This is a genomic window from Lacibacterium aquatile (genome assembly GCF_042683105.1).
GTDB classification, from domain to species: domain Bacteria; phylum Pseudomonadota; class Alphaproteobacteria; order Elsterales; family Elsteraceae; genus Lacibacterium; species Lacibacterium aquatile.
The window spans coordinates 114,988-169,943 of sequence record NZ_JBHUIP010000014.1 but is presented as its reverse complement, the minus strand read 5'-3'; the positions used below and the strand labels follow the sequence as shown (position 1 = coordinate 169,943).

58 protein-coding genes (1 of these 58 running past the window's edge) are annotated in these 54,956 nt (G+C 62.2%); 28 read left to right on the top strand and 30 right to left on the bottom strand.

All coding sequences use genetic code 11. From position 1 onward, the window contains the following. Positions 1-323, bottom strand: partial view of a hypothetical protein gene (locus ACFSM5_RS17910; RefSeq protein WP_379877915.1) — the 5' portion only. It extends 175 nt beyond the left edge of the window; only the first 323 of its 498 coding nucleotides appear in the window; the start codon lies at positions 321-323; its stop codon lies beyond the left edge, outside the window. Between the two features lie 68 nt (positions 324-391). Here ACFSM5_RS17910 and ACFSM5_RS17905 point away from each other — a divergent pair, with 68 nt between their 5' ends. Then, a complete protein-coding gene (locus ACFSM5_RS17905) occupies positions 392-1,576 on the top strand; it encodes an MFS transporter (RefSeq protein ID WP_379877913.1) in 1,185 nt (394 codons plus the stop codon). 2 nt (positions 1,577-1,578) lie between these two features. On the opposite strand, the gene ACFSM5_RS17900 is transcribed toward ACFSM5_RS17905, so the two are convergent. Further along, positions 1,579-2,154: an extensin family protein gene (locus tag ACFSM5_RS17900; protein WP_379877911.1), complete on the bottom strand. Its 576-nt coding sequence runs from the start codon at positions 2,152-2,154 to the stop codon at positions 1,579-1,581. A 314-nt stretch (positions 2,155-2,468) separates the two neighbouring features. On the opposite strand from ACFSM5_RS17900, the gene ACFSM5_RS17895 reads away from it, so the two are divergent. Together ACFSM5_RS17895 and ACFSM5_RS17890 are read left to right on the top strand one after the other, a co-directional pair. Next, on the top strand, positions 2,469-4,103 hold the full coding sequence (locus tag ACFSM5_RS17895) for a methyl-accepting chemotaxis protein (RefSeq protein ID WP_379877910.1): 1,635 nt from the start codon (positions 2,469-2,471) through the stop codon (positions 4,101-4,103). Positions 4,104-4,254: 151 nt separating this feature from the next. Continuing rightward, on the top strand, positions 4,255-4,875 hold the full coding sequence (locus ACFSM5_RS17890) for a LysE family translocator (RefSeq protein WP_379877909.1): 621 nt from the start codon (positions 4,255-4,257) through the stop codon (positions 4,873-4,875). Between the two features lie 2 nt (positions 4,876-4,877). On the opposite strand, the gene ACFSM5_RS17885 is transcribed toward ACFSM5_RS17890, so the two are convergent. From ACFSM5_RS17885 to ACFSM5_RS17850, 8 genes are all read right to left on the bottom strand, one after another. Next, complete coding sequence (locus ACFSM5_RS17885; protein WP_379877908.1) at positions 4,878-5,258, bottom strand: hypothetical protein; 381 nt, start codon at positions 5,256-5,258, stop codon at positions 4,878-4,880. A gap of 11 nt (positions 5,259-5,269) precedes the next feature. Next, a complete protein-coding gene (locus ACFSM5_RS17880) occupies positions 5,270-6,103 on the bottom strand; it encodes an N-acetylmuramoyl-L-alanine amidase family protein (protein WP_379877907.1) in 834 nt (277 codons plus the stop codon). Positions 6,104-6,276: 173 nt separating this feature from the next. Beyond that, positions 6,277-6,723, bottom strand: a complete 447-nt coding sequence (locus tag ACFSM5_RS17875) for a globin domain-containing protein (RefSeq protein WP_379877906.1) — start codon at positions 6,721-6,723, stop codon at positions 6,277-6,279. Between the two features lie 130 nt (positions 6,724-6,853). Further along, positions 6,854-7,843, bottom strand: coding sequence for a dipeptide ABC transporter ATP-binding protein (locus ACFSM5_RS17870; RefSeq protein WP_379877904.1), 990 nt, complete (start codon positions 7,841-7,843; stop codon positions 6,854-6,856). Beyond that, on the bottom strand, positions 7,840-8,844 hold the full coding sequence (locus ACFSM5_RS17865) for an ABC transporter ATP-binding protein (RefSeq protein WP_379877902.1): 1,005 nt from the start codon (positions 8,842-8,844) through the stop codon (positions 7,840-7,842). Before ACFSM5_RS17865 ends, ACFSM5_RS17870 begins: the two co-directional genes overlap by 4 nt. Further along, positions 8,841-9,734 carry an ABC transporter permease subunit gene (locus tag ACFSM5_RS17860; protein WP_379877901.1) on the bottom strand — a complete coding sequence of 298 codons (894 nt, stop codon included), beginning with the start codon at positions 9,732-9,734 and terminating at the stop codon, positions 8,841-8,843. The genes ACFSM5_RS17865 and ACFSM5_RS17860 overlap by 4 nt, the downstream gene beginning before the upstream one ends. A 13-nt stretch (positions 9,735-9,747) precedes the next feature. Next, positions 9,748-10,758: an ABC transporter permease subunit gene (locus ACFSM5_RS17855; protein WP_379877900.1), complete on the bottom strand. Its 1,011-nt coding sequence runs from the start codon at positions 10,756-10,758 to the stop codon at positions 9,748-9,750. A 174-nt stretch (positions 10,759-10,932) separates the two neighbouring features. Next, the gene (locus tag ACFSM5_RS17850; protein WP_379877899.1) at positions 10,933-12,534 is read right to left on the bottom strand and encodes an ABC transporter substrate-binding protein; all 1,602 of its coding nucleotides are present in this window, start codon (positions 12,532-12,534) and stop codon (positions 10,933-10,935) included. Between the two features lie 252 nt (positions 12,535-12,786). On the opposite strand from ACFSM5_RS17850, the gene ACFSM5_RS17845 reads away from it, so the two are divergent. The 5 genes from ACFSM5_RS17845 (at position 12,787) to cysK (ending at position 17,169) form a co-directional block, all read left to right on the top strand. Beyond that, complete coding sequence (locus ACFSM5_RS17845) at positions 12,787-13,806, top strand: asparaginase (protein ID WP_379877898.1); 1,020 nt, start codon at positions 12,787-12,789, stop codon at positions 13,804-13,806. A 234-nt stretch (positions 13,807-14,040) separates the two neighbouring features. Continuing rightward, entirely contained in the window at positions 14,041-15,249 is a 1,209-nt protein-coding gene (gene coaBC / locus ACFSM5_RS17840) for a bifunctional phosphopantothenoylcysteine decarboxylase/phosphopantothenate--cysteine ligase CoaBC (protein WP_379877897.1), read from the top strand. Beyond that, the gene (dut, locus tag ACFSM5_RS17835) at positions 15,246-15,704 is read left to right on the top strand and encodes a dUTP diphosphatase (protein ID WP_379877895.1); all 459 of its coding nucleotides are present in this window, start codon (positions 15,246-15,248) and stop codon (positions 15,702-15,704) included. The genes coaBC and dut overlap by 4 nt, the downstream gene beginning before the upstream one ends. Beyond that, complete coding sequence (locus ACFSM5_RS17830) at positions 15,704-16,144, top strand: RrF2 family transcriptional regulator (protein ID WP_379877894.1); 441 nt, start codon at positions 15,704-15,706, stop codon at positions 16,142-16,144. The genes dut and ACFSM5_RS17830 overlap by 1 nt, the downstream gene beginning before the upstream one ends. A gap of 59 nt (positions 16,145-16,203) precedes the next feature. Beyond that, the gene (cysK, locus tag ACFSM5_RS17825) at positions 16,204-17,169 is read left to right on the top strand and encodes a cysteine synthase A (protein ID WP_379877893.1); all 966 of its coding nucleotides are present in this window, start codon (positions 16,204-16,206) and stop codon (positions 17,167-17,169) included. Between the two features lie 51 nt (positions 17,170-17,220). On the opposite strand, the gene ACFSM5_RS17820 is transcribed toward cysK, so the two are convergent. Together ACFSM5_RS17820 and ACFSM5_RS17815 are read right to left on the bottom strand one after the other, a co-directional pair. After that, on the bottom strand, positions 17,221-17,979 hold the full coding sequence (locus ACFSM5_RS17820; protein ID WP_379877892.1) for a substrate-binding periplasmic protein: 759 nt from the start codon (positions 17,977-17,979) through the stop codon (positions 17,221-17,223). Between the two features lie 152 nt (positions 17,980-18,131). After that, on the bottom strand, positions 18,132-19,628 hold the full coding sequence (locus ACFSM5_RS17815) for a DEAD/DEAH box helicase (RefSeq protein ID WP_379877891.1): 1,497 nt from the start codon (positions 19,626-19,628) through the stop codon (positions 18,132-18,134). A 391-nt stretch (positions 19,629-20,019) separates the two neighbouring features. On the opposite strand from ACFSM5_RS17815, the gene ACFSM5_RS17810 reads away from it, so the two are divergent. The 6 genes from ACFSM5_RS17810 to ACFSM5_RS17785 all read left to right on the top strand — a co-directional run bounded on the left by ACFSM5_RS17810 (position 20,020) and on the right by ACFSM5_RS17785 (position 24,453). After that, complete coding sequence (locus tag ACFSM5_RS17810) at positions 20,020-21,054, top strand: extracellular solute-binding protein (protein ID WP_379877890.1); 1,035 nt, start codon at positions 20,020-20,022, stop codon at positions 21,052-21,054. A 90-nt stretch (positions 21,055-21,144) separates the two neighbouring features. After that, positions 21,145-21,615 carry a bacterioferritin gene (gene bfr / locus ACFSM5_RS17805; RefSeq protein WP_379877889.1) on the top strand — a complete coding sequence of 157 codons (471 nt, stop codon included), beginning with the start codon at positions 21,145-21,147 and terminating at the stop codon, positions 21,613-21,615. Positions 21,616-21,674: 59 nt separating this feature from the next. Continuing rightward, positions 21,675-21,875 carry a (2Fe-2S)-binding protein gene (locus tag ACFSM5_RS17800; protein ID WP_379877888.1) on the top strand — a complete coding sequence of 67 codons (201 nt, stop codon included), beginning with the start codon at positions 21,675-21,677 and terminating at the stop codon, positions 21,873-21,875. Positions 21,876-22,142: 267 nt separating this feature from the next. Further along, complete coding sequence (gene dgcN / locus ACFSM5_RS17795; RefSeq protein ID WP_379877886.1) at positions 22,143-23,150, top strand: N-acetyltransferase DgcN; 1,008 nt, start codon at positions 22,143-22,145, stop codon at positions 23,148-23,150. Next, positions 23,147-24,133 carry an N-acetyl-D-Glu racemase DgcA gene (gene dgcA / locus ACFSM5_RS17790; RefSeq protein WP_379877884.1) on the top strand — a complete coding sequence of 329 codons (987 nt, stop codon included), beginning with the start codon at positions 23,147-23,149 and terminating at the stop codon, positions 24,131-24,133. Before dgcN ends, dgcA begins: the two co-directional genes overlap by 4 nt. After that, complete coding sequence (locus ACFSM5_RS17785) at positions 24,124-24,453, top strand: YnfA family protein (protein WP_379877882.1); 330 nt, start codon at positions 24,124-24,126, stop codon at positions 24,451-24,453. Before dgcA ends, ACFSM5_RS17785 begins: the two co-directional genes overlap by 10 nt. 207 nt (positions 24,454-24,660) lie before the next feature. On the opposite strand, the gene ACFSM5_RS17780 is transcribed toward ACFSM5_RS17785, so the two are convergent. From ACFSM5_RS17780 to argH, 4 genes are read right to left on the bottom strand one after another with little or no spacing between them, the layout of a single operon-like run. Beyond that, positions 24,661-27,153 (bottom strand): TIGR02302 family protein, encoded by a 2,493-nt coding sequence (locus ACFSM5_RS17780; RefSeq protein ID WP_379877880.1) that lies wholly within the window; start codon positions 27,151-27,153, stop codon positions 24,661-24,663. Between the two features lie 14 nt (positions 27,154-27,167). After that, the gene (gene lysA, locus ACFSM5_RS17775; protein WP_379877879.1) at positions 27,168-28,475 is read right to left on the bottom strand and encodes a diaminopimelate decarboxylase; all 1,308 of its coding nucleotides are present in this window, start codon (positions 28,473-28,475) and stop codon (positions 27,168-27,170) included. Further along, positions 28,472-28,597 (bottom strand): LPS translocon maturation chaperone LptM, encoded by a 126-nt coding sequence (lptM, locus tag ACFSM5_RS17770; RefSeq protein WP_379877877.1) that lies wholly within the window; start codon positions 28,595-28,597, stop codon positions 28,472-28,474. The genes lysA and lptM overlap by 4 nt, the downstream gene beginning before the upstream one ends. Next, positions 28,594-30,003, bottom strand: a complete 1,410-nt coding sequence (gene argH / locus ACFSM5_RS17765; protein WP_379877876.1) for an argininosuccinate lyase — start codon at positions 30,001-30,003, stop codon at positions 28,594-28,596. The genes lptM and argH overlap by 4 nt, the downstream gene beginning before the upstream one ends. Between argH and ACFSM5_RS17760 the strand changes: the two genes are divergently transcribed. The 8 genes from ACFSM5_RS17760 (at position 30,002) to ACFSM5_RS17725 (ending at position 38,013) form a co-directional block, all read left to right on the top strand. Further along, positions 30,002-30,589 (top strand): TlpA family protein disulfide reductase, encoded by a 588-nt coding sequence (locus ACFSM5_RS17760; protein ID WP_379877875.1) that lies wholly within the window; start codon positions 30,002-30,004, stop codon positions 30,587-30,589. The two genes, argH and ACFSM5_RS17760, sit on opposite strands and share 2 nt — an antisense overlap. Before the next feature lie 235 nt (positions 30,590-30,824). Next, a complete protein-coding gene (gene gpmI / locus ACFSM5_RS17755; RefSeq protein ID WP_379877874.1) occupies positions 30,825-32,390 on the top strand; it encodes a 2,3-bisphosphoglycerate-independent phosphoglycerate mutase in 1,566 nt (521 codons plus the stop codon). Between the two features lie 9 nt (positions 32,391-32,399). After that, complete coding sequence (locus ACFSM5_RS17750; protein WP_379877873.1) at positions 32,400-33,608, top strand: murein hydrolase activator EnvC family protein; 1,209 nt, start codon at positions 32,400-32,402, stop codon at positions 33,606-33,608. Between the two features lie 8 nt (positions 33,609-33,616). Further along, positions 33,617-34,978 (top strand): S41 family peptidase, encoded by a 1,362-nt coding sequence (locus ACFSM5_RS17745; protein WP_379877872.1) that lies wholly within the window; start codon positions 33,617-33,619, stop codon positions 34,976-34,978. 3 nt (positions 34,979-34,981) lie between these two features. Next, positions 34,982-36,082 carry a divergent polysaccharide deacetylase family protein gene (locus ACFSM5_RS17740; RefSeq protein WP_379877871.1) on the top strand — a complete coding sequence of 367 codons (1,101 nt, stop codon included), beginning with the start codon at positions 34,982-34,984 and terminating at the stop codon, positions 36,080-36,082. Next, complete coding sequence (locus ACFSM5_RS17735) at positions 36,079-36,546, top strand: RNA pyrophosphohydrolase (RefSeq protein WP_379877870.1); 468 nt, start codon at positions 36,079-36,081, stop codon at positions 36,544-36,546. The genes ACFSM5_RS17740 and ACFSM5_RS17735 overlap by 4 nt, the downstream gene beginning before the upstream one ends. A gap of 5 nt (positions 36,547-36,551) precedes the next feature. Continuing rightward, entirely contained in the window at positions 36,552-36,788 is a 237-nt protein-coding gene (locus ACFSM5_RS17730) for a DUF2798 domain-containing protein (RefSeq protein ID WP_379877869.1), read from the top strand. 13 nt (positions 36,789-36,801) lie between these two features. Then, complete coding sequence (locus ACFSM5_RS17725; protein ID WP_379877868.1) at positions 36,802-38,013, top strand: MFS transporter; 1,212 nt, start codon at positions 36,802-36,804, stop codon at positions 38,011-38,013. Here ACFSM5_RS17725 and ACFSM5_RS17720 read toward each other — a convergent pair. Both ACFSM5_RS17720 and ACFSM5_RS17715 read right to left on the bottom strand, forming a co-directional pair. After that, positions 38,010-39,170, bottom strand: a complete 1,161-nt coding sequence (locus ACFSM5_RS17720; RefSeq protein ID WP_379877867.1) for a YbfB/YjiJ family MFS transporter — start codon at positions 39,168-39,170, stop codon at positions 38,010-38,012. The genes ACFSM5_RS17725 and ACFSM5_RS17720 overlap by 4 nt on opposite strands. Next, positions 39,167-39,778 carry a glutathione S-transferase family protein gene (locus ACFSM5_RS17715; RefSeq protein WP_379877866.1) on the bottom strand — a complete coding sequence of 204 codons (612 nt, stop codon included), beginning with the start codon at positions 39,776-39,778 and terminating at the stop codon, positions 39,167-39,169. Before ACFSM5_RS17715 ends, ACFSM5_RS17720 begins: the two co-directional genes overlap by 4 nt. A 104-nt stretch (positions 39,779-39,882) precedes the next feature. Between ACFSM5_RS17715 and ACFSM5_RS17710 the strand changes: the two genes are divergently transcribed. Then, positions 39,883-40,782, top strand: a complete 900-nt coding sequence (locus ACFSM5_RS17710) for a LysR substrate-binding domain-containing protein (RefSeq protein WP_379877865.1) — start codon at positions 39,883-39,885, stop codon at positions 40,780-40,782. Here the strand turns inward: ACFSM5_RS17710 and ftrA are convergent. Next, entirely contained in the window at positions 40,758-41,729 is a 972-nt protein-coding gene (ftrA, locus tag ACFSM5_RS17705; RefSeq protein WP_379877864.1) for a transcriptional regulator FtrA, read from the bottom strand. The two genes, ACFSM5_RS17710 and ftrA, sit on opposite strands and share 25 nt — an antisense overlap. Before the next feature lie 89 nt (positions 41,730-41,818). Between ftrA and ACFSM5_RS17700 the strand changes: the two genes are divergently transcribed. Further along, positions 41,819-42,238 (top strand): rhodanese-like domain-containing protein, encoded by a 420-nt coding sequence (locus ACFSM5_RS17700; protein WP_379877863.1) that lies wholly within the window; start codon positions 41,819-41,821, stop codon positions 42,236-42,238. 137 nt (positions 42,239-42,375) lie between these two features. Here ACFSM5_RS17700 and ACFSM5_RS17695 read toward each other — a convergent pair whose 3' ends face one another. The 10 genes from ACFSM5_RS17695 to ACFSM5_RS17650 form a co-directional block, all read right to left on the bottom strand. Further along, complete coding sequence (locus ACFSM5_RS17695; protein WP_379877862.1) at positions 42,376-42,816, bottom strand: hypothetical protein; 441 nt, start codon at positions 42,814-42,816, stop codon at positions 42,376-42,378. Between the two features lie 63 nt (positions 42,817-42,879). After that, a complete protein-coding gene (locus ACFSM5_RS17690) occupies positions 42,880-43,623 on the bottom strand; it encodes a pseudouridine synthase (protein ID WP_379877861.1) in 744 nt (247 codons plus the stop codon). Then, on the bottom strand, positions 43,620-44,612 hold the full coding sequence (locus ACFSM5_RS17685; RefSeq protein ID WP_379877860.1) for a class I SAM-dependent methyltransferase: 993 nt from the start codon (positions 44,610-44,612) through the stop codon (positions 43,620-43,622). The genes ACFSM5_RS17690 and ACFSM5_RS17685 overlap by 4 nt, the downstream gene beginning before the upstream one ends. Continuing rightward, positions 44,609-45,898, bottom strand: coding sequence for a glycolate oxidase subunit GlcF (glcF, locus tag ACFSM5_RS17680; RefSeq protein WP_379877859.1), 1,290 nt, complete (start codon positions 45,896-45,898; stop codon positions 44,609-44,611). The genes ACFSM5_RS17685 and glcF overlap by 4 nt, the downstream gene beginning before the upstream one ends. 152 nt (positions 45,899-46,050) lie before the next feature. Beyond that, positions 46,051-47,205 carry an FAD-binding protein gene (locus ACFSM5_RS17675; RefSeq protein WP_379877858.1) on the bottom strand — a complete coding sequence of 385 codons (1,155 nt, stop codon included), beginning with the start codon at positions 47,203-47,205 and terminating at the stop codon, positions 46,051-46,053. A 16-nt stretch (positions 47,206-47,221) separates the two neighbouring features. Then, complete coding sequence (locus ACFSM5_RS17670; RefSeq protein ID WP_379877856.1) at positions 47,222-48,709, bottom strand: FAD-linked oxidase C-terminal domain-containing protein; 1,488 nt, start codon at positions 48,707-48,709, stop codon at positions 47,222-47,224. Between the two features lie 114 nt (positions 48,710-48,823). Next, complete coding sequence (locus tag ACFSM5_RS17665; protein WP_379877855.1) at positions 48,824-49,291, bottom strand: Rrf2 family transcriptional regulator; 468 nt, start codon at positions 49,289-49,291, stop codon at positions 48,824-48,826. A gap of 184 nt (positions 49,292-49,475) precedes the next feature. Next, entirely contained in the window at positions 49,476-49,601 is a 126-nt protein-coding gene (ykgO, locus tag ACFSM5_RS17660; RefSeq protein ID WP_084627548.1) for a type B 50S ribosomal protein L36, read from the bottom strand. A 72-nt stretch (positions 49,602-49,673) separates the two neighbouring features. Further along, on the bottom strand, positions 49,674-50,558 hold the full coding sequence (locus ACFSM5_RS17655; protein WP_379877853.1) for a class I SAM-dependent methyltransferase: 885 nt from the start codon (positions 50,556-50,558) through the stop codon (positions 49,674-49,676). Positions 50,559-50,684: 126 nt separating this feature from the next. Then, positions 50,685-51,161: a YcgN family cysteine cluster protein gene (locus ACFSM5_RS17650; protein ID WP_379877852.1), complete on the bottom strand. Its 477-nt coding sequence runs from the start codon at positions 51,159-51,161 to the stop codon at positions 50,685-50,687. A 2-nt stretch (positions 51,162-51,163) separates the two neighbouring features. On the opposite strand from ACFSM5_RS17650, the gene ACFSM5_RS17645 reads away from it, so the two are divergent. The 4 genes from ACFSM5_RS17645 to ACFSM5_RS17630 all read left to right on the top strand — a co-directional run bounded on the left by ACFSM5_RS17645 (position 51,164) and on the right by ACFSM5_RS17630 (position 54,045). Beyond that, on the top strand, positions 51,164-52,453 hold the full coding sequence (locus ACFSM5_RS17645) for a BaiN/RdsA family NAD(P)/FAD-dependent oxidoreductase (RefSeq protein WP_417498530.1): 1,290 nt from the start codon (positions 51,164-51,166) through the stop codon (positions 52,451-52,453). Between the two features lie 40 nt (positions 52,454-52,493). Next, positions 52,494-52,982, top strand: a complete 489-nt coding sequence (locus ACFSM5_RS17640) for a hypothetical protein (RefSeq protein WP_379877851.1) — start codon at positions 52,494-52,496, stop codon at positions 52,980-52,982. Positions 52,983-52,990: 8 nt separating this feature from the next. Beyond that, positions 52,991-53,518 carry a hypothetical protein gene (locus tag ACFSM5_RS17635; protein WP_379877850.1) on the top strand — a complete coding sequence of 176 codons (528 nt, stop codon included), beginning with the start codon at positions 52,991-52,993 and terminating at the stop codon, positions 53,516-53,518. A gap of 161 nt (positions 53,519-53,679) precedes the next feature. Then, positions 53,680-54,045 carry a hypothetical protein gene (locus ACFSM5_RS17630; RefSeq protein ID WP_379877849.1) on the top strand — a complete coding sequence of 122 codons (366 nt, stop codon included), beginning with the start codon at positions 53,680-53,682 and terminating at the stop codon, positions 54,043-54,045. 82 nt (positions 54,046-54,127) lie between these two features. Here ACFSM5_RS17630 and ACFSM5_RS17625 read toward each other — a convergent pair whose 3' ends face one another. Continuing rightward, on the bottom strand, positions 54,128-54,883 hold the full coding sequence (locus ACFSM5_RS17625; RefSeq protein WP_379877848.1) for an SDR family NAD(P)-dependent oxidoreductase: 756 nt from the start codon (positions 54,881-54,883) through the stop codon (positions 54,128-54,130). Between the last annotated feature and the right edge of the window lie 73 nt (positions 54,884-54,956).

Genomic DNA, 54,956 nt, shown 5'->3' with positions numbered 1-54,956 from the left:
GTTGTGATGACTTTTGCAACACGCTGACCGGTGATGTCCTGAAAGGCGCATTCCGTGAAAAGCTCCTCGGCGAGTTCCGAGATCTTTTCGGCGCCGGGAACCTTTCCGGCCTCGTCAGCAATCTTCTCGGCCAGCCCCAAAATGCCGTTCGTCGCCTTTTCAGTCGCCTGAACAATAGCGTCCAGTTCAAGACTAGCGGCATTTAAACGATCTTCGGTCGCCATGGGATGCCGGATAGAGGCAATCTCACTTTGAATAAACTCAAGTTGCTGTTTGACTTCAGCCAAAGTCGCCGTCAGTCGGGCGGTATCAATCTCTGTCATGCTTCGCGGCTCTCTTCGGCTGCTTTTGGTCAAGCTATCGCCGGGGTAACGGGATTGCCAGTAAACTCATGCGGGTGCATCATAGCCCGACAAATTTTGGTTCAAACCTGATGTTTTCCCCAGCTATTCGCTTAAGTGCGTTTTTTGCGCTCTACTACTCCGCATATGGTGTCGTTACGCCATTTTGGCCAGTCTTCCTTGCTCATCGCGGCCTCACCCCAGACTATATCGGCGCCACTTTCGCAGCAGGTATGATCGCCAAAACGCTGGGAATTCCTGCCGTTACGGCCCTTGCGGACAAGCTGGGAAAGCGTCGGGCCCTCGTCGTGGTCCTGATGGGTGTTTGCGTGGCGGCGACCTTCGTTCTCGCTTTCGTCAGTTCGGTTACCGCTATCCTGATCTTCAGCGCGATCCTGACCGGTGCCGGAGCCGGCTGCGTGGCACTGGTTGATAATATCACCCTGCTGCGGGCCCGCGTCGAAGGCTTTGCCTATAGTCAGGTCCGGATGTGGGGTTCGATCTCCTGGCTGATCGTCTCCATCAGCTTTGGCGCGATGCTGCCCGTTTTTGGGGCGGAGGGAATCGTCTGGGTCGTGCTTGCCGGATCCATTGCGGGGCTTGCCGCGGCGATTTACCTGCCCGAAGCCGCCCCCAACAGCGCGGTACCCGCCGATACAGCGCCCAAGGTCAGTTGGCTACAACTCCTGCGCCATCCCCCCCTGATCCGAATCTATATCGCGACCGCCCTGCTGCAGAACGCTCATATCTTCTACTATGCTTTCGGCACCATTCATTGGCAGAAGTCGGGCCTCTCAGATCCGCTGATCGGCTGGTTGTGGACGGAAGGCGTGATTGCGGAGGTTCTGCTCTTCGCCCTCGCCCCCCGCTTTGCCATTATGCGACGGCCCAACGTGCTGTTCGCGACTGCCATTGGCGCCGGTATCATCCGCTGGATCACCCTCGCCTCGACAGTCGATCCGACGGCGCTGATCCTGGTCAACTTCCTGCACGCTTTCACCTTCGGTGCCTGCCATCTCGCCGCGATGATCGAGTTGACGGATAAGGCGCCGCCGGGCCTCAGCGCATCGGCGCAGGGGGTCTATGCCGCTTTCTCAGGCGGGCTCGCCTCCGCTGCCATCTTCGCCGTCACCGGGCCTCTGTATACTTGGGCGGGTCATTGGGGCTATCTCTCCTCACTCGCCATGACGCTGGCGGGCGCAGCCGTCCTGTTTCTCAGCCCGCGGAAGAACTGATCTCACGCACCGCAATAGCGCTGGGGACCGACATCGAGGTGCAGGTGATCCTGATGATCCTTGTTGGCGTTGGGGCCTAACACCACGGAGAAGAGCTTACAGGCATCTTTGGTGATGCGCTGCAGGAAGTCCGACTTGCGCCCCTGCCCCCGCCAGTCCTGCAGGATCCGGATGCGGGTGCCGTCTTTCAGGACAAAGCCGGTGATGTCGATGGCCCGGCCATTGGCATGTTGCGACAGGCGAGCACCGCTGTTCTTGCCCGCAATCCCCCGGCAGTTGTAGCTGCCCACGTGGTCGATGCGCGCCACCTCCTGACCGAAGATCTCCTCGGCCAGCGGCTGGATGATCTCGAACTCGAAGCGCGCAATCGTATAGGCGAGGTCGCAGGTGACGACCACCGGCCGTGTCAGTGTCAGACTTGAGCGCTCGAGGCGCACCGCCTGCTCAACTCCGCAGCCTTCAGGGGTTACAAAACTGGCAACCGGCGCGAAATCCCAGCCGACCTCCGACAGATTGGCCTGGCACACGGCATAGCGATCGACACCGGCAACCTTCGGCGGCTCCTGAGTAGGTGGCAAAGTCGCCGCGGGCCTCTGTGGAGCGCAAGCCATTAGCAGAAATACGGCAGCAAACGATCCCCATATCGCGACCTGACGAATAACCCGCATGCAGCGTTAACCTTTTGATTTGTAAGCGCGTTCTTGACCGTATCCTGAAAGTTGCTCAGGCGCAAAAAAGAATACCTATTGCCGTCGTGTAAAATTTTCTGAAAATGGTCGTTAACCAAAGGGAGCGTCCGTCACAGCGGCTTCAAAAGCTGGCACACGATATGCGTAGCAAAAGCCAAGACTGCTCCCTACATCACCCCCGATTTTCGAGTTTGGAACCTTTCATGTCGTTCTGGACCTTACAGCGAAAACTCGCCGCGTCGGTCTTTTTGGCCGTCCTAGTCAGCTTTACTCTTCTAATCTTCCTTGAAGTTCGCGAACTTCGCGACCGCTTGATCGATACTCTCGGCGCCGAAGCCCTGCAAAAGAACGAGATGCTGGCAGTCGCCGTCCGCATCGGCGTGCAGGGCAAGGACCCGTCTGGTGTCGAGGCGGAATATCTGCCGCTTGCCAAGCGCGCAGACAGCACTGTTGCGTCGGTCGGCGCCTTCGATCTCGAAGGTAAGGAGATCATCAAATACGACAGCGAGACGCTGAAACCTCTGGCACTGGCAGGATATCTGCCCAAGGCTCAAGAACAGCTCAAAGCCTTTAAGAGCTACGTTGCCGTCGAACCCGACCACCTGGTCATCCTGTCGCCCGTCACCAACCGGCGTGGCGATGAGTTACGCGGCACCCTGGCACTGGCCTGGAGTCTCGACGCTCAGAATCGCGCCGTTTTCCAGGCGGGTATTAATGCGGCGGCAATTGCCGTCGGCATTGGTATAGCCCTCTCGATCCTGCTGTTCTTCGTCTTCGGGCGAATGGTCTCGCAGCCCCTGAAGCGGCTTGCCAGCGCCATGCGGACCCTGGCCGATGGCAATAGCACTATTGCGGTGCCTGAAGCCGAACGAAAGGACGAGATCGGCGCCATGGCCGCCGCCCTGCAGATCTTCAAGGATAATGCCGGTCACGTCGAAGCCATGAAGGCCCAGCAGGAAGCCTTGCAGGAAGCTGCCACGGCGGAGAAACGCGAAGCCTTGCTGCGCTTGGCAGCGGAATTCGAAAGCAATGTCGGCGACATGGTTGGCGAGGTGCGCAGCGCCGCCGTCGAACTTGCCGGACTGGCCGGCGATATGGCGAACCGGGCGACCGATACTACCGGTCACGCCGGCAAGCTCAGTCACGCCGCCTCCGGTACCAAAGAGAACGTGATGGTCGTCTTCGGCGCGTCCGAAGATCTGACCGGCACGTTGAACGAACTGACCTCCAAGGTCGAGGAGTCGGTGGACAAGGCCAGCGGCGCCGTGCGCGACGTCGCCAATACCCAAGAGCAGATCCGGGGACTGGCGGAAGCCGCCACCCGCATCGGCGACGTCGTGCGCCTGATCAACGAGATCGCAAGCCAGACCAATCTACTGGCCCTCAACGCCACCATCGAAGCTGCGCGGGCGGGCGAAGCAGGCAAGGGCTTTGCGGTCGTGGCATCCGAGGTCAAGAGTCTGGCCAATCAGACCGCCAAAGCGACCGAGGATATCGCGGCCCAGGTCGGTGAGATTCAGCGCTCGTCCAGCGAGGTTGTCGCTTCGATCGAGCAGATCGGCACCACTATCGGCGTTCTCAATACCATCGCCGGATCGGTCAATCAGGCGGTCGACCTGCAGAAGCAGGCGGCAGGTAACATGCAACGCAATATCGCCAATGCCGATACCGGCGCGGCGAGCGTGGTGTCCGAGGCTCAGCAGGTGGCGGCGGGTACCGCTTCCACCAAACAATCGGCCGATCAGGTCGCGGATGCTGCGGGCGCCATCAACGCCCAGATCGCCGCCCTGCGCGAACAGGTCGACTATTTCGTCGGCTCGATCCGCACCGGCACATAAACCACCGCTCTGCTTCCAATAAAAAAGGCGGCTCTGGAAGGAGCCGCCTTTTTTGTGCGCAGGCGCCCAATCTTGTCTCCGGGACACTCTTCCGCTTTTCCTCAGCCCCGCCCCTTGCGATGCTGGACCATCGACAAGAAGGACCACGCCCATGCCCGGCCTCGATCATCTGCTACCGTTTCTGGCAGCCGCCCTCATCTTCGCGATCATCCCGGGCCCGGCGATGCTCTATGCCGCCGCCCAGACGATGAGCAACGGCCGCAGCGGCGGGCTCAAAGCCAGCATCGGCATGCATATTGGTGGTTATGTCCATGTGGGCGCTGCCGCCTTTGGTCTCTCGGCCTTGCTCGCCGTCGTACCGCCGCTCTATATCGCCCTGAAGCTAGCAGGGGCCGCCTATCTCATCTGGCTGGGCTTCAACCTGATGCGCCGCCAACAGACATCGGCAACGGTCGAGGCGAGTCCACTGAAGACCCTCACCCACTCTGCCATCGTCGAGATTCTCAACCCCAAGAGCGCGCTCTTCTATCTCGCGTTCCTGCCGCAGTTCGTCGAACCAGCGGCGAGTTGGCCGATCATCGCCCAGCTCGTCTTCTTCGGCGTGATCATGAATCTGCTGGCCGGGCTGGCGGATATCGCGGTGGTGCTGGCTGCCGCCATCGTGTTGAAGCGGGTACGGGCATCCAGCCCCTGGCAGCGGATGGTGCGGGCCTTTGGAGGAGCGACACTGATGGGCCTTGGCGCCCATCTCGCACTCTCCAAATCAAACTAGAGTCAGCGGATGACGAGGTAGCTCTGTTTGGACGCCTTGGCAGCCTGAAGCTGGACCTGCACCGTCACGGTGCGCCCATCTTCCAGATAGAGCTTGAATTGGGCCGTACCACTCTTGGTCCCTCGCCCGGAAGACCGCACGATGATCCCTTCATTACCTTGATAGGAGATCATCATTGGGCCGGTCACCTTGGCCTCAGTGACGCGGTAACGACTTTCCGGTGTGATGAACAACGTGCCCTGGGCCGAAACCGAGCCACGGATCGTCTGGCCCTTCACCGCAGTCACCAATTGACGATCTGGCTTGGCCGCCGCCTGTGCAGAAGCCGATTCGGCCCCCAGCAATGCAGCTCCGGCCAACAGTGCTATCGCCAGGAACCGCATAAAGAACCCTCTTAGGCGTTGAAGAAGTGCCGGTCGATCCCGACGTGCAGCCGCTCTGCCAGCTTCTGCTGATAAGTCTTGGTCTTGAGCTGCTTCTCGTCGTTCTTGTTCGAGAGGAAACCCATCTCCACCAGGACAGCAGGAATATCGGGCGCCCGCAAGACCGCAAAATTCGCCTGACGATGGGGATGATGCAACGCGCTGAACGGCGGGTGAAGCGTATCCACCATGGTTGCCGCCATCATCAGCGAGTTATTGCTGGTTTCCCGGCTCATCAGATCCAGCAGGATCGTCTTCACGTGTTTCGAATGTTTGGTCAGATCGATACCGCCGACGAGATCCGCTGCATTCTCGCGATCCGCCAACGCAGCTGCCATGCCGTCGGACGCTTTTTCAGACAGGGTATAGACGGAGAAACCCGACGCATCGGGGTTGGTCGGGATCGAGTCAGCATGCAGGCTGATCATCAGCGCACTGGCACCGGCACGCGCCAGACGCACCCGGTCGGACAGGGCAATGAAGGTGTCATTGTTGCGCGTCAGAACCACGTCGTAGCGCTTGGTCGCCTCCAGCCGCTTGGCGAGGTCCAGCGCCACCGACATGGTGATCAGCTTTTCATAGATCCCCGTCGCCCCGATGGCGCCAGGATCCTTGCCGCCATGACCAGCGTCGATGGCAATGATCTTCTTCTTGATGACGGGCGGCTTGGGCGGGGTCTTCTTGATCGCGGGAGCAGCCGGCTTGGCCTTCGGGTCTGTCGCCGCAAGCGCATCGCCGGTGGCAAGCATAGTGCCCCCCGCAACGGCCAAAGCTGCTGTCAGAAACTGCCGACGGTCGAGACTCATCGCCCGCTCTCGCTCCCTTGATAGTGACCAGTTGGCGCCAAAAACTGCGTCAACAGTCCAAGAATACCACGTAACACACTGACTCTGTTACGTCATACCCGATCACACGTCAAGCGAACTCATCGCGAACATACGGAAAAGGTTAAGCTTTTTATGTATAACGCGGTATTTTTTTAACCGTTGGGAGCTCGCAGCCTATCTTCGAAGCCCCGCATCGCTGCGCCCAGCGCGATGAAATAGCGCCGCAACGGCGCGCTGGCCTCCGGCGGCATGCGGTATCCCCGCACATCCTCGGCCGCACGGATCAGGCAGGTCACGAACAGCTCGTAGTGCTGATCCGTGAGCCCCAGGCCAAGGTGCGGCACCGCAAGGTTAGGCGCCACATCGTCGATGCCCTTTTTGTCCGGCATCGTGTCGAACAGGGACTTCAGGGTCATAATCATCTTGCGATTGAGCGTTTCCATGTCGCTCCGGAATAGCCCTCGAAGATCGGGCTCTGCCGTAAACAGCCGATCATAGAAGGCGCGGGCCATCTCCATCCCCTGCCCCGCACGAATCACATCAAGAATCTGCTGGCGAACAAATTCCGCCTCATTGTTCATCACCAGCTTCTCGATCATCTTGCGCCCCAAGTAACATTCAACGACTACGAATGTTATAGGCCGTCTTGATCAATAAAAAAGGCGGCGACGAAATCAATTTCGTTGCCGCCTTCAACTTATTCATACCTTTTTGGTATGGAATCGGTTTTCACGCCGCCAGGGGAACCCTGTCGGTGTGATGGCAAGCGACCTGACGACCATCTACTTCCCGAATCTCGGGCCGTTCGGTCGAGCATTTCTGATCGGCGAAGGGACAGCGCTTGTGGAACGCACATCCGGTCGGCGGATTGAGCGGTGACGGCAATTCGCCGGTCAACACGCTGCGCGTTACCTTCTCCCCCGGCTTCTTCAGGTGAGGGCGGCTGCCCAGCAAAGCACGGGTATAGGGGTGGCGCGGGTTATCGAATATCTGCTGCGTGGTGCCGAATTCGACCGGGCGGCCGAGATACATCACCAGCACGCTCGAGGCGATGTGATGCACCACCCCCAGGTCATGGCTGATGAAGATATAGGCCAGTTTCATCTCGTCCTGCAGATCCATCATAAGATTGAGGACCTGGGCCTGGATGGAGACGTCCAGGGCGGAGACCGGCTCATCCGCTACAACGACCCGCGGGTTGAGCATCAGAGCACGGGCAATCGCGATACGCTGACGCTGCCCGCCGGAGAACATGTGCGGATAGCGCTGGAAATGATCCGCCCGCAGACCGACCTTCGTCATCATCGCCCGCGCGGTTTCCTCGCGCTCTACCGATGACATATTCGGGCGGTTGATGATCAGCGGCTCCATCAGGGCGCGCCCGACGGTATGGCGCGGGTTCAGCGAGCCATAGGGATTCTGGAAGACCATCTGCACCGCTTCGCGGTTCTTCTTCCGCTGTTCGGTGCTGACGTTCAGCGTCGGCTGGCCGTCGATGAAGAACTCCCCTTCAGTCGGCTCTTCGAACAGCGCGAGCATGCGGGCCAGGGTCGACTTGCCGCAACCGCTTTCGCCGACGACCGCGAGGGTCTCGCCCGCCGTCAGGCTGAAAGAGACACCGTCGACCGCCTTCACGCTTGCCGTCGGGGCAAACATGCCACGACGGACTTTATAATGACGCTTGAGGCCTTTGGCCTCCATCAATGGAGCGCTGGTCATGCCCGCACCTCTTCGATCGCTTTCACGCGGGGGCGCCCATCGGGGCCCAGCGGGGAATGGCAACGAACCCGGCCATTGCCAAAATCGGACAGCGCAGGCTGAACCGTACGGCAGCGGTCGGTCGCATAGTCGCACCGCGGGTTGAACAGGCATCCCTTCGGACGATCCATAACACCCGGCACGACACCGGGAATGGTCGGCAGACGCTTGCGACCCAGCGCCCGTTCGGGCAAGGCGTTCAACAGCGCGGCGGTATAGGGATGGGCTGGGGTGGTGAACAGATTGTCCACCGTCGCCTGTTCGACCAACTGGCCCGCATACATCACCTGCACCCGGTGGGCGCTTTCCGAGACCACGGCCATGTCATGGGTGATCAGGACCATGGCCATACCGCGATCCCGCTGCAGGCCGGTCAGCAGATCCATGATCTGCGCCTGAATGGTGACGTCGAGCGCCGTCGTCGGTTCGTCCGCGATCAGCAAACGCGGCTCGCAGGAGATCGCCATGGCGATCATCACGCGCTGGTTCATGCCGCCCGACAGCTGATGCGGATAGGAGGAGAGACGGCTTTCCGGCGCCGGGATGCCGACCAGCGACAGCAGATCAAGCACACGCTTGCGCCGCGCCTTGGCATCCATGCCCATATGGACCTTCAGCATCTCTTCGAGTTGATAGCCAATGGTGTAGCAGGGATTGAGGCTGGTCGTCGGCTCCTGGAAGATCATGGCAATGTCCTTGCCAACGATCTTGCGACGCTGGGCCGGGGACAAGGACAGCAGGTCCTTGCCATCGAACGCCAAACGGTCGGCGGAGATGCGGGCATAGGCGGGCAGCAGGCCCATGGTCGCCAGCATTGAGACGGACTTACCGGACCCCGATTCGCCGACAACGCCCAGGACTTCACCGGCCTTGACCGTCATATCGACGCCATCGACGGCCCGGAACAGGCCGCTCTGGGTTGGGAACTCGACCGTGAGATTGCGGATTTCGAGCATGTTCATGAGCGTTTCAGCTTCGGATCGAGGGCGTCGCGCAAACCGTCGCCCATCAGGTTGAAAGCAAGCACCGTGATCAGGATCGCAACGCCGGGGAAGGTGACCCACCAGGCGCGCTGCAGATACTGCGTCGCATCGGACAGCATCGTGCCCCATTCCGGGGTCGGCGGCTGGGCACCCTGCCCCAGGAAGCCCAGGGCAGCCGTGTCCAGGATCGCAGTCGACAGCGACAGCGAGGCCTGCACGATCAGCGGCGCCAGGCAGTTCGGCAGCACGGTCCGCACCATCAGGCGGAATTCCGAGGAACCGATCATGCGGGCGGCTGTGACGTAATCCTTGGTCATCTCCGCCAGCACCGCCGAATAGGTCAGGCGGACGAAGCTGGGCAGCAGGACGATCGACACCGCGATCATCGCGTTATTGAGGCCCGGCCCCAGGATCGCGACGATGGTCAGGGCCAGCAGCAGAGTCGGCATGGACTGGAAGATGTCCATGATGCGCAGGATGGCGATTTCGACCACACCCCGGGCATAGCCCGCGACGAGGCCCAAGCCGACCCCGACGAAGATGCTGGCCGTCACGACAACAACCGCAACCGACAGCGACACGCGGCTGCCATGGACGATGCGAGAGAAAATATCGCGGCCGATATCGTCGGTCCCCAGGACATAGCGCCAGCTGCCTTCTGCGGCCCAGACGGGCGGACGCAGCAGGGCATCGCGGAATTGTTCCGTCGGATTGTGTGGCGCGATCCAAGGGGCGAACACCGCCATCACGACCAGGATCAGGATCAGGATCAATCCGGCAAGCGCGCCTTTATTGCCGCGGTAGTCATGCCAGAAAGCCGAAAGGGGGGACGGAGGGGCGATAATTGTGGTTTGGGTGGTGCTGCTCATCGCGGCGACCCTCTCAACGCTTGGATCGGATGCGCGGGTTGATCATCCCATAGGTCAGCGTCATCAACAGATTGACGACAATGACCACAGACGCGATCAGCATCAGCGCACCTTGCAGAATGGGATAGTCGCGGCGGCTCAAAGCTTCGATCAGCCATTTGCCGACCCCCGGCCAGGAGAAGATCGTTTCGGTCAGCACCGCGCCCGAAAACAGGGTCGAGACCTGCAGGCCGATCACCGTCACGACGGGAATAAGGGCATTGCGCAGCGCATGGATCGAAATCACCCGGAACGGCGACAGGCCCTTGGCGCGGGCGGTACGAACATAGTCCTCCTGCAGGACCTCCAGCATTGCCGAACGGGTCATGCGGGCGATAACTGCCATGGGAATCGTACCGAGCGCGATGGTCGGCAGAACCAAATGCCGTAGTGCCGACCAGAAGGCGCTATATTCGCCTTGAATCAGGGTGTCGATCAGCAGAAAGCCGGTGATCGGCTCGATGAAATGCACCAGCGCCAGGCGGCCGGAAACCGGGGTCCAGCCCAGGGTGAGCGAAAACAGCAGAACCAGAATCAGCGCCCACCAGAAGATCGGCATCGAATAGCCGGTCAGCGCGACTGTCATCACCGAATAGTCGGAAACGCTGCGCCTCCTGACCGCCGCTATGATCCCCGCCGGCAGACCGATGATCACCGCGAACAGGATCGCCGAAATCGATAGTTCCAAGGTCGCCGGGAAACGGTCGAAAAACTCGGTCAGAACCGATTCCTTGGTATAGATCGACTTGCCGAAATCGCCTTGCAGAACGCGACCGATATACATCGCATATTGTTCCATGACCGGCCGGTCGAGACCCAGCGCCTTCAGCGCCTCGGCATGAGCCTCAGGTGTCAAAGTGCGGTCGCCGACCATCACCTGCACCGGGTCGCCCGGAACCAGCCGGACCATGACAAAGGCCAGTAGCGTGATGCCGATGATCGTTGGGATCACCATCGCCACTTGCCGCAAAATAAAGGAAACCATCGTTCCGCTGCGCCCCTCGCGCGCGTCTCCACCCTTCCGACAAAGGCGGTCGACCGTAACTGTATTCTTTGTTCTCTAAGGAGCCGGGCCGGGGTTTCCCCCGGCCCGATCCAATCTTTCCGTCCGTCCGACGGGCCGGGATCTATTGCCCCGGTCCCGTCAGTTCGACGGTTCCTACTTCAAGGTGACGCCGTAGAACTTGTAACGGCCCAGCGGATCGACCTTGTAGTTTTCGACGTCCTTGGACATCGGCACGGTCTGAACAGCGTGCGCGACGGTGACCCACGGAGCCTCTTTCTTGAAGATGACCTGAGCCTGCTGATAGAGCTTCGCACGCTCGGCCTTGTCGCCGATCTTGCGGGCCTTCTGGATCAGGTCTTCGAACTCGGCATTGCACCAGCGGGCGCGGTTACCGCCGGCCTTGGCAGCAGCGCAACCCAGCAGTTCGTAGAGGAAGTTGTCGGGATCACCAGTGTCACCGGTCCAACCGAGCATCATGGTCTGATGTTCGCCATCGTTGGTGCGCTTCAGATACTCGCCCCAATCGTAGGAAACGATCTTCGCCTTGATACCGACCTTTTCCCAATCGGCCTGGACGATTTCGCCCATGCGCTTGGCATTCGGGTTGTACGGGCGGCTGACCGGCATTGCCCAAAGGTCAATTTCGGTGCCGACCGGCACACCGGCTTCCGCCAGCAGCTTCTTGGCCGCTTCGACGTCATAGGAATAATCCTTAATGTCGTCGTTGTAGGCCCAGGCCATGACCGGGGGCAGCGGGTTCTTAGCAACTTCACCGATACCGCCCTGATAGATGGCGTCGATGATGTTCTTCTTGTTGATCGCGAGGTTCAGCGCCTGACGGACGCGAACGTCGTCAAACGGCTTCTTCTCGACGTTGAACGCGATGTAGCCGACGTTCAGACCAGCCTGCTGCAGAACCTGAAGCTTCGGTTCCTTCTTGAGGCCTTCGATATCGTTCGGGTTCGGCAGCGCCGCGATGTGGCACTCGCCCGCCTTCAGCTTGTTCGAACGCTGGGTTGCGTCCGGAGTGATGGCGAAAACCAGACCGTCGAGGGTCGACTTGCCTTCGAAGTAATCCGGGTTCGGACGATAACGGATCGTCGAATCCTTCTGATAGTCGACATACACGAACGGACCCGTGCCAACCGGCTTCAGGTCGATGTCTTCCATCTTGCCAGCCTTGGTCAGCTGGTCGGCATATTCCTTCGAGAACACCGACATGAACGGCATGGCCATGTTGGTGATGAAGGGCGAGAGCGCATCGACGAGCGTGATGCGGACGGTCATGTCGTCGACCTTCTCGACCTTCTCAATGACCTTCGCCATGTTCAGCGATTCGAAGTAGTAGAACTTGTCGCCGCCGACCTTGTTATAGGGATGGTCGGGCTTCAGCTGACGTTCGATCGAGAAGATCACGTCATCGGCGTTCATATCGCGGGTCGGTTTGAAGTAGGACGTCGCGCCGAACTTCACGCCTTTGCGCAGATTGAAGGTGTAGACCTTGCCATCGGCAGAGACGTCGTACTTCTCGGCCAGATGGTTGCGCAGGTTGGTCGTACCGCGTTCGAAGTCGACCAGACGGCTATAGATCGTCTCGGCAGCAGCGGTCGAGGCGGTGCCCGAGGTCGCACGCGGCGGCGAGAAGTTTTCCGGGCTGCCTTCCGAGCAGAACACCAGAGTCTTGGCCGAAGCCGAGCCGGCCATCAAGGCCGCTGTGGCGGCGCCGATAATCAGCGCACGATGGAAACGGGTCACGTTATCCCCCATTCGTTGCAAAAATTTTGCTCCCCTCCCCTGCGTATACTGCAAGGTTGCCCTCTGATTAGCGCAGGGCTGGGCCGTTGTCATGCCTGAATCTCGCCAAGATGATATCAATTTCAGGCGCAACGAACGGTAATTGCTAAAATAGCCCGTAAAATATGCCGCTCATTGCGCAAACAGGTGAGAAGCTTTCGTTTGGGGGCGCAGTTGATCTAGTATCCGCGCGTCTTTTCTGGGGAGCAGATGATGAGCGAAAATCCGGTTCTGGCCGAAGTCACCCGCGGCGATCTCGTCGAGAGCGTCCATCGCGGCAGTGCCGTCGTCGCCACCGCCGACGGCAAGGTGATTGCTGGTTGGGGCGATGTGAACCGCCTGATCTATCCGCGCTCCTCCAACAAGATCCTGCAGGCGATTCCGCTCGTCGAAACCGGCGCGGCGGACCGCTATAACCTCGATCAGCACGAACTGGCGCTCGCCTGCGCGTCCCATATGGGCGAGACGATCCATGTGGAACGGGTCCGCGCATGGCTTGGCCGTGTTGGGCTGTCGGAAACCGATCTCGAATGCGGCAGCCACTGGCCCTACAGCGAAGCCTCCACCATCGCGCTCGCCAAATCCGGCTCGGTCCCGACCCCGGCCCACAACAACTGCTCCGGCAAGCACAGCGGTTTCGTCACCACCGCCGTCCATATGGGCGACGATGTGCGCGGCTATGTCGGCTATGACCATCCGGTCCAGAAGCGCGTGACCCAGACCATGTCCGAGATGCTGGACGTCGATCTGTTCAATCAGCCCTGGGGCACCGACGGCTGCGGTATCCCGACCATCGCCCTGCCCCTGGTCAATCTTGCCACCGCCATGGCCCGCTGCGCCGACCCGAGCAAGCTTTCGCCCAAGCGCAAGGATGCCGTCGAACGGCTGGTTGCCGCCAAGGCTGCCGCCCCGGTGATGGTGTCGGGTACCGGCGACTTCACGACTGAGATCATGGTCGTGGCGGGCGGCAGCGTCGTCTGCAAAATCGGTGCGGAGGGCATGTTCACCGCCATCCTGCGCAAGAAGGGTCTGGGCCTCGCCCTTAAGGTCGATGACGGCACTGCGCGTGGCGCTGAAGCTGCGTTGGGTGCCATCCTCAAGTCGGTAGGTGCCCTGAGCGACGAGGAGATGGAAGGCCTCTCCCAGCAGCTCACCCGCGCTATCCGTAATCGGGCAGGCTTGCAGGTCGGCGAGTTGCGCGGCGCTCCCATCGGGAAGGTCGCAGGGTTTTAAGGCCTTATCGACCGACAACAGCTCGTCATCCCCGGACTTGATCCGGGGATCTCCTTCCGCCGCTTTTCGACGCGGCGTGGCCACACAAGATCCCATGGTCAAGCCATGGGATGACGAGCATTTTCAGAAGTGTGTCACATTTTACAAATAACAGTTCCGCCGCGCGGATTTGCGCCTTGCCCTGCAGCGAGCTAGCGATTATGTCTATTTCCAACTTAACGCTGGAAATCATTCATGCTGGCTGGCAAGCGCATTCTGTTAATTATCGGCGGGGGTATCGCCGCCTATAAATGCCTTGAGCTGATCCGCCGTCTGAGGGATCGCGGGGCGAGCGTTCGCTGCATCCTGACAAAAGCCGGCGAACAATTTGTGACGCCACTTAGCGTTTCCGCTCTTTCCGGCGAGAAGGTCTATCAGGAGCTATTCTCCCTGACGGACGAGGCAGAGATGGGCCACATCCGCCTGTCCCGCGAGGCCGATGTCGTGCTGGTCGCCCCGGCCACGGCCGACCTGATGGCCAAGATGGCGGGCGGTCATGCCAATGACCTTGCCACCACCGCCCTGCTGGCGACCAACAAGCCGGTCCTGATCGCGCCGTCAATGAATACCGAGATGTGGGCTCACTTGGCGACTCAGGCCAATCTCGCGACCCTCAAGAAGCGCGGCATCGGTGTCATCGGTCCGGCGGCGGGTGATCTAGCTTGCGGCGAGATCGGCTCCGGCCGACTGTCGGAAGTGCCGGAGATCATTGCCGCCCTCGAGACCTTCTTCGGCCCCAAGCCCCTGGCGGGCAAACGCGCCATCGTGACTGGCGGCCCGACCCATGAGCCGATCGATCCGGTGCGCTATATCGGCAACCGCTCGTCGGGCAAGCTTGGCAATGCTATCGCCACTGCCCTGGCCGATCTGGGGGCGGAGGTGCACCTGGTGACCGGCCCGACCAATCAGCCCGACCCCGTGGGCGTCCGCGTCACCCATATCGAAACCACGCGCGAGATGCTGGCAGCCGTCGAAGGTGCATTGCCCGCCGATATTCTTATCTGCAATGCCGCTGTCGCCGATTGGCGTCCGGCGACCGAGGCTGGTCAGAAGCTCAAGAAGCAGGCCGGCGGCATGCCCCCCGCCCTCGCTTTGCAGGAAAACCCCGACATTCTGGCGACCCTTTCGCGCCACGCCCAGCGCCCGGCGCTGGTGGTGGGGTTTGCCGCTGAAACCGAAAACGTGATCGAACACGCCACAAGCAAACTCAGCCGGAAGGGCTGCGACTGGATCCTTGCCAATGACGTCTCGCCCGAGCGCGGCGTCTTTGGCGGCGACAGCACCACAATCCACCTCATCACCCAGGATGGACACGAGGATTGGCCGACCCTGCCCAAGGGCGACGTCGGCCGCCGCCTTGCCTCCCGGATCACCGACCACTTTGCCCAACGGAGCCAATCGTGACCCCGTCTCTCCTGATCAAACGCCTGCCCCATAACGCCGACCTGCCCCTGCCCGCCTATGCCACTGCCGGTGCGGCAGGCATGGATCTGGCCGCAGCCGTCGATGCCCCCGTCACCCTGGCGCCTGGCGCCCGCACCCTGGTTCCGACCGGCCTTGCCGTCGCTATTCCCGAAGGCTTCGAAGGGCAGGTGCGTCCGCGCTCCGGTCTTGCCGCCAAGAATGGCGTCACGGTCGCCAATGCGCCGGGCACCATCGACTGGGATTATCGCGGCGAGGTGAAGGTGATCCTGATCAACCTCGGCCCCGATCCTTTTGTCATCGAGCGCGGCATGCGCATCGCCCAACTGATCATCGCCCCGGTCTCCCAGGTCGCCGTCGTGGAGGTCGAGGATCTCGACGCCACGGTACGCGGCGTCGGCGGTTTCGGGTCGACCGGCGTGAAGGAGAGCATCTGATGTTAGGCCTGCCCCGCAAGACCCTGCTGGCCATCGAGGCCGTACTCGATATCGCCTATCACGCCGGTGGCGGAACCGTGCAGTCGGGCGATATCACCGCGCGCCAGGGCATTCCCCGCCGCTCGCTGGAGCCCATTCTGCAGCAGCTGACCCGCGCTGGCATCCTGACCGGCGTACGCGGTCCCAAAGGCGGCTATCGCCTGGCCCGCGAGCGTCGCCGCATCGCCCTTGGCGAGATCATCCGCCTCGTGGTGGGCGAGGAGGACACCGAAGGGTCCGATGGCGAACTCGGCACCCGCGTCGTTGTTCCGCTGTGGGAAGAACTGACGGTCGAACTTATGAGCCGCCTCGACGGTATTTCCCTGGAAGACCTGTGCGAACGTGCGCGGGCAGCGGGAATTCACAGCGAAACTGCGGAAATTCTCGATTTCACCATTTGATCATCTGAAAATCGGGTGCTATATCCGATGCAACAACAGCGCATTTCAGGGGAACTGCCATGACCAGCGCGCCTGCGCCCTTCCGCGGTAAGATTTACGACAGTATTCTGGACACTATCGGCGCCACCCCGCTGGTCCGCCTTTCCAAGCTGGCCGAAGCCCATGGCGTCAAGGCTGAGTTGCTGGCCAAGCTGGAGTTCTTCAATCCGCTCGCCTCGGTCAAGGATCGCATCGGCCTGGCCATGATCGAAGCCGCCGAAGCCGAAGGCCGCCTGAAGCCGGGCAGCACCATCGTCGAGCCGACATCCGGCAACACCGGCATCGCGCTGGCCTTCGTCGCGGCTGCCAAGGGGTACAAGCTGATCCTGACCATGCCCGAAAGCATGTCGGTCGAACGCCGCAAGATGCTGCGCCTACTAGGCGCCGATCTGCGTCTGACCCCGGCCGCCCAGGGCATGAAGGGCGCCATCGCCCATGCCAACGAACTGGTTGCCGCCGATCCGAACGCGATCATCCTGCAGCAGTTCGAAAACCCGGCGAACCCCGCCATCCATCGCCGCACCACGGCCGAGGAAGTCTGGGGCGATACCGGCGGCAATCTCGATTTCTTCCTGGGCGGCGTCGGCACCGGCGGCACCCTGACTGGTGTCGGCGATACGCTGAAGCCACGCCTGCCGAACCTCAAGATCATCGCGGTCGAACCCGAGGACAGCCCCGTGCTGTCGGGCGGCGCTCCCGGCCCCCACAAGATCCAGGGCATCGGTGCGGGCTTCGTCCCCTCGATCCTCGATACCAAGGTGATCGACGAGGTCATCCGTATCGGCAATGACACCGCCTTCCGCACCGCCCGCGAAAGCGCGCGTCTCGAAGGTCTGCCGGTCGGCATCTCCTCCGGTGCTGCGCTGGCCGCTGCTATCGAGATCGGTTCGCGCCCGGAAAATGCAGGCAAGCGTATCGTGATCGTGATCCCGAGCTTTGCCGAACGCTACCTGTCGACCGCTCTTTTCGAAGGCCTCGACAACTAAGACATCGGCCTGTCCGATAGAGAAAGAGGGCGCCTTCCGGCGCCCTCTTTTTTATTTCTTCACATAACGGCCGATGAACCCTGCCATCGATCCATCCGCTGCCGCGTCGGCGTTCACCTTGTCGTAGGCGGCGATGATTGCGGGATCGATACCCTTCCGGAAGGCCGCGAACAGCGGTTGCGGCGGATCGGGAAGGTCGATGAAACGCACCTCCGCTTCGATGCCGATCTGCTGAGCCACATATTGGAACGCCAGCTTCGTTGGCTGATGAGCCCCCGCCACACGCCCCGACGCTGCTTTGCGTAAAAGCTGTTCCAGCAGATTGTCGCTGACCACCATCTCGTCCAGCGTCACGTCCTTGGCCGCCGCCAGTGACGGGCAGCGATAGCCACCCTTATTGATCGACACCGTCTTGCCCGCATAATCGGCAGGACCAGTGATGGTGGTCAGCGGGCTGTCCTTGGCAACCGCCAAGGCGCAGGCGTCGGTATAGAAGGGCGCCGCGGCGAAGAGGAATTTGGCCTCACGCTCCGGGTTCTTAGCCAGCAGCACAACCATATCGAGATTGCCCGCCTCCAGTTCCCCCAGCATCCTGAGGATTGGCAGCGAGACGAAGTCCACCTCGATTTTGGTCGCGGGCACAAATTTCTCCCGCACCAGATCGACAGCGAAGCCGGAGGCCTTGCCGCCGACATCCATCGCATAAGGCGCCAGACCGAAATAGCCGGCCTTCAGCTTGGTCTGCGCTTGGGCAGACAGTACAGATAAAGACAGAAGAGCAGTAGCAATGAAGAGACGCGTCTTCGGCATGTCCGAAAACCTTCCGTATTTTATAAAGCGCTCTTCTCAATGCCAAATATCGTCAACAAACAAAATAATTACAATCAATAATAGTATTTGCCGGAATTTCTGACAAAAAAAGAGGGGCTATGAGCCCCTCTTTTCTTCATAGACTTACGCAATCAGCCAGCGCGCGGACGACGCACGCGGTTGTCGCCACCGCCATTGTTGTTAGCCGGGCGCTGGCCACCGTGGGCGGGCTTACCATGCGACGGCTTGCCATGGGCAGGCTTACCGGCATGGGCAGGCTTGGCATACTGGCCGTCACGGCCGCTATTGGAACGCGCGGTGCCGTCACCCAGGGGATCGTAGGCTGCCTCGCGACGACCGTCATGGCCGCCTTCGCGGCGGGGGGGACGACCCTGGCTGGCGTTGCCGCCATTCGGCTTGCCGAAACCGCCGGGACGACCGCCGCCATTACCACGACCGCCACCCTGCTTCTTGGGGGCAAGGGCGCGACGGGCCGGACGTTCGGGCAGCTCCATCGTTGCGCCCGCCATGTCGACGGCCGGAACGCGGCGTTGGATGACCTTCTCGATATCCCAGAGAGCCGGAAGCTCATCCATGACCATCAGGCTGATGGCTTCGCCTTCGGCGCCTGCGCGGCCGGTACGACCGATACGATGCACATAGGTTTCCGCCTGGGCGGGCAGATCGGCATTGATGACGTGGGTCACGCCCGCAACGTCGATGCCGCGGGCGGCGATGTCGGTCGCGACCAGAACCTTGATCCGGCCGGTCTTGAAATCGGCAAGGGCGCGCTCGCGCTGGCCTTGGCTCTTTTCGCCATGGATCGCGGCGCAGGGAATGCCATCGACGCCCAGGTGCTTGGCGACCTTATCGGCGCCGTGCTTGGTACGGGTGAAGACAAGCGTGCGCTCGACCCCTTCGGCCGACAACAGCTTCACCAGCGCGCGACGCTTGGCCTGCGGATCGGGCAGCACGACGACGCGCTGCTCGATACGCTCGGCTGGGGTCGAGGCCGGAACGACGCTGACCTTCAGCGGATCGCGCAGCAGATCGTCGGCCAAACCTGCGATCTCCTTCGGCATGGTCGCCGAGAAGAGCAGAGTCTGACGCTGCGGCGGAATGGCGGCAACGATCTTGCGGATCGCGGGCATGAAGCCGAGGTCGAGCATCTGGTCGACTTCGTCCAGAACCAGGGCTTCGACCTGGTTGAGGCGGACGGCGCCGGTGCTCATGTGATCCATCAGGCGGCCGGGCGTGGCAACGACGATGTCGACGCCACGGGCCAACGTGCGGATCTGCGGACCCATGCCGACACCGCCGAAGACGGTCATCGAACTGATCGGCATATTCCGGCCATAGGCGCGGATACGCTCTTCGATCTGGGACGCCAGCTCACGCGTGGGCGCCAGGATCAGGACAAAGCACGACTTGCCGGGGGGACGACGGCGGCGCGCCTCAAGCCGGTGAAGCAGCGGCAGCGCGAACGCAGCCGTCTTACCGGTACCCGTCTGGGCGAGGCCGAGCACGTCACGTCCCTCCAGCAGCGACGGAATCGTCTGAGCCTGGATCGGGGTCGGAGTCGTGTGGCCTTCAGCGGCCAGGGCGGTGAGAAGCGCGGGCGACAGCCCAAGCGCGGCAAAATCGGTCATTAGATATCCTTGGTTAGACTGCCGCGAAACTGCGCGCGAGGGGCTTCCAGGTCAAGTTATTCCCGCAATGCAGCAAACACTGCTGGCCTGCCCCGCACGCGGGGCTGGCTTGGTTTGTCTATGTTGGCCTACCGCGCTTCGCGCTACTTGAGGCAGGACTCTTTGTGTTGGCCTACCGCGCTTCGCGCTACTTGAGGCAGGACTCTTTGTGTTGGCCTACCGCGCTTCGCGCTACTTGAGGCCTGGGACGAGCTTACCGATACGCACCCCTCCCCTGTAAAATTTGTCACCGCAAAGCCATTGCAATCAATTCGCAATAGCCTAAAGTGTTTGGCGATTGAAACTGCGACACGCTTGCAAACTGAGCAAAGGGCTGTCGTTGGAGATGAAGATGCGTGTGGTAAAGCGGATCAATGCCCTGGTTCTGACAGGCCTTGCTCTCTGGCTAATCGGAACATCGATTGCCGGGGCTGCCGAGGTTAATGTCTATTCCGCACGTCACTATCCCAGCGATCAGGCAATCTACGATCAGTTTAGCAAGGACACCGGCATCAAGGTTAATGTCGTCGAAGGTGACGTCAACGGCCTGTCGCAGCGGCTCCAGCGCGAAGGCACCGCCTCCCCCGCCGATCTGTTCATCACCGTCGATGCCGCAAATCTTCAGCGTGTCAAAGCCAAGGATCTGACCCAGCCGATCGAGAGCGCAACGGTCAATGAAGTCGTGCCCGCCAATCTGCGTGATGCCGATAATCACTGGACGACGATTTCACTCCGCGCCCGCGTGATCGCCTATGCCATCGCCAAGGTGAAGCCGGACGAGATCAAGGCTTATGAAGATCTGGCCGACGCAAAGTGGAAGGGCAAGGTCCTCGCCCGCACCTCGAACCACCCCTACAACGTCGGCCTGATTGCCTCGCTGATCGCCGCCAATGGCCCGGAAAAGACCGAGGACTGGGCCAAAGCCGTCACCGGCAATATGGCCCGCAAGCCGCAGGGCGGCGACGTTGACCAACTTGCGGCCCTGGCCGTCGGCGAGGGCGCGGTCGCCCTCACAAACACCTATTACTACGCACGCCTCAAGGGCTCGGATAAGGCCGAAGATAGGGCCATTGCCGACAAGGTGGGGCTGATCTTCCCGAACCAGGATGGTCGGGGCGTCCATGTCAATGTGTCGGGTGTCGCCCTGACCAAAGGGTCGCCAAACAAGGCCAATGCGATCAAGTTCATCGACTATCTGCTGTCCCCCACAGCCCAGGAAGCCATGGCGACAAAGGGAACGTCGGAGTTCCCGGTGCGCGCCGGCGTCCCGCAACCTGCCGGGCTACCCGCCCTCTCAACCCTTAAAGTCGACCCGCTGCCGCTGACCAAACTTGGCGAGCTGCAGGCCGATGCCGTGAAACTAGCCGACCGTGCGGGTTGGCGATAACGACTTAGCCTGATAAGGTGTTGGTCTCGAAACCCCAGGAAAACTGGGGGAAAACGCTAATGAGAACCAATATCGGAAGGGTCTAAGACCATGCAAGGAGACCGCCTCGTCATTCAGCACTTGAACAAATTACTGTTCAACGAGCTGACTGCCATCAACCAATACTTTCTTCATGCTCGCATGATCAAGAATTGGGGCTTTAAAAAGCTGGGAGAGAAGATCTATCACGAGTCGATTGGCGAGATGAAACACGCCGATCTGTTGATCGAGAGGATCTTGTTCTTGGAAGGTCTGCCAAACCTCCAGGATCTCGGCAAGGTGCTGATTGGGGAAGACGTCCCGGAAGCTTTGTCCTGCGATCTGCGCCTGGAAAGCCAGGCACGGCTCGATCTGGTGGAAGCGATCGGGGTGTTCGAAGACGCCAAGGATTATGTGAGCCGCCAGCTGGCGGGGAAGATCCTGGCGGATTCGGAAGAACATATCGATTGGCTGGAAACCGAACTCTCCCTGGTGGAGAGCGTAGGGGTCCAGAACTACCTACAGTCACAAGTCGGCGAATAAGAGTTATCCCATCCCGGGAAAGCGGTCGCCGAAGGTGCCAACGCAGGAGTAAAGCAGGCGTGATCGTCTGTCTGTGTAACGCCATCAGCGACCGCGACATCCGTCGCAGTCTCACCGACGGAACCGTGGCTTCGGTTGCCGACGTCTATGCCAAGGCTGGCTGCGCCCCCCGTTGCGGGCGCTGCGTTCCTATGGTGCGCGGCATGGTCCATGAACATTGTGGCCGTCCGCAACAGCGCCGCACGCCTGAGATGGCTTGAGGGGCGCCCTGCTTCACAACAAATCTAGCTGTCATCCCGGACTTGATCCGGGATCTGGCCGATAGATGTTACAGCGCGCCAACGGTTGAGATAGACCAACGGGCGGCCGGATCCCGGCTCAAGGCCGGGATGACAGCCTGAGTTCTTCCACCACGCGACAAGTTGTGGATAACAATCCGCTTTCACGATTGTTCGGTTGCCAATAAAGCCCCTCGGGTGCAACGCTCTTCCCCGCAAGAAATCACGCGGCGTTCGGGGGAAGAAGACGTGGAATTGCAGCGGCCCTATCAGCTTTTCCTCGGCGATGTGAAAGACCGGCTGGCCGCCAAGACCGCCCAAGGCATCGCGCAATGGCGCCCCGAACTCTGCATTGGTCAGACCCGCATGGCCGGGTGCGAAGCCGACCTGGGCCTACCCGATCTCTCCTTGAAAGAGGCCTACGAAAAGGACGCCCGGACGCTGATCATCGGCATCGCCAATCGCGGCGGCACCCTGTCGGAAAAATGGGTTCCCCTGCTGATTGAGGCGCTGACCATCGGCTTCGACCTCGCTTCCGGCCTGCATATGCGCCTGGGCGATCATCCGGATATCTGGGAGGCCGCAACCAATACTGGCCGCCGCCTCATCGACATCCGCCACTGCGGTAAGCAATTCGAGGTCGCCAACGGCATCAAGCGGTCCGGACGGCGCCTGCTGACGGTCGGCACCGATTGCAGCGTCGGCAAGATGTATACGACGCTGGCTCTCGAGCGTGAGATGCAGGAACGTGGGCTCAAGGTCACTTTCCGCGCCACTGGCCAGACGGGAATTTTCATCGCGGGCTCTGGCGTTCCCGTCGACGCCATCGTCTCCGACTTTGTAGCGGGCGCGGTCGAACATCTGACCCCCGCAGGCGAAGCGGATCATTGGGACCTGATCGAAGGTCAGGGGTCGCTCTATCACGCCTCCTATGCCGGGGTGAGTCTCGGGCTGCTCCATGGTGCGCAACCTGACGCGCTGGTCCTGTGCCACGAGCCGGGGCGACCGCATATGCGGGGGCTCCAGCAATTCCCCCTACCCTCACTCGAAGCATGCATCGCAACGAACCTTGCGATGGCGCGGCTGACCAACCCTGCCGTAAAATGTGTCGGCATAAGCTTCAACACCCAGAACTTACCCGAGGTCGAGGCCAAGCGCCTGATCGCGGAAACGGAGGAAAGATTGGGACTTCCTGTGGTTGATCCGCTCGCAACCGGTGTCGGCGCCATCGTCGACAAGCTGATGGTGACGGCATGAGCAAGCTGACATTGACGGTCGAGGCCGAAACCTGGCCGCTGGCTCAACCTTTCGTCATTTCGCGTGGTAGCCGGACCGAGACCCATGTGGTGGTCGCCAGCGTCACCGACGGCACCTATACCGGTCGGGGTGAGGCCGTGCCCAACGTCCGCTATGGCGAGAGCATCGAGCAGACAATAGCGGAGATCGAAGCCGTCCGCCAGGCATTGGCAGACGGTGCCACCCGCCAGGATATCCAGACCCTGATGAAGGCGAATGCCGCCCGCAACGCGGTCGATTGCGCTCTCTGGGATTACGAAGCCAAGAGCAAGGGACAGCCGGTCTGGCGCCTGATCGGCCATGGGCCGCAGCGCCAGATCATCACCGTCTATACCCTCTCCCTCGGCACCCCGGAAAGCATGGCGGAAGTTGCCAAGCGCGAGCAGGACCGCCCGGTACTGAAGCTCAAACTGGGCGGCGAAGGCGATGTCGAGCGCGTTGCCGCCGTGCGCGCCGCTGCCCCCAAGGCCAAGCTGGTCGTCGATGCCAACGAAGCCTGGACGGTCGAGCAGTTCAAGGCCTTCATGCCCGAAATGGCACGCCTGGGTGTGCTGCTGGTCGAACAGCCCCTGCCCCAGGCCGACGATCATCAGTTGCGCGGCTTGCCCCGTCCGGTGCCCGTCTGCGCCGATGAAAGCTGCCATGTGGCAACCGACGTCGAAGGCCTGTCAGACCGCTACGACTTCATCAACATCAAGCTCGACAAGTCGGGCGGCCTGACCGAGGCGCTGGCGCTGCTGGAAGCCGCCCATTCGCGCGGCATGGGCATGATGGTCGGCTGCATGGTCGGCACATCGCTCGGCATGGCGCCGACCCATCTGATCGCCCAGCATTGTGCTTTCACCGATATCGATGCGCCGCTGCTGCTGGCCAAGGATCGTCCCGGCGGTCTGCGCTTCCATGGCAGCCACGCGGCCCCGGCAACACCCGACCTGTGGGGCTGACCCTTACCGTCTATGTCGGCGCAGCCTTGGCGGAAATCGCCGGTTGCTTCGCCGTCTGGGCTTGGCTGCGCCTGGACAAGTCACCCTGGTGGCTGGTTCCGGGCGCAGCTTGTCTTGCGCTCTTCGCCTTCCTGCTGACGAAGGTAGAAGCCGATTTCGCCGGACGCGCCTATGCCGCCTATGGCGGGGTTTATATCGCCGCCTCGTTGCTCTGGATGTGGCTTGCCGAAAGCAGCCGCCCCGACCGCTGGGACCTCATCGGCGGGGCGATCTGTCTGGCGGGTGCAGCGATCATCCTTTGGGGACCGCGGGGGGCGTGAGACGTTTGCCTCAAGCAAACCTCCCTCCCCTTCATCGCCATCCCCCGGCTTGACCGGGGGATCTTTATGCGAAGACGGGAGACCGGCCACAGATCCCCCGATCAAGTCGGGGGATGACAGGATTTTTAACTAGGTATGGCGGAAGATGCTGCTCCGCCCCACGCTTACCCGCTCTAGGTCCTTCCTAGAAACGCCACTGCCCGTTAGCTAGAACCACCTGAGTAGCCGGTCGATATAGTCGCGCTCGACCGGCGGACGCTGCGGCTCTGCGGCACGGCGGCGGAGTTCGTCGAAGATCGCGCGCGAGCGTTCGACCTGATTATCGTCGGGAATCTTCACCGGGCCATTTTCCGCCCGGCCCTGGTTCGGCAGCTCGCGGCCCAGCGGATCGCGTCCCCGCTGGCCTGCAGGATCCGGTTGCGCGCCGCGTTGCGGCCCTTGAGCCTGCCCCTGACCTTGGCCCTGCCCCTGCTGCTGACCCAACTGGCGCAGCGCCTCGCGCAGGTTGTTCAAGGCCTGCCCCTGCGCCCCGGTCGCCTGACCTGGCTGCCCCTGGCCCAGCGCCTGTTCGGCTTCCCGCATCGCCTGTTCGGCCCGGCCGAGGGCGCCGGGGATATTCCCCATCTCGCCCAACTGCCGCATCAATTCGCCCAGCTGACGGCGCAGACCTTCCTGATCACCCGCCATGCCTTCGCTGCCTTCACCCGGCTGTTCGCCCTGGCCCGGTTGTTGGCCCTGCTGCTGACCTTGTTGTTGCCCCCGCTGGCCCTGTTGCTGGCGGTTGCGCTGACTATTGGCCTGACGCGCCCCCCGATCCATGAGATCCCGCTGGCGGCGGGCAAGGTCCTGCAGATTCTGCATCGCCTGATTCATGGGGTTGCCGTCATCCATCTGCTCGCCGCCCTGGTCGTCGGCCATCATCGGCTCGGAATTGGCGAGGTTTTCCATGATCTCGCGCAGTTGGTCGAGCAGCGCCTGCGCCTGTTCCCGCTGCCCCATGCGGGCGAGGTCGCGGGCTTTCTGCAACATCTGCTGGAGATCACGCGAGGAGACGGTGCGGGTGTTCTGATCGCGTGGACGCTGCGCCTGACGCGGGTTTTCCATGGCGCGCTGGGCCAGGGCCTGGAGATAACGGTCGAGCGCCCGCTGCATCTCCTCGATGGCCTTCTGCAGTTCGGCGTCGGGGGCCTGCTGGTCGATCGCATCGCGCACCGCCTGTTCGGCAGCCCGCAGATCGCGCTCCAGCGTCCCCATATCCCCTTCTTCGACGCGGACGGCCAGATCCCACAGCAACCGCTGAACCGGCGCCAGCGCCGTATCGGAATCCTCCATCAACAGCCGGGCATAAGCCGAGCCGAGCCCCATGAAGACCACCGGATCGCCGCCATAGAGATCTGCCTGGGGCTGAAGTCCCCGGATGTTCTGGGCAATCTCACGAGATGTTTCCGGTTCCTGCACCAGCAGCTTGCGGTTCAGGATGATGGCACGGGCAATCGGGTGAGTGAACTGGCGTTCCGGCAGTGTGAAAGTCTTGGGCGCCGTCGAGGCGGCCTGCCCCCTGCCGTCGGTCGCGATCAGCCGCAGCTCGACCGTCAGACCGGCCCAAGGGTGATCTGTCAAATCCTGATAAGACGTTGCCGCCGCCTGCGGGCGTCGGGGCGAGCCGAGCTTCAGGGCAATCGGATCGATACCTGTCTTCGTCTCTCCAGGACGTCGGATATCTCCAGCCACCGTCTCGACGCCGTAATCATCCGACGCTTTCCAGTCGATCCGCAGCGCCCCGCGACGGCTGGCCGAGGGTTCCTGAGTGAATTCGATATCCGGCACATCGTCAGGGCGGACCACCAGCGGCCAGTCCCCAAGAGTATTGCGACCATCGCCAATGATCAGGCGGTCGCCGCCCGTCAGCGACCGTTCCAGACTCCAGGCATTATTGCCCTGGCCTTCGAACGGGCTTTCGACGTCATCGATCTTCAGAACAGGATTGCGCTGGAGATGACTTATGCGAGCCGATAGCACCGAGCCCTCGGGCACCGTAACCGTCTCGCCATTCGGCAAAGCCCCAAGAAACACGGGCGGTGCGCCGGTATAGGTCGGTGGCGTGATCCAGGCTTCCAGGGCGACGGGAATCGGCGGGATCCGGCTTTCGGGAATCGCGGCCCGCGTCAAGAGGCCCCAACGGTCCTCCCCTGCCCCGACGAACCCCGCAAGCGCCAGCAGCAGCACGACGGCGCGGAATGCCCGCGGATCTCGTTTGGCGAGCCCGGCGCGCGGCGTCCCAGCGGTCAGTCGGCGCGCGGCCTCGGCCATGCGGGCGACATGCAGCAACCAGAGAGCCTTGGCTTCCGGGGAATCGCCAGCCGGCTTATCAGCCAGGGCCGTCAGCGGATTATGGGCAAGATTGCTCGATTGTTCGATGCGGCGGTCGACAGCAGTGCTCGATGGCCAGCGGATCGCCCGCACCCCGGCGACAAGTGCGACCAGGAACGCGATGCCGAATCCGGCCAGCAGGACGATATGCGCCCAGAGCGGTAGCAACCCTGGTAGATCCATCCAGGCGACGGCCAGGAACAGTCCAACCACTGCGACCGCAGGCCAGAGCGGAGGCCAGACAGCTTCCAGGACCAGCCAGAAGCGGGCAAGCGCCCGCAGGCGCCGCAGACGGGCGCCGAGGGAGGCGGGCAGGTCGATGTCTCCCATGCCCGCCGCCTTTCCTACCGGGTGCCGTAGACGCGCGGACGCGGGCTGGCACCCGTATCGACGAGCCACTCGGGCAGAGTTTCGTTCGCAAACAGATCGGTAACGGCGGGTCGCGGCTTAATCATGGCAAATACCCCTTCCTTCACCAGCACTTCGGGCGGTTCGGGGCGGGTATTGTAGTTGGACGACATCACCCGCGAATAGGCACCTGCACTAAGGATGGCGACAAGATCGCCCGCTTGCAAGGGCGGCATGGGGCGGCCCTTGGCAAACTGGTCGGAGCTTTCGCAGATCGGCCCCACGATCTCGACAGGTTCGATAGGCGCGTCAGCGGCCGGTTCCTTGACCGGAACGATGGTATGCCAGGCATCATACATGGCCGGGCGGACCAGATCGTTCATCGCGCTATCGAGAATGATAAAGCGGTGAGCACTGCCGTCCTTCACATGCACGACCTTGGTGATCAGCACCCCGGCATTGCCGACGAAATACCGGCCCGGCTCGAAAATCAGCTTGCAACCGGACCCGTCGGTGGCGCGCTTGACCAATTGGGCATAGCTTTCGACCGACACCGGCGTCTCGCCCTTATAGGGAATGCCGAGACCACCGCCGCAATCGAGGCGCTGGATGTCATGTCCCGCATCGCGCAGCTCACGCGTCAGGGTAACAAGGCGCCGCAACGCCTCTTCAAACGGCGTCGGATCGAGGATCTGCGAACCGATATGCATCCCGATGGCAGTCGCCTTAATGCCGGGCAAGCTCTTGGCCAGCGCATAGACCGAAGCGGCCTGATCCAGGTCGATGCCGAATTTATTGCCCTTCTTGCCGGTCGTGATCTTGGCGTGGGTCTTGGCGTCGACGTCCGGATTGACCCGCACCGCGATCTCTGCCGTATGGCCGAGCGCCGTCGCCACTTCCGACAGCATCTTCAGCTCGGACAGGCTTTCGACATTGAATTGCAGAATGCCGATCTCAAGGGCGGCGGCCATCTCCTCGGCCGTCTTGCCGACGCCTGCGAAGACGATCTTCTTCGGCTCGACCCCAGCGGCGAGCGCCCGGCGGATTTCGCCGATGGAGACGGCATCAGCGCCCGCGCCTTCGGCAGCCAGCGTGCTGATCACGGCGAGGTTGCTGTTGGCTTTCAGCGCATAGCAGATGAGGTTGTCGCGGTCCGCAAAAGCACTCGCGAACCCGCGATAGGCCGACACCATGGCCTCGGTCGAATAGACGTAGGTCGGGGTTCCGAAGGCATCAGCGATGCGGGGAAGTGGAACGCCATCGACGGCCAGAATGCCGCCGCGATATTCGATACCTGTCATCATGATGAAGGATAGGTCCTTGGAAAAGTGCGGGACTTGGTGTCAGGCGCGTCGAGGTCGCCCTTCTTGCCGCAAGCAGCAAGCGCCAGGGCGACGAGGAGCAGAACGGTTGCTTGGCGGATCATAGGAAGCGAGCCTTTGCGCGGGTGATGGCGTCACGCACCTGGGTCGGCGAGGTCCCACCATAAGAGGTGCGACGCGCGACGGATCCTTCAACGGTCAGCACGCCGAACACGCCCTTGTGGATGGCGCCGTGGACGGACTGCATTTCCTCCAGAGTCAGCTCATCCAAACGCTGACCCTTGGCTTCGGCCAGCGCAACGATGCGGCCGGTCACGTGATGGGCATCGCGGAAGGGCATGCCCAAGTCCAGGACCAACCAGTCAGCCAGATCGGTCGCCGTGATGAAGCCAGCCTCGGCAGCACCGCGCATGCGATCCTTGTTGATGGTGATGCCTTCGAACATGCCAGTCATGGCAGCCAGCGAGAGCGAAAGGGTTTCCACCGCCTCGAACACCGGCTCCTTATCGTCCTGCATGTCTTTGCAATAGGCGAGCGGCAGCCCCTTCATTACGATCAGCAGCGAATTGAGGTTGCCGATGGTGCGGCCCGCCTTGGCACGGATCAGTTCGGCGGCATCGGGATTGCGCTTCTGCGGCATGATCGACGAACCGCTGGAGAAGGCATCCGCCACCCGCACGAACCCGAACGCAGGCGAGGACCAGTTCACGATCTCCTCGGCCAGGCGCGACAGATGAACGCCCATGATGGCGCCCAGGCCCAGGAACTCCATCGCAAAATCGCGGTCGGACACGCTGTCGAGCGAGTTTTCCGTCGGCTTGTCGAACCCCAGCAGCTTGGCACTGAAATGGCGGTCCAGCGGATAAGGCGTCCCGGCGAGGGCAGCCGCCCCCAGCGGCGATTCGTTAAGACGTGCGCGACAATCGGCAAGGCGCGAACGGTCGCGGCCCAGCATCTCGACATAGGCCAGCAGGTGGTGCCCGAAGGTCACCGGCTGGGCGGGCTGAAGATGGGTGAAGCCCGGCATGACCGTATCGGCATGTTCTTCGGCCCGGCGGATCAGGATCGACTGCAGGGCCTTCACATCGCCGATCAGCTGATCGATGGCGTCCCGCAGCCAGAGCTTCAGGTCGACTGCCACCTGATCGTTACGCGAACGGCCGGTGTGCAGACGGCCCGCCGCCGGTCCGATGATTTCCGACAGGCGCGCCTCGACATTCATGTGAATGTCTTCATGGGCAACCTTGAACTCGAAGCGTCCCTCTTCAATCTCCTGAAGAACGCTGTCGAGCCCGGCCTGGATCGCGGCATTGTCCTCGGGTTTCAAGACGCCCTGTTTCGTCATCATTTCCGCATGGGCCTTTGACCCGGCGATATCCTGACGGTAGAGCTTCTTGTCGAAACCGATGGACGCGTTGATCTTTTCCATGATCGCCGCCGGGCCGCTGGCGAAACGCCCGCCCCAGAGCTGATTGGTCGCGGTCTTATCGGCGTTGTTGGACGAGGACATGAACGAAACGAACTCCACTGGAATTTTGCGGCCCACTCGACGCGAAGCCCTCGCCATTCTCACCAAGACGGCGCTCGGCGCAACCCTCGCCGCACCGATATTTCCGGCTTTTGCACTCCCGCTCGACGGCGAGATGACAAAATACAAGCCGAGCGCCGATCCACAACCGATCCCGGAGATCGAATTTCAGGATAAGGACGACCGCCCCCGGTCGCTCAAAGAATGGTCCGGAAAGCTGATAATCCTCAATTTCTGGGCCACCTGGTGCGCCCCCTGCATCAAGGAAATGCCCTCGCTGGACCGCCTGGGCGCGACCCTCGACCCTAGCAAGGCTGTCGTGCTGGCCATCAGCCAGGACCGGGCAGGGCGGCAGAAGGCCCAGGAGTTCTACGATAAGATCGGCATGAAACATCTGCCGTTGCTGATCGACAAGACGATGAAGTCGGCCCGCGCCTTCAAGACCCCAGGCCTGCCGACGACGGTTTTCATCTCACCGGACGGACGAGTGTTGGGCCAACTGGCGGGCACCGCCGAATGGGACGAAGCCCCGGCAAAGGCCCTGATCGCGCATTATCTGAAAATCTAGCCGTCATCCCGGGACTTGATCCCGGGATCTCCCGAGAGGGCGCATCCACACCGCCTCGAAAAAAATTGGCTAGGCTTCCGGAGAAGATCCCGGGATCAAGTCCCGGGATGACGAGAGAGCGGCATCTGCCCTAATCTCGTCACGGAAAATCGCCAGGATTCCAAAGGCATCTACCACTTACGACCTGCCGGGCTTATAATCGGCGGGTTTGATCCGTTTTCGAAAGGTCCGCGATATGTCTGCCGGTTCCCCCATCCGCCCCGTAGTCCTGTGCATTCTGGACGGCTGGGGGCTGCGCAAGGAAACCGACAACAACGCTATCGCCCTCGCCAACCTGCCGAATTTCCGCCGCATGATGGCGACCAGCCCGACCGGCACCTTGAATGCGTCCGAGCGCCATGTCGGTCTGCCGGAAGGCCAGATGGGTAATTCGGAAGTCGGCCATATGAACCTGGGCGCGGGCCGCATCGTGGTGCCGGAGCTGCCGAAGATCGATAATGCCATCATCGACAAGTCGATTTTCGCCAAGCCCGAACTGGCGGCTTTTGTCTCCGGCCTCCAGGCCAATGGCGGCACCGCCCATCTGCTGGGCCTGATGTCCGATGGCGGCGTCCATAGCCATCAGGACCATATGATCGCGCTCGCCCGCCATATCGCGGGTCAGGGCGTCAAGGTCGCCCTGCATCTTTTCACCGACGGTCGCGACACCCCGCCGCAAAGCGCTCAGGGCTTCCTGACTGCCTTTGGCCAAGGCCTGGCCGGAGTGGAAGGCATCACCATCGCCACCGTCGCCGGGCGTTTCTTCGCCATGGATCGCGACAAGCGTTGGGAGCGGGTGCAAGCCTCCTATGACGCGATCGTCGCAGCCAAGGGGCGCTCGGCAGCGACAGCTACTGAAGCGATTTCCACGGGCTATGCCGCTGGCGAGACGGACGAATTCATTCAGCCGACCGTCGTCGGCGACTATACCGGGTTCAAGGACGGCGACGGGCTGTTCATGACCAATTTCCGTGCCGACCGGGCGCGTGAGATCCTGTCAGCCATGCTCGACCCTGCTTTCGACGGCTTCGTGCGGGAGCGTAAACTGTCGATCCCCAATGCCCTCGGCATGGTGGAATATTCCAGCCAGCATTCCGCCTGGCTCACCACGATGTATCCGCCCCAGGAAATCCCCAATACGCTGGGCGAGATCGTCTCCAAGGCTGGCAAGAAGCAGCTCCGTATCGCCGAGACCGAGAAATATGCCCACGTCACCTTCTTCTTCAATGGCGGGGCCGAGACGGTCTATCCGGGTGAAGAGCGCATCCTAGTCCCCAGCCCCAAGGTCAAGACCTACGACATGCAGCCCGAGATGTCGGCGGGCATCGTGACCGAGAAACTGACCGGCGCCATTCGCGCGGGCACGTTCGATCTGATCATCTGCAACTTCGCCAATCCCGATATGGTCGGCCATTCCGGCATCCTGGAAGCCGCGATCAAGGCGGTCGAAGCCGTTGACGTCGCCATCGGCGAGGTCGAGGCCGCCGTCAAGGAAGTGGGCGGCGCTCTGCTGGTCACGGCCGATCATGGCAATGTCGAGCAGATGATCGACCCCATCACCGGCGAACCCCATACCGCCCATACGCTCAATCTGGTGCCGACCGTCCTGGTCAATGGACCTGATTGGGTGAAGGGACTCGCGCCCGGACGTCTCGCTGATGTGGCCCCCACGCTGCTGGCCCTGATGGGTCTCCCGCAGCCCGAAGAAATGACGGGCAATTCTTTGCTGTCCGCCGAACCCATCGCCCAAGCAGCGGAATAGTCGCGCCCCATGCGTTTCCTGGTCCCGCTGTCGGCAGCGATCCTGATAGCGGCAGCCTTTCCGGCTGCCGCACAGGAACAATCGCCCGAAGCCCGGCAGCAGGAACTGAAGCGCCTGGAGAATGACCTCGCCAATTCGCGCGAGCGCCATGCCACTATCGAGCGTCAGCAGAAAGAGCTGGAAGCCGAGATCGACAATCTGCGCGATCAGCTGGTGCTCGCCGGACGGTCGGCCACGGAGAATGAAACCGCGCTCTCCTCGCTCGAAGTCGCCCTCGCCGATCTGCAACGGGACGCGGGGAGCAAACGCGAAGCGTTGAGCGCACGGCGCGGCGAACTGATCGAGCTGGCTGCCGCCGCCCAGCGCCTCGCACTTCACCCGCCTGAAACCATGATCCTGCTGCCCCAGGCGCCGGATACGACCATCCGCACAGCCCTGGCCCTGCAAGGCGCCATTCCGACCCTCGATGCCCGCATGAACGCCCTGAAAGACGATCTGGCAGAACTGAGCCGGGTTGAGGTGGAAGTGCGCCGTCAACGCGACAAGGTCGATGCCTCGATCCGGGGCCTTGCCAAGGAGCGCGGGTCAATCGCGGGGCTGTTGAAGCGCAAACAGGATCTTGAAAAGAAGCTGTCGGTCGAAGAAAAAAAGTCCGAACAACGCATCGCGGCGCTGACCGACAACGCAAAAGACTTGCGCGAACTGATCGAAAAACTGATCGCGGAACGAATTGCTGAAGAAAAAAGACGCCAGGAAGAAGCAGCCCGACGGGCCGCTCAACGGCTTCCGGCAGTCGCCCGGCCAGACCTTGGCGACGCTGTTATTGCGCGGGATGCAAGCCGCACAATGCCCGCTTCAGGCAGGATTACTGCGGGTTTCGGACAGGCAGACACCCTGGGTTCGACCACCCGTGGCATCTCGATCTCCACCCGTCCGGAGGCCACCATTGTTGCGCCATCATCGGGACGAATTTTATTCGCTGGCCCTTTCAGGGGTTACGGCCTGATCTTGATTGTGGAACATAGCGATGGATATCATAGTTTGCTTGCAGGTTTAGGCCGCATCGACACATCAGTCGGCAAAGCGGTCAAGACCGGCGAACCGGTTGGGGCGATGGGCGCCGCCAGCAAGGACGACACAGGTCTTTACTACGAGCTGCGCCGCAATGGTCAACCGACCGACCCGCGGCCGTGGATCGCGGCCCAAAGGGCGAGATAGGAGTTTTCATGGGTCATCGTCGAAGCCTTATGTCCTCGAGCGCATTGAAGCGCGGCGCCGCCATCGCGGTTCTGGTCGCCTTGGGCGCGGTCGGTGGACAGCTTCTGACCCCGACAGTCGTCGAGGCACAGAACAAGACCTCCGAAACCTATCGCCAGCTCGACCTGTTCAGTCAGGTGTTCGAGCGGGTGCGCGCCGACTATGTCGACAAGGTCACGGACGAGCAGCTGATCGAAGCTGCCGTGAATGGGATGCTCACGTCGCTGGACCCGCACTCCAGCTACATGAACCCGAAAAATTACAAGGACATGCAGGTCCAGACCCAGGGCGAATTCGGCGGCCTGGGGATCGAAGTGTCGATGGAGCAAGGCTTCGTGAAGGTCGTGTCGCCGATTGACGATACGCCTGCCAGTCGCGCGGGGCTGAAACCCGGTGACTTCATCACCCACCTCAATGGCGAATCGCTGCAGGGCCTTGCCCTTAACGAAGCGGTCGAAAAGATGCGTGGCCCGATCAACAGCGAGATCAAAGTCACGATCCGCCGTGAAGGCCGCGAGCCGTTCGACGTGTCGCTGCAGCGCGCCGCCATCAAGATCGAAAGCGTTCGCGGGCGTCTGGAGGGCGAGGATATCGCCTATGTCCGCATCACGACCTTCAGCCAGCAGACCGACAGCGGCCTGCGCAAGACTTTCGACCGGATCAAGGAACAGTCCAAGGGCAAGCTCAAGGGCCTCGTCCTCGACCTGCGCCGCAATCCGGGCGGTCTGCTCGATCAGGCAGTTGCCGTGTCGGACGACTTCCTGACCCAGGGCGAGATCGTTTCGACCTCTTCGCCGCGTCGCCCGGAAGCCGCCCAGCGCTACAACGCCAAGCCGGACGACATCACCGGCGGTCTGCCCATCGTGGTACTGATCGACGATGGCTCGGCCTCGGCCTCGGAAATCGTTGCAGGTGCCCTGCAGGATCACCGCCGTGCTGTCGTCATGGGGACCAAGAGCTTCGGTAAAGGCTCGGTTCAGACGATCATGCCGCTGGGTTCGGGCAATGGCGCCATGCGCCTGACCACCGCGCTCTACTACACGCCCTCGGGCCGCTCGATCCAGGCCAAGGGGATCGAGCCGGACATCGTCGTGAATGCGGCGAAGGTCGAAGCGGTCAACACCGGCGAGCGTCGCTCGGAAGCTTCCCTGCGCGGTGCGATCCGCAATCCGAACGAAACCCCAGCCTCTGGCGCAGCACCGATCCAGCCGGTCACCCCGACCGAGCAGGCACCGCTGGTGCTGGGTTCCGCCGAGGACTACCAACTTGCCCGCGCGGTCGACCTTATCCGGGCGATCTCGCTTTACACCAACCGTACTCCGGCGAACTGATCCATGGCGGCTGCGAAATCGAGCACGGCACTGACCACAGCGTGGTTGATGCTTATTGCGGCCTGCGCTGGCGCAGCCGCCTGGATCTTCGATGCCGGGCGCTTCCGCCCGCGTATCAGCCTCAATGTGCCTCGGGTGGAGATCACCCTGCCCGAGGCGGACCTTTCGAAGGTTGCAGGCGCCAAGGCTCCGGCGCCCGGCGAAACTGCAACCGCTCCGACATCGCAGGCGGCTGCAACCACCGCCCCGGTTTCAGCCGATCCGACTCCGAAGCCGACCGAAGTGGCGCTGGCTCCGGTCGATCCCGCCCTGACCGAGCCCTCGGCCTATGGTGGCGATCTGCCCAAGATGTCGGCTGATCACACGAAGCAGCCCTGGAAGCTGTATGCCGGGCATTTCGATGCCAGCGACCCCCGCCCCCGTATCGCCGTGGTCATGACGCAGCTCGGCCTGTCGCGGGAAACCACGGACAAGGCGATCACCGAGCTTCCGGCCGGTGTCTCCTTCTCCTACAGCCCCTATTCGCCCGGCCTGCCCACCTGGGTCAGCCGTGCACGCGCTTTTGGGCATGAAGCCTGGCTCGATCTGGCGTTCGAGCCGCAGGATTTCCCGACCAACGATCCCGGTCCCGCGACCTTGCTGCTGGATCTCTCTCCGACCGATAACATTGCCCGCATGGAATGGGTTCTGGCCCGCGCCCCTGCCGTCGTCGGTGTGTTGGCGCGCCATGGCGAACGGATGCTGGGGTCAGATCAGGCCATGGCACCGCTGGCCAAATCCCTGCGCGAGCGTGGTCTCGCCTGGATCGACAACCGTGCGGTCGGTCGTCCGGCCATGGTTCGGCTGACCCGCGATTTCGCCCTCCCCTTCGGCTATACCGACATCATCGTCAGTGACGCCGAGATGCTGCCCGATGCTCTGCATACCGTTGAAAGTCTGGCCGGAGGTCGCGGGACGGCTGTCCTGGCGGTAGACGCCTCCATGGGCGCCATCGAACGGCTGAAACCGTGGCTGGAAACGTTGGAGGCAAAGGGCTTCGCCCTGGCCCCTGCTACCTCCGCCATTAATCGCCAACTCGAACGGTTCGCTGTCGCCACCCAATGAGCGATCTTCCTTACCGTCTGGGGGTCGGCATCATCCTCATGAATGCCGAGGGCCTGATCTTTGTGGCCGAGCGGATCGACACGCCCGGTGCATGGCAAATGCCCCAGGGCGGCATCGATGCGGGCGAGGATCCCCTCCCCGCCGCCTTCCGTGAACTCGAAGAAGAAACCGGCACATCCAAGGCCGAGCTGCTGGTGGAAAGCCGGGGCTGGCTTGCCTATGACCTGCCGGAGGAGATCCGCGGCAAGGTCTGGAAAGGCCGCTATCGCGGGCAGAAACAGAAGTGGTTCCTGTTCCGCTTCACCGGGTCGGATAGCGATATAGATATCGCAACCGAACACCCGGAATTCAGCGCCTGGAAATGGGCGCCGCCCCATCTGCTGCCGGAAATGATCGTCGGCTTCAAACAGGACCTCTATCGGCAGGTCGTGGCAGAATTCCTGCCGCATTTTGTGAAAGCCTGACAGAAATGCGCCCCTTCATCCCCAAACGATACGAGGCCTATGCCTTCGGCTTCCTGCTGTCCGGCATGATGTCCGCTGTCGTCTCGCTGATTGCGACTTTGCGCGCAGTGGGCCTTACAGCTGAGGTACCGCACCTTTGGCTCACCTCCTGGCCGATAGCCTGGGCAGTCGCTTTCCCGACCGTGCTGGTGGTGGCGCCGACCGTGCGCAAGATCCTCGCCCGGATCGTCCGGCAGTCCTGAGTTTCCGTCGCCCATGCGCTATCTGAGCCTCCTGCGGCGCCATCGCAATTTCCGCCTGCTGGCCCTTTCCCAGATTCCGGCCGACTTCTCAGATTGGCTCGATTTTGTCGCCATCGGCGTTCTTCTCGGCTTCGTCTGGCAGGCCGATGCCGCGACTTTCGCCTGGCTAGGCGTCGCCATGGCCCTGCCTTATGTCGTCCTGGGTCCCATCGCAGGAGCCCTCGTCGATCGCTGGCCCGTCCGCCCCGTCCTGATCGGCAGCAATGGGCTGCGGGCGCTGGCGACCTTTCTGCTGTTTCTGGCGCCGAGTATTCCGGTCCTGCTGGGCCTGATCTTACTGCGCAACTGTTTCGATGTGTTCTACGGTCCGGCCAAGCAGGTCGCGATCACCGGCTTTGTCCCCGAAGAAGACCGCCTTCCCGCCAATGGCCTCAGCTATGCGATCAAGCAGGCATCGAAAGTTCTAGGCCCATCGCTGGGTTCGGCCCTGCTGCTGATCCTGGAGCCGCGCAGCCTCTTTCTCCTCAATGGTTGCCTCGGTCTTGCATCCGCCGTGATCCTCCTACGCCTGACAGCCACTCCCGCCAGTCTTGCCACCGGAGAGACGACACCCTCGCTGTGGGCCCATATCATCGATGGCCTCCGGTTCATCGGCTCCAAGCCCATCCTGATCGTGAGCCTGCTGATGATGTCCGGCGGCTTCGCCGCCATCTTCCTCTATGATCTCTTCATTGCGATTCTGGCCAATGAGCTTGGCTTTTCCAAAGAGATCTACGGTCTGTCGATGGTCGCTGTCGGGATCGGCGGCGTTATCGGCGCCCTGGGCATCGGCCTCGTCAACCTGGAACGGCACAGTCTTTTGGCCATCATCATCGGTGCGTTCCTGACCGGCGGACTGTTGATCCTGCTCGGCGGCGGCCCCGATTACGGCATGCCGATGCCTGCGGCCCTGTTCCTCGCGATCTTCGCCGGACTGGGCCTGTCGACATCCTTTGTCATGGTCCCCTTCCGCACCCTGTTGCAGCGGGAGGCGGGCGCCGACCATATCGGCCGGGTTTCGGCGGTTGGCGAGACTCTCGACACGCTCGCGATCCTGGGCGCGCCTTTCCTGGGCGCCTTGATCGCCAAAGCCTATGGCACCGGCGCCAGCTTCGTTGCGGGCGGCATGCTGATGCTGATCCTGGGTCTCTTCGCCCTTCTCGGCACCTTCCGCCGCCGGACTTAACCGGCTTCGGCTGAAGGCTGACACAAGGCGAGCAGGACCCCGATCCCCAGAATTGCCGCCGATGTTGCCAGGACCACATCGGTCGACCCGAAGATATCGCCCAAGGTGCCGGTCAGCACCGGCCCCACCACCTGCCCCACCCCGAAGACAACTGTGAAGTGGCTGACCCAGCGTGGCCAATCTTCGGCCGGGCGCATGGCTCGCACGATGGCGGTCGTCGCGGCCACCACCGCCAGGAAAGAGCCCCCGAACAGGATAGCGGAAGCAACAAGCGGCACCGGCGACAAGCCTGCCAGAGGCAAGGCGGCCCCCAGGGATGTCAGAGCCAGGGCAGCAGCCAGCGGGCGGCCGTTCCGGCTGTTCTGCAGCGCCTTCGCCCAGGGCCAGGCCGCCAGCATGGTGGCGATCCCCAGCAGGCACCAGAAGCCAGTGGTCATATCGGCAGATAGGCCCGACCGACGCAGGGCGGCGATGATAAAGGTCATATAGCCGATGTAGCCCATGGCGAAACAGGCATAGGCGGCAAGGGAGAAACTCAAGGATACCGGCCGCTGTGCGCCGCCCTTGGCCGGAGCCTGCGCCTCAACCTTGGTACGGGTACCGAGCGCCGCGCCACAGGCCGCCACCAGGGCCAACAGCCCAAGCCCCACCCAGGCAGTCCGCCACCCAAAGCTCAGCAGTTCCGGGATTGCCAGTCCGCCCAGCAAAATGCCGACGCCCGGCCCCGCGTAAAACAGCCCGATCGCCAATCCGCCCTTTGCCCCCAGGCCGGCCGCCAGTCGCGCGGTCAACACACCACCGGCAACGAAGCACCAGGCGCCCGTGACCCCTGGCAGCAATCGAAGCAGCAGCAGGCTCGCCAGCCCTCCACCCAGCGCCGTCAAGGCAACCGTCGCCGCCGTCCCCAAGGCGCCAGCAATGAAGACACGGGTCAGTCCGAAACGATTGGCAAGAGGTCCGGCGCTTAAGGCACCCAGCAGATAGCCTGCAGCGTTGGCACCGTTCAACCCACCGATAGCGGCATAGGAGAGATCGAGATCCGCCTGCATCGCAGGGACCAGCAAGGCATAGGCGAAACGGGCAAACCCCAGGGCAACAGCCCCCGCCAGCCCCAGCAGGGCAGCGGCGACCAGCGCCTTACGCGGTGATTCATTCATGACCAGAGAGAAATCCCTTCCCGTTCCAACGCCCGCTGTACGCTTGGCCGCACTTCCACCCGCCGCGCCCAGTCGGTCAGGGTGTCCGAAACCGGTATCCCGATCCGATTGGCCCACCGGAAAAAGACGATGCCATAGGCATCGGCCAGGGTGAATGCCTCGCCCGCAAGCCAGCCCTGCGTGCCTAAGCGTTCGGCGAAACGCTCGTAGACTGGTGGCAGCTGCGCCCGGGCTGCGGCCGACAAAGCCCCGCGCCTCTCTTCCTCCGCAAACATCCGGCCTGGCCGCCAAAGCGCACCATAGAGGGGATGCACCGTGCTGGAGAGCCAAGCCAGAGTCTCCAGCATTCTATCCGCCTGTTTTGGTATCAGACCGGCCTCAGGATATCGCAGCGCCAGGGAAATCAGAATCGCGGTCGCTTCGGTCAGGACCGAACCATCCTCCTCCAGCGCAGGAAGGCGGCCCGCAGGATTGATCGTCAGGTAGGGAGCCGCCAGATGCTCCCCTTGGCCAATGTCCACCCGCTGCGCTTCGAAGGGGATCGCGATCTCCTCCAGAACGATATGGCAGGCCAACGAACAGGCGCCGGGGGAATAATAGAGCTTCATTGGCCGTCACCTTTGAATTCCAACGATGGGAGAAAGGGCGACAATAGAGGCGGGAGACCATATTCTGCAGCGAATTCCCTTGATCAGAGAGATCAATGAAATCGATGGCTAAATTCTCGGATTGGCTTCCCCCGCTCCAATGTCTGCGGGCCTTTTCCGTCGTCGTCCGCACCGGGAATATCTCGCTGGCCGCGCGCGAGCTACAACTCACCAACAGCGCCATCAGCCATCATCTCTCGCAGCTGGAAGCCTGGCTCGGCGTCCAGCTTTTTGAGCGCCACCGCCGGGGCGTGCGTCCCAGTGAAGCCGCGTTGCTGCTGGCGGGGGAAGTGGACGAGAGTCTGCAGAATCTGCGATCCGCCCTGGCCAGGGCGCGGCAGACACAACGACAAGCGCTGACTTTGACTCTTCTGCCCGCTTTGGCCCAACGCTGGTTGCTGCCGCGACTGGGTGACTTTGCCGAACGGTTCCCGGACCTGGACCTCAGGCTGGTACCGGCGGCGCAGTTGGTGGACCTGGAACGCCAGGGCATCGATCTGGCCTTACGATACGGACCCGGCGACTGGCCGGGCGTGAAGGCCGACCATCTAAGCGACGAATGGCTGTTCCCCGTGGCACGGCCCGATCTAGCGCAATCATTGGCTGATCCGGAAGCCATCGCCGCCGCGCCTCTGATCCGCAATCCAAGCCAGCCCTGGCATCCCTGGTTTATGGCCGCCGGGTTGACCGGGCACCAGGAACCGGATCGAGGGCTTATCATCCATGATGCGGGCATGGCGCTGGACCTTGCCCTACAGGGCCAGGGGGTCGCTTTGGCACGCAGCCGTCTGGTGGAAGGAGAACTGGCGCGGGGGCAACTGGCGCGCCTGTCGACCGTCGCCGCCCGCGATTCCTATGGTTATTACGCCGTTACCGCCTCCAGCACTCATCCAGCCCTACCGGCAGTCATTGACTGGCTGAAGCAGGCATTTAATGAGAGTCAGCCCGCGAACCTTGCGCGATAGGCAGCGGGACTGGTGGCGAGCCGCTGGCGGAAATGATGGCGCAACGTCGCGGTAGACCCGAAGCCGCAGGCAGCCGCGATATCCTCGATGCTCCGCTGGCCACCCTCCAGCAGCGCACGGGCATGGGAGAGGCGCTCGTTCAGCAGCCATTCGCCAGGCGTGGTGCCGGTGGTGGACTTGAAACGCCGCAGGAAGGTACGCTGGCTCATGCCCGCGTCCTGCGCCATCCCGGCGATATTGAGATCCTGATCGAGCGAGCGGCGCATGCGGTCCAGCAACGGTCCCAAGCGCTGCCCCTCCCGCACCGTCGGCACCGGCCGTTCGATGAATTGCGCCTGCCCGCCTTCGCGATGGGGCGGCACCACCAGACGCCGCGCGACGGCATTGGCAAACTCGGTCCCGAAATCCCGCCGCACCAGATGCAGACCTAGGTCGATCCCCGCCGCGCTGCCCGCCGAGGTCAGCAACTGGCCTTCGTCGACATAAAGGACGTCGGGCGCGACCTCGATGGCCGGATAGGCTGCCTTCAGCCGGTCGATATAGCGCCAATGGGTCGTCGCCCGCCGACCATCCAGCAGACCCGTGGCAGCCAGGGCAAAGACACCCGAGCAGATCGTCATGATCCGCGCGCCGCGCCCATGGGCAGCCCGCAGAGCCGTGCTCAGCACCTCCGGCACCGGAACATCAACGCCTTTCCAGCCAGGAATAACGATGGTTCCGGCCTCCGCCAGCAGATCCAGTCCGCCGTCGGCCACCACCCGAACACCGCCGGTCGCCCGCATCGGGCCTTCGTCGAGGCCCGCCACCGCAAAACGATACCAATTCGGCCCCATCTCCGGTCGGGACAGGCCAAAGAGTTCGACCGCGACCCCGAATTCGAAGGTACAGAGCCCGTCATAAGCCAGGGTGACGACCAGCGGATTGGCAATGGATGTTTCGATTGGCATGATCTTGACGCTACACGGCAATCACGCCACTTTCCAGCCTCATCGTCTCGCCGTAGCTTTTCCTCATCACCAACCGATGGAGGCTAGAGATGGCCAGTTCCGTGACGCAGATCCCCGCCGCCAATGCAGCAGTTGCCGCCGCCCATTTCGCCGCCCGCCTGTCGCTTGAAACCGACTGTTCGGACGTGGAAGCCGCCATGCGGGCGGGCGAGATGGATTTTGTGCTGCTCGACGTGCGCGGCCCGATTTCCTACGCCAAGGCTCATGTGCCGGGTGCGATCAACCTGCCCCACCGCAAGATCACGACCGAAGCTCTCGCCGCCTACCCTGCCGATACGGTTTTTGTCGTCTATTGCGCCGGTCCGCACTGCAATGGCGGTGACCGGGGCGCGATGAACCTGGCCAAGCTGGGTCGCCCGGTGAAGCTGATGATCGGCGGCATGACTGGCTGGGCCGATGAAGGCTTCAGCTTTGTAGCCGGCGAGGAACCGGGCAAGCTGGCCGCTTAAGACGCTCTCGGAGATCCCGTCATCCTGGACTTGTCCGGGATCTTGGGTGGAAAAGCTCCGTCGCTCCCTCGACGCGGCTCGACTACACGAGACCCCGGATCAAGTCCGGGGTGACGGGGCCTTTATCGGACCCGACCTTATGTCGCCTTTTCGGGCTTCCCATTGTTAAGCTTTGGCGGCTGTGGTTGTTGCCGCTGCGGCGTAGGAGCCTGCGGCGCCATATTATCCGGCTGCCCGGCTTTCTTAAGGATCAGCACTTCAGGCGCGACGACATTCTGATTGGCAACCGCCCAGCGCCCCAGCAACTGCCCCTTCGGGTCCTTGCGATAGAGCACCACCTGCTGCGCTGCCGGGACCGATACCGCCATGACATCGCCATCTACGATGCCAAGGCCCCGGTACTGCTGGTTCTTGATGACCCAGAGGATCTGATAGACTTCGCCGGTCTTGCCGATATAGGCCATGCCGGCGTAACCCGTGCCCCGGTCGGGATTGCCGCCGCGCACCTCGTAGGTGCCTTCGAACGCAAGAGCCGGTGCGGCGATCAGCAGGAAAACGGCAGCAAGCAGGGTGCGCATGGGGACCTCCTCGGGGGTTGCCCCATCCTAACTGCTGGGGCTGCCCGCCGTCACCCATAAGACTTACCCGACGTTCAACAACCGCTCGTCCAGCGGCGTGAAGACGGCCTTCTTTTCCTCCGGCGTCAGCAGGCGCCAGGCGCCCTCCTCCAGCCCGTCGAGCGTGATGCCGCCGATGCCGACGCGGCGCAGCTTCTCCACGTGATTGCCGACCGCCGCCAACATCCGGCGCGCCTGGTGATAGCGACCCTCGGTCAGCACCAGCCGCACCTTTTTCTCCCCGATCGGCACCAGCTTGGCCGGGACGCAGGGCTTAGTCTCGTTCTTCAGCATCAGGGTGCCGCTGGCCAGCGTCTCGATCTCGCCACCCTCAAGCGGGCGGGCCAGATCGGCTTCATAGAGCTTTTCGACCGAGCTTTTGGGCGAGATGACCTTATGCAAGAACTGCCCGTCATCGGTCAGCAGCAGCAGGCCGGAGGTGTCCTTATCCAGACGGCCGATGCTGGCGAGCACCGGGCTGCGATGGCGGAAACGATGGGGTAGCAGTTCATAGATCAATCGCCCGCCGGGATCGTCGGTCGAACAGATGAAGCCTTCGGGCTTGTGCAGCACGATGACCGAACCTTCAGCGGGATCCAGCGGTTTGCCGTCCAGCAAAACTCGGCTGTGCTCCACCCGGTCATCGCCATAGAGGCGTTCGCCGTCGATATCCGTGACGCGCTCCTCGATGAACAGCCGTTCAACTTCGCGGCGCGAGCCATAACCAAGGCCACCCATCATCTTCAACAGCTTTTCAGGACGGCTCATGCCTTCACTCCCGTCAGGACTTTGTACCCGCCCGCATCGGCCAGCATCGCAACGTCTTTCAGATATTCCCCCATGATGCGTTCGTAAGGAAGCGAGCGATTCGCCACCAGCATCAATCGCCCACCCGGCGCCAGCGCGCCCGCTGCCGTGCGGATGAAGCCCTGCCCCAGATCGACCCGCCGCGCCTGCCCCTCGTGGAACGGCGGATTGGAGAAGATGAGGTCATAGGTCCCGTCGAGCCCGCCCATCACATCGCGCCACAGCACGCGTGCCGGGCGCCCGACATTATGACCCGCCAAGGCGACAGCACGCGCATCGGCGTCATAGAGATCCAGCACGGCCAGGTCATTAGTTTTTCTAATGACCTCGCGAGCCAAGAAGCCCCAACCACAGCCGATATCCGCCACTCGACCGGAAATTTTCTCAGGCAGACACTCTGCCAATAGAGCCGAACCGGGATCGACCCGGTCCCAGGCGAAAAGCCCAGGCTGGCTCGTCACGCTACCATCCAGGATCGGCGCAGGGGCCGCTGCCTGCTCCCAGGTCTTGGCCAGCGCCATGTCGAAATCATCGGTCCGGCGCCCCCAGGCGACACGGGCCTTATGTTTCGACACGCTCTCGCTATTGCCCAGCAGATCGGTCAGATCGCGGGCGAACCGTCCGGCCCCAGCCGTATTCGGGGCTGCCAGCAGAACCAGTCCACCCGGCACCACCGCTTCGGCAGCTGTCGCGAGATCGCCGAGGGCGCGGTCGCGCTGCTTGGCCGGAAACACCAGAGCCGCTGCCAGAGGCTCGTTCAACCAAGCCGACAGATGCAGTTGGCTCGCGGTGGGCTGCCAGTCCTGGCGCACACGGATCCGTTCCTGCGGGATCGAGCGCAGCAGGGCGTGGGGCACCGCGCCATCGATCAGGATCAGCCCTTCCTTGGGCAGCACAATTGCGCCCTGGTCCAATGCCCAAAGCGTCGCGTCAAAAGCTTCAATACTCAAATTCGTTCCGCCAGTACGTCCGGTATCGGCCCGCCAGTCGCCCAGTCGAGCAGTTCGACGGTATGAACCACAGGAAGGGCCTTACTGTGAAGCTGGGTAATGCAGCCGATATTTCCAGTGGCGACAAAATCCGGTGTCGTCTTGGCGATATTGCCGAGCTTGCGAGCCTTGAGCTGGGAAGCAATATCAGGCTGAAGCAGATTGTAGGTGCCCGCCGACCCGCAGCACAGATGTCCTTCCGGCACTTCCTGCACCTGGAAGCCCGCCGCCTTCAATAGGGCTGGCGGCTGTGTCTTCAGGCGCTGGCCATGCTGCATCGAGCAGGCGGAGTGATAGGCGACCCGTTGACCGGTTGGGATTGTCGGCTCCTGCAGGCCAAGCTCGCTCATGACCTCCACGATATCCTTGGCCAAGGCAGCGATCTGCTCGGCCCGGCTTGCCCACTCAGGCTCGGACCGCAACATGAAGCCATAGTCTTTTACCGTCGTCCCGCAACCCGAGGCATTGATGACGATGGCATCGAGACCGCCATTCGCGATCTCTGCTTCCCAGGCGACGATATTAGCCTTCACGAAGCCCATCGCGGCTTCTTCCTGGCCAAGATGATGGTTGAGCGACCCGCAGCAGCCTTGCCCCGGCGGCACCACCACCTCGACCCCATGGCGATTGAGCAGGCGGATGGTGGCGTCGTTAATGCTGGGCGCCAGCACCTTCTGGGCGCAGCCGGTCAGCATCGCTACGCGCTTCTTGCGGTTCTGCACCGGATAACTGCCCGGATGTTCGCTGCGTGAGCGGTCGGCAGGCGCCTGAGCCAGACGCAGCATCGCGCCCAGCCGTCCCGGCAGCCAGGACAGGAAGGGCCGTACCGGCGCAGCGCCTAACAGGGCAAGACGGAACAGCATCGGGCGCGGTAGCAACCAGCCCAGCAGCTTACGCAAGGAGCGATCCAGGAGCGGTCGTTTGTAATGTTCTTCGATATGCGCCCGCGCGTGATCGACCAGATGCATGTAATGCACGCCCGAAGGACAGGTGGTCATGCAGGAGAGGCAAGACAGGCAGCGGTCCACATGCTTGACGGTGCTCTCCGGCACCGGCTCGTCTTCAGCCTCCAGCATGCCCTTGATCAGGTAGATGCGGCCGCGCGGACTGTCGAGTTCATCACCCAGCAGGGTGTAGGTCGGGCAGGTCGCCGTACAGAATCCGCAATGCACGCAGGTGCGCAGGATCTTCTCGGACGCAGCCACATCAGGATCGGCAAGCTGGGTCAGGCTGAAGGTGGTCTGCATGGGTTAGTGACCCTTACTTTTGTCATCCCGGACTTGATCTGGGATCCGGCCGAAAGCTGTTGCAGCGTGTCGCCGCAGGAGAATGGCCACTCCGGCGGCCGGATCCCGGCTCAGAGGCCGGGATGACAGTTTCTTTTGGGCGCACAGATCCATCACCCCATCCTTCCCGGATTGAAGATGCCGAGTGGGTCGAAGCTGGCCTTCACGCGGGCGGCCAGTGGCGCCAGAGCGCCCTGCGGCTGAAACACGGGCACGCTCGCCCGAATAGCGTCCGGCGCCCGTACCAGGGTCGCATGCCCTTTACCCGCCACCGCTGCCCGCACCCGCGCAGCACCGCCATCGGCTTCACCCGGTGCAAGACCCAACCAGATAAGTCCGCCGCCCCAGTCGAACCAGGCGACTTCATGGGCGCCGACAGCTTTCAGAACTTCCGCCCCTTCCATAGGCGCGACAGACAAGCGCCAGAGGATTAGGTCCGGCTTACCCACCAGGGGCGCCGCATCGCTGATGTGCTGCCAGAGGTCGCCACCTGACATCGGATCCATGGAGCCAAAGGCCTTCAACTCTTCCGCCAATACCGATGCACGGGCTTTGACCGAGGCCTCGAAGCCTTCCAGGCGTACCGCGACTTTCGGCCCGCCCAATCCAAACAGATCCTGCGGCAGATAAGCAGCACCCGAGACCTCATGCGCACTTCCCAACGCCAGACTCATGGCGGAGAAGGCAACCGACTCATCGATAGGATCGATCAGTAGGGTTGTCGCGGTCTCGGGCCGCGGCAGAGTCTTGATCGTCGCTTCGGTTAGCAGCGCTAGGGTGCCGAAAGATCCCGCCAGCAGCTTGGGCAGATCATAGCCAGTGACATTCTTCACCACCTTACCGCCCGCCTTGAAGATCTCGCCCTTGCCGTTGACGCCGGTGAAGCCCAGGAAATGATCGCGGACGCTACCCGCCGAGATGCGGCGCGATCCGGCTGTCGCCGTCATCAGCAAACCGCCCAGCGTTCCCTCGCCCGCCGGTTTACCGTAGAGCGGGCCATGGTCGGGGATCTCGAATGCCAGATGCTGCCCCGCCTGATCCAGGGCCGCCCGCAAGGCTCTGATGGTGGTCCCGGGCCCGGCGGTCATCACCAGTTCTTCAGGCTGGTAATCCGCGATTCCGGCAAAACCGGCGAGACTGACCGGACGACCGGTAACCTGATGGCCAAGCCCCTCGCGGGTACCGGTACCGGAAACAGCCAGCGGCTTTGCTTCCTTGACCAGGGCCACAAGGTCCGCCGCGTCGCGCGGCTGATCTATTTTACTCATGAGTCGCTCGCGGCCTCTAGAAACGCGGCAGATCGGGATGCGGCAGCGCGCCTCCCGAAACTTTCATCCACCCGGCATCGGCACAGCGCGCCAGTTGCGGAAAGACCTTGCCGGGATTAAGCAGACTGTCCGGATCGAAGGCGCATTTCACCGCCAGTTGCTGATCGAGGTCGGTCTCGTTGAACATCGTCGGCATCAGGTCGCGCTTCTCGATCCCCACCCCATGTTCGCCGGTAAGAACTCCGCCAACCTCGACACACAGGCGCAGGATATCGGCGCCAAAGGCCTCGGCCTTCTCGGTATCGCCGGGCTTATTGGCGTCGAACATGATCAGGGGGTGCAGATTGCCGTCGCCCGCATGGAAGACATTGGCAAGCCGCAGGCCATGTTGCACAGACAGTTCGCTCATCCGCCGCAGCACTTCGGGCAGGCGGCGGCGCGGGATGGTGCCATCCATACAGATATAGTCCGGGGAAATGCGGCCGATGGCAGGGAAAGCAGCCTTGCGTCCAGCCCAGAAATTGGCCCGCTCTGCCTCCGAGGTCGAGACGCGGTTATAGCTCGCGCCCCGGTCGGCCGCGATCTTGGACACCCGCTCGATCAGCATATCCACCTCGACCGGCGGGCCATCCAGCTCGACGATCAGCAGCGCTTCGACATCCAGCGGATAGCCCGCATTGACGAAGGCTTCGGTGCAGTGGATCGCGGGCTTGTCCATGATCTCCATGCCGCCTGGAATGATCCCCGCCGCGATGACCGCCGCGACGCAATCGCCCGCGGCCTCCGATGTCGGGAAGCCCAGCAGCACGGCCCGGGCGGTCGCGGGCTTGGCCAGCAGTCGCACCGTCACCTCGGTCACCACGCCCAGCAGCCCCTCGGACCCGGTCAGCAGGCCCATGATGTCGTAGCCACCGGCTTCGAGATGCTTGCCACCCACCCGCAGGACTTCGCCCTCGATAGTCACGAACTCCAGACCCAGCAGGTTATTGGTGGTCAGACCGTATTTCAGGCAATGCACACCACCCGAATTCTCCGCCACATTACCGCCGATAGAGCAGGCGATCTGGGAGGAGGGATCGGGTGCGTAATAGAAACCGGCATGGGCCACGGCCTGGGAAATCGCCAGATTGGTCACCCCTGGCTGCACCCGGGCGCAGCGGTTGGGCAAATCGACTTCCAGGATCTTATTGAGCTTGCCCAGCCCCAGGATGATCCCATCGGCCAGCGGCAGCGCACCGCCGGAAAGCCCGGTACCGGAGCCACGCGGCACGACCTTGACCTTGTTCTCATGGCAATAGCGCAGAACGGCCGCCACCTCGGCGGTCGAACGCGGCAAGGTCACCGCCAGCGGTACCTGACGGTAGGCCGTCAGCCCGTCGCTTTCATAGGCCTTGAGCGCCGCCCCATCGACCACGACACAGCCCGGCGGCAGCAATGCTTCCAGATCCGCCGCGATCTCAGCACGGCGCGCCAGCAGCCCCTCGTCCGGCGGCGGCATCTCCATAGGCCTGGTCCCTTCCCAAGATTCTCTTTTTCTTGCATCCACCATAGCGGCTGCATGACAGCTACGCCAAGCCTGGAAGCTGATGGGATTTGACGGGAGACGAAGGCCGGAGAGTTACTCCGCCGCTTCCAGCACTTGGGTCAGGACGTCGGCCAGCGTCCAGCGGTCCAGGTCGGCAGCAAGCGCGGCATTGGCCTGATCGGTGATGACCTCCAGCGTGCCACACATGGTCTTGCCGACCATGCAGTCCTGGTTGGTGCCGTCATGGAGCGCAAAGGCGCCGTCGGGTTCGACCAGCCGATACACCTCGCCCAGGCGAATCTGCGGGGCAGGACGCCCCAGGACGAAGCCGCCCTTGGGACCGGCGATGGAAGACACGAGACCAGCCTCACGCAGGGTGCCGAGCAGGCGGCGAATCACGACCGGGTTGGTGCCGACCGAACGGGCAATCCAATCCGAGCAGGACGGCGCATCACACTTGGAGGTGTGATCACCCTGCTTTTCGGCATAGGCCTTTTCCTTCGCGATCACCGCCAGCGCGTGAACGGCGACGGCAAATCGGCTACTGCTGCGTCCGGCCATCTGAGGCTTCCCCTACAACTGTAACTGATTTAATGCGCCATTGTACGCGCATCAAGGGCTTTTGACCAACTAGAGAGAATTGCCAGCAGCGGGAGGCATTTCCCGAAACAAAACAAACCCCGCCGGGTTGGGGCGGGGTTTGTTTTGAAACAGGCAGGCCGACCGAAGCCGACCTCCGTCTTCATTAGCCCTGGCGGGCCTTGAAGCGCGGGTTCTGCTTGTTGATCACGTAAACGCGGCCCTTGCGGCGAACGATACGGCACGCCTTGTGGCGCGTCTTCATGGACTTAAGCGAATTGACGATCTTCATGATAGGCCCTAGCCGAGATTGGGTCACACGTTATGAGGCGCGCACCCTACCGATGCGCCCGCGATGAGTCAACTACCGAAAGGCATGAAAGCGATAGACGACGAGGCTGCCCGCATCCAGGCACCGCCGGAAGGCCGCCCAACGTTCGGCTTCGCTGGCCACCGCCTTCAACAGATGACGGGGAATGGCGCCTTTTTCGAGCTTCTCCGACAGGCCGACCCAGGCCTGCACGATCATGTCGCGGTAGCGGTCGGTGATGTCGGCGGCGATCCGCACGTCCATCCCCTCGCCCTGCAGCGTGTCGGTCGTCTGTGCCAACGACCAGGGGGTCGGGCGCGGCGTCTCATAGGCGTACCAGGCTTCCATATCGGCGGTGACAGCACCTGCCCGCGTCACCAGGAAGTCGGTGAAGATCAGTTGGCCGCGCGGCTTCAGCCCGGAAACGATGGAGTTATAGAGCCGGGCCTTGTCGGGGACGAGATAGAACATCTCCCGCGCGAAAACGCAGTCGAAGCCGCCTTCCTTCAATTCGAACTCGTTGGGATCGTAGGTACGGACCGGCGACTTCTTGTCCAGATCCTGACGGGTGGAGCGCGCTTGCCCATCCTTGGCAAGATCGGGATCGGGTTCGAGGCTGGTGACCCAGGTGCCGTTACGACGGCGCAATTCGCGCCCGGTAGCACCGACACGGGCAGCCAGATCAACAATGTTGGTTTCGGAATTGATCCCGACGGGATTGAGCAGTTCCATCGAGAAATTGAGATTGCCCGGCCCGAGGTTTTCCTCGCCCCAGATCTGCTCGGCAGCTTCGATGCGGGAAATGGGCCAGAGTTTGCCCGGCTCCTCCGCCATCATCATATGCGGCTGATCCGGCGCCAGATCGGTCAGCAATAAGGGCTCTTCCTCCTCGGGAAGCGCCTCTACGACCGGCTTCTTTTTACGCCCGAACAACCCCATTCCATCCCCCAACGCAAGGCATGCCTGACCCCCAGCATACCGCAAATATCATGTCTTCCCGTAACAGTGCCGTTTTTTGCCTGTAGCATGCAAGCTTCTGAACGCCGCAGCGGCTTGGGCGGTTCCTCAACCGGGAACGAGGCGCCCCGGCCAATCGACGATATGGGAGGGCCAGTCCTCCGCGTCGGTCACTTCTTCTTCCGACACAACCCTGCCGCGCGCCGAGAAGCCCGCCGTTACCACCGTCTCCGGATCGCCCGAGATCAGGGGATGCCACCAAGGAAGATCTTGCCGTTCCGACACCAGCCGATAGGCGCAGGAGGGCGGCATAAAATAGAGGTCGTCGATATTCTTGGCCGACACCTTCACGCAGTCCGGCACCTCGGCGAAGCGATTGTCGTAGTCCTTGCATTGGCAGCTGTGACCATCAAGCAGCTTGCAGGCGATATCGGTGAACTCGACGATCCCCGTCGGCTGCCCGTCATCATCCTCATATTCCAGCTTGGCAAGGCAGCATTTCCCGCAGCCATCGCACAGGGCTTCCCATTCGTCGGGCGACATTTCCAGCAATGTCTTGCTCTTCCAGAACGGCTGGGCAGCCATCGGTGACGGACTCCGGGACAGAATGGGGTTATGGCGCTGAAAGTAGTCACCGCAAGCCGCGCGTCAAGGTTTCCTTGCAGCCTTGCCCGCCCTCCCCTATTCCTGCCGCCATGATCGAAACCGATATTCTGGTGATCGGGGCAGGCGCCGCCGGTCTTATGTGTGCGGCTATCGCGGGGCAACGCGGGCGACGGGTCATGCTTGTCGACCATAACGAAGCCCCCGGCGCCAAGATCCTGATCTCGGGCGGCGGGCGCTGCAACTTCACCAACCTCGATATTCAGCCCGACCGCTTCCTGAGCGCCAACGCGCATTTCGCCAAGTCGGCGCTGGCCCGCTATAAGGCGACCGACTTCATCGCGTTGATCGAACGCCATGGGATTGCTTACCACGAGAAAACTCTGGGGCAGCTTTTCTGCGACGGTTCGGCCAAGCAGATCGTCGCCATGCTGATGAAAGAGGCCAAGGCCGGTAACGTCGATTGCCGCTTTAGCGTCAAGGTCGAGGATATCCAGAAGCCGGACCGCTTTCTGATCTCCACCAGCCAGGGGCCGATTACGGCGGATGCCGTCGTGCTGGCCTGTGGCGGCCTGTCGATCCCCAAGCTTGGTGCCAGCGATTTTGCCTATCGTACCGCCAAGCGCTTTGGCATGAAGCTGATTGAGCCACGCCCCGGCCTTGTCCCGCTGACCGCAGGCCCTGCAGATATCGACTGGATGCGCAGCATCACCGGCACCGCGCTCCCCTGCATCGCATCCACCGGCAAGCGCCGCTTTCCCGAGGCCATGCTTTTTACGCACAAGGGCGTCTCCGGCCCGGCCATCCTGCAGATCTCCTCATATCTGCCCCCCAGCGGCGGAAGCATCACGATGGATTGGCTGGCAGGTAGCGGCGATGGGCGCGAGTGGCTGCTGGATGCCAAGCGCGACAGGCCCAAGACCAGCCTCAAGACCCTGCTGGCCGAACGCCTGCCCGCGCGTCTTGCAACTCTGCTGGTCGAAAAATTTGTCGAAGACGGCAAGCTCGCCGATCTGTCGGATAAGAAGCTGCTGGCCCTCGCAGATCGTCTCCAGGCATGGCCTTTCGCGCCGGACGGCACCGAAGGCTTCGCCAAGGCTGAGGTCACCTTGGGCGGTATCGATACCGATGCCCTCTCATCCAAGACCATGGAGGCTAAAAAGATCCCCGGCCTCTATGCCATCGGCGAGGCGGTCGATGTGACCGGCTGGCTCGGTGGCTATAATTTCCAATGGGCCTGGTCGAGCGGCTGGGTCGCCGGGATGTCGGCTTGAACCGGCAGCAACACGGACTTTAAGGACAGGAACTGACCCGATGATGAAACCCGGCGAGATGATCCCCCTCGAGATGCTGGAGTTCCTGGCGCAGAAGCGGCGGATCACCTCCTTCTCAAGCGGCGCGGATTTCGACGGGCATGCCCTGCTGCTGAAGTTCGCCATCGAGGATGGATCGGCTTTGACGGTGCATATCGCAGCGCCCCTGGCTCGGGATATTCTGGGTCGCGGCGAACATGCCGCCAAACATTTCAAATGGGTCGATCAGCGCCCGAAGATGCCGCCGCACCTTAAGCGTTTTTACGCCGAACGGCCGGATGTGGGTCCAGAAGACTGGCAGGGACGCGCCAGCGATGGTCGCCCCCATACCGCCCAAGCCCATCAGCTCGACACGTTCGGCAACGGCATGATCTGGACGATGTGGTTTTCTGCCGACCGCCCGACCCTGATCTGGATCGACCCGGAATTCATGTTCGAACTGATGGATCTGATCGACGGGATGCTGACGCGCGGCGATCTCAAGGGCTAACCTGGGCCGTGGACAACAAGCTTCTGATCGCGGGCGCGATCCTTGCCCTCATCGGCGCCGGCTATCTGTTGTCGCTCCGCAAGCCGGCGCCGGCATCCGAGACACCGCGCAAAAGCCTGGGCCCGCCACAGGGAAGACTGAACCATATCTTCCTCAATGCCCGGGATGTTGGGGCGATGGCCCAACGCATTCTGGATCTGATCGCAACGGACCAGCGCGAGGTCCTGACCTTTTTCTATACGCCGCCGGTCTTCTTCGAGCTGGATGATCTCGAGGATCTGCATGCGGACCCCGCCGTCTCGCAGGCCGCCCGGAATCTCCATGCGTACGCCCGGCAGACATTGAGCATCTTCAACATCAGCAGCGACTGCGATGATCGCGGCATACTCTTCGTCCCGAATACGGCCCCAAATCGGGCTGTGATCGCCGATTATTATCGGCGCCTGCTGGATCTCAGCACGGCGGCAAAGGATTGCCTGCACCCCCATGCCACTATCGCCGAGGACCATCAGCACGGGCAGCGCCCGTTCGATTAAGTGTTCACGTTAACGATTAAATAATTAGTTCGTTAAAAAACTCACAACAATTACTAACGCGGCATAAACAGTTAATTTTAGAGAGTTTTGCGATAAAAAAGCGAATTTTGATTTCAAGAAAATAGTTCTTATGCTGCTTCTCGAAACCAGGAGAAGCCTTGATGTATCGTCGCAGCGACCAGTTCAAGCCGGACAAGCAGCCAGTTATTCACAACAACCGCTCGAAGAATACCTCTCCGACCAATAATACTGGTTCTAAGGAAGACGGCTCGGGATCGCGCCTGCGGTCAGCCATCTCGGGTTTCTCCATCTTCGACGACGCAGAAACCGATACGCCTGCGCAGAAGGTCGCTCCACCGGCCCCCGCCAGAAAGCCCGGCCCTGGATATCAGCCCCCCTTTTCCGAAGCACGTCGCACGATGCAGAAGATCGTCGCGATCGCCATCGGCCTTTCGTCGATGCCCATCATCTACGTCTTCGCCAAGGCCCTGTCGGCGAACATCATGAAGATGGCGCCGATTCACTGACGCGGGAGCAGACAGGTCCCCGGGGATGAGATGGCGGGTAAACGCCACCCCATCCTTTTTCAATATCACGCGGTGGCTATTCTCAGGTTCCCAGGCCTCCGGCCACGTCGATCACGCCGCCGCTCATATAGCCCCCATGTGGCCCCGCCAAGAAACTGACGACGGCGGAGACTTCCTCTAGCGTTGCAATGCGACGGATCAGATGCAGATCCATGACGGCGTCGGGCAGGTTGTCGCGCACATCCGCCGCCATATCCGTCGGCATGATGCCGGGTTGAACCACATTCACCGTAATGTTGCGCGAGCCTAGATCGCGGGCGACGCCCCGCGCATATCCGGCAATTGCAGCCTTGGTTCCCGAATAATCGGCGACGCCGGGAAACGGCACTCGGGTCCCGAGGAGCGAGCCGATGAAGATGATCCGGCCACCATCGGGCAGGACCGAGGCTGCGGCACGGGTCGTCGCGACCGCCCCCATCACATTGACCTGCCATTGGCGATCGAGATTGACCGTATCGAGGTCGGGATCGTCGACCGTCTTCCCCTGTACGGCGATGGCCGCATTATTGATCAGCACGTCGAGCTTGCCGAAATGCGCCACCACCTTGTCGACCAGCGGCTTGGCGGCGGCCATATCCGCCTGATCGCTCTGGATCGCGAGCGCTCGCACGCCCTTCGCCTTCAGTTTCTCAACCACGGCTTCGGCCTTTTCAGCCGATGCGACATAGCTGATCGCGACATCAGCGCCCTGGTCGGCAAGCGCCTCCGCCACCGCAGCCCCTAGACCACGCGAGCCGCCGGTAACGAGCGCGACCTTGCCCTTCATTAAGTTCAACATGGAAAGCCCTTTTCTGTGAACGAACAAGGCATCGCCGCATCCCGGTGAGCGGCAAAACCAATTTCATAACGAT

What these genes read in the sequence shown, in the direction of transcription:
- ACFSM5_RS17905 (WP_379877913.1), top strand. Translation starts at nt 392, where the DNA reads ATGCGGGTGCATCATAGCCCGACAAATTTTGGTTCAAACCTGATGTTT.
- ACFSM5_RS17895 (WP_379877910.1), top strand. Translation starts at nt 2,469, where the DNA reads ATGTCGTTCTGGACCTTACAGCGAAAACTCGCCGCGTCGGTCTTTTTG.
- ACFSM5_RS17890 (WP_379877909.1), top strand. Translation starts at nt 4,255, where the DNA reads ATGCCCGGCCTCGATCATCTGCTACCGTTTCTGGCAGCCGCCCTCATC.
- ACFSM5_RS17885 (WP_379877908.1), bottom strand. Translation starts at nt 5,258, where the DNA reads ATGCGGTTCCTGGCGATAGCACTGTTGGCCGGAGCTGCATTGCTGGGG.
- ACFSM5_RS17880 (WP_379877907.1), bottom strand. Translation starts at nt 6,103, where the DNA reads ATGAGTCTCGACCGTCGGCAGTTTCTGACAGCAGCTTTGGCCGTTGCG.
- ACFSM5_RS17875 (WP_379877906.1), bottom strand. Translation starts at nt 6,723, where the DNA reads ATGATCGAGAAGCTGGTGATGAACAATGAGGCGGAATTTGTTCGCCAG.
- ACFSM5_RS17870 (WP_379877904.1), bottom strand. Translation starts at nt 7,843, where the DNA reads ATGACCAGCGCTCCATTGATGGAGGCCAAAGGCCTCAAGCGTCATTAT.
- ACFSM5_RS17865 (WP_379877902.1), bottom strand. Translation starts at nt 8,844, where the DNA reads ATGAACATGCTCGAAATCCGCAATCTCACGGTCGAGTTCCCAACCCAG.
- ACFSM5_RS17860 (WP_379877901.1), bottom strand. Translation starts at nt 9,734, where the DNA reads ATGAGCAGCACCACCCAAACCACAATTATCGCCCCTCCGTCCCCCCTT.
- ACFSM5_RS17855 (WP_379877900.1), bottom strand. Translation starts at nt 10,758, where the DNA reads ATGGTTTCCTTTATTTTGCGGCAAGTGGCGATGGTGATCCCAACGATC.
- ACFSM5_RS17845 (WP_379877898.1), top strand. Translation starts at nt 12,787, where the DNA reads ATGAGCGAAAATCCGGTTCTGGCCGAAGTCACCCGCGGCGATCTCGTC.
- coaBC (WP_379877897.1), top strand. Translation starts at nt 14,041, where the DNA reads ATGCTGGCTGGCAAGCGCATTCTGTTAATTATCGGCGGGGGTATCGCC.
- ACFSM5_RS17830 (WP_379877894.1), top strand. Translation starts at nt 15,704, where the DNA reads ATGTTAGGCCTGCCCCGCAAGACCCTGCTGGCCATCGAGGCCGTACTC.
- cysK (WP_379877893.1), top strand. Translation starts at nt 16,204, where the DNA reads ATGACCAGCGCGCCTGCGCCCTTCCGCGGTAAGATTTACGACAGTATT.
- ACFSM5_RS17820 (WP_379877892.1), bottom strand. Translation starts at nt 17,979, where the DNA reads ATGCCGAAGACGCGTCTCTTCATTGCTACTGCTCTTCTGTCTTTATCT.
- ACFSM5_RS17815 (WP_379877891.1), bottom strand. Translation starts at nt 19,628, where the DNA reads ATGACCGATTTTGCCGCGCTTGGGCTGTCGCCCGCGCTTCTCACCGCC.
- ACFSM5_RS17810 (WP_379877890.1), top strand. Translation starts at nt 20,020, where the DNA reads ATGCGTGTGGTAAAGCGGATCAATGCCCTGGTTCTGACAGGCCTTGCT.
- bfr (WP_379877889.1), top strand. Translation starts at nt 21,145, where the DNA reads ATGCAAGGAGACCGCCTCGTCATTCAGCACTTGAACAAATTACTGTTC.
- dgcA (WP_379877884.1), top strand. Translation starts at nt 23,147, where the DNA reads ATGAGCAAGCTGACATTGACGGTCGAGGCCGAAACCTGGCCGCTGGCT.
- ACFSM5_RS17780 (WP_379877880.1), bottom strand. Translation starts at nt 27,153, where the DNA reads ATGGGAGACATCGACCTGCCCGCCTCCCTCGGCGCCCGTCTGCGGCGC.
- lysA (WP_379877879.1), bottom strand. Translation starts at nt 28,475, where the DNA reads ATGATGACAGGTATCGAATATCGCGGCGGCATTCTGGCCGTCGATGGC.
- lptM (WP_379877877.1), bottom strand. Translation starts at nt 28,597, where the DNA reads ATGATCCGCCAAGCAACCGTTCTGCTCCTCGTCGCCCTGGCGCTTGCT.
- ACFSM5_RS17760 (WP_379877875.1), top strand. Translation starts at nt 30,002, where the DNA reads ATGAACGAAACGAACTCCACTGGAATTTTGCGGCCCACTCGACGCGAA.
- argH (WP_379877876.1), bottom strand. Translation starts at nt 30,003, where the DNA reads ATGTCCTCGTCCAACAACGCCGATAAGACCGCGACCAATCAGCTCTGG.
- gpmI (WP_379877874.1), top strand. Translation starts at nt 30,825, where the DNA reads ATGTCTGCCGGTTCCCCCATCCGCCCCGTAGTCCTGTGCATTCTGGAC.
- ACFSM5_RS17750 (WP_379877873.1), top strand. Translation starts at nt 32,400, where the DNA reads ATGCGTTTCCTGGTCCCGCTGTCGGCAGCGATCCTGATAGCGGCAGCC.
- ACFSM5_RS17745 (WP_379877872.1), top strand. Translation starts at nt 33,617, where the DNA reads ATGGGTCATCGTCGAAGCCTTATGTCCTCGAGCGCATTGAAGCGCGGC.
- ACFSM5_RS17740 (WP_379877871.1), top strand. Translation starts at nt 34,982, where the DNA reads ATGGCGGCTGCGAAATCGAGCACGGCACTGACCACAGCGTGGTTGATG.
- ACFSM5_RS17735 (WP_379877870.1), top strand. Translation starts at nt 36,079, where the DNA reads ATGAGCGATCTTCCTTACCGTCTGGGGGTCGGCATCATCCTCATGAAT.
- ACFSM5_RS17730 (WP_379877869.1), top strand. Translation starts at nt 36,552, where the DNA reads ATGCGCCCCTTCATCCCCAAACGATACGAGGCCTATGCCTTCGGCTTC.
- ACFSM5_RS17725 (WP_379877868.1), top strand. Translation starts at nt 36,802, where the DNA reads ATGCGCTATCTGAGCCTCCTGCGGCGCCATCGCAATTTCCGCCTGCTG.
- ACFSM5_RS17720 (WP_379877867.1), bottom strand. Translation starts at nt 39,170, where the DNA reads ATGAATGAATCACCGCGTAAGGCGCTGGTCGCCGCTGCCCTGCTGGGG.
- ACFSM5_RS17715 (WP_379877866.1), bottom strand. Translation starts at nt 39,778, where the DNA reads ATGAAGCTCTATTATTCCCCCGGCGCCTGTTCGTTGGCCTGCCATATC.
- ACFSM5_RS17710 (WP_379877865.1), top strand. Translation starts at nt 39,883, where the DNA reads ATGGCTAAATTCTCGGATTGGCTTCCCCCGCTCCAATGTCTGCGGGCC.
- ftrA (WP_379877864.1), bottom strand. Translation starts at nt 41,729, where the DNA reads ATGCCAATCGAAACATCCATTGCCAATCCGCTGGTCGTCACCCTGGCT.
- ACFSM5_RS17700 (WP_379877863.1), top strand. Translation starts at nt 41,819, where the DNA reads ATGGCCAGTTCCGTGACGCAGATCCCCGCCGCCAATGCAGCAGTTGCC.
- ACFSM5_RS17695 (WP_379877862.1), bottom strand. Translation starts at nt 42,816, where the DNA reads ATGCGCACCCTGCTTGCTGCCGTTTTCCTGCTGATCGCCGCACCGGCT.
- ACFSM5_RS17690 (WP_379877861.1), bottom strand. Translation starts at nt 43,623, where the DNA reads ATGAGCCGTCCTGAAAAGCTGTTGAAGATGATGGGTGGCCTTGGTTAT.
- glcF (WP_379877859.1), bottom strand. Translation starts at nt 45,898, where the DNA reads ATGCAGACCACCTTCAGCCTGACCCAGCTTGCCGATCCTGATGTGGCT.
- ACFSM5_RS17675 (WP_379877858.1), bottom strand. Translation starts at nt 47,205, where the DNA reads ATGAGTAAAATAGATCAGCCGCGCGACGCGGCGGACCTTGTGGCCCTG.
- ACFSM5_RS17670 (WP_379877856.1), bottom strand. Translation starts at nt 48,709, where the DNA reads ATGGAGATGCCGCCGCCGGACGAGGGGCTGCTGGCGCGCCGTGCTGAG.
- ACFSM5_RS17665 (WP_379877855.1), bottom strand. Translation starts at nt 49,291, where the DNA reads ATGGCCGGACGCAGCAGTAGCCGATTTGCCGTCGCCGTTCACGCGCTG.
- ykgO (WP_084627548.1), bottom strand. Translation starts at nt 49,601, where the DNA reads ATGAAGATCGTCAATTCGCTTAAGTCCATGAAGACGCGCCACAAGGCG.
- ACFSM5_RS17655 (WP_379877853.1), bottom strand. Translation starts at nt 50,558, where the DNA reads ATGGGGTTGTTCGGGCGTAAAAAGAAGCCGGTCGTAGAGGCGCTTCCC.
- ACFSM5_RS17650 (WP_379877852.1), bottom strand. Translation starts at nt 51,161, where the DNA reads ATGGCTGCCCAGCCGTTCTGGAAGAGCAAGACATTGCTGGAAATGTCG.
- ACFSM5_RS17640 (WP_379877851.1), top strand. Translation starts at nt 52,494, where the DNA reads ATGATGAAACCCGGCGAGATGATCCCCCTCGAGATGCTGGAGTTCCTG.
- ACFSM5_RS17630 (WP_379877849.1), top strand. Translation starts at nt 53,680, where the DNA reads ATGTATCGTCGCAGCGACCAGTTCAAGCCGGACAAGCAGCCAGTTATT.
- ACFSM5_RS17625 (WP_379877848.1), bottom strand. Translation starts at nt 54,883, where the DNA reads ATGTTGAACTTAATGAAGGGCAAGGTCGCGCTCGTTACCGGCGGCTCG.